Source organism: Salegentibacter salinarum (assembly GCF_900168115.1).
In the GTDB taxonomy this organism is placed as follows: Bacteria; Bacteroidota; Bacteroidia; order Flavobacteriales; family Flavobacteriaceae; genus Salegentibacter; species Salegentibacter salinarum.
The window spans coordinates 1-43,105 of sequence record NZ_FUZC01000023.1 but is presented as its reverse complement, the minus strand read 5'-3'; the positions used below and the strand labels follow the sequence as shown (position 1 = coordinate 43,105).

Below are 43,105 nucleotides of genomic sequence, written 5' to 3'. Positions count from 1 at the left end.
ATTATCAAGAGACATTTCTGAAATTCCACAAGCATCAGATGAGCCATTGTCGATCATTGCCGGAGTGATAGTTGCATTTCCTTCGGCATCCAGTTGAACAGTGATGTTTTGTGCTATTGCAGTTGGTGCTATATTGTCAAAAACTGTTACAGTAGCCTCAGCAGTAGATTCATTTTCATTAGTATCAACAACCGTAAGTATTACTGTGTTCTCACCCACATTGGAGCAGTCAAACTGGGTTTTGCTCAAACTCAAGCTTTCAATCTCACAATTATCTGTTGAATTATTGTTGATAGCTTCTGCAGTAGTAGAGGCCTGCCCGTTTTCATCTAGATAGATGGTAACATCCTGTCCTATTGCAGTTGGAGTTATATTGTCAACAACGGTTACTGTAGCCTCGGCAGTAGATTGGTTCCCGTTAACATCAGTAACTGTAAATTTAATTGTGTTCTTTCCTACATTAGAACAATCGAATTCTGTTATATCCAGCGACCGACTCTCAATACCACAAGCATCTAAAGAATTATCATCAATCATTTCAGCATTGATAGTGGCAGTGCCATTTTCGTCCAGTTCTACAGTAATATCATTTGTAACTACCTCTGGGGCGATATTATCCTCCACAGTAATTTCTACACTACCCGTCGTAGTATTTCCCGAATCATCGGTTACACTATAGTTAAGGCTGTTTCCTTTGGCAAATTTATAGGCCCGAGAACTACCTATTGAAGATTTGTTTCCGAAAAGCAGATAACCTCCATCAGGGTTTTCAACTAAGCTGCTATTGTATAATCGACCAATAATAGGATCCTCGAATTCGATTACAGCGGAATTATCTATTAGGTATGCTTTTTCGTTAAATCGATAGTACACCTGACCCGAATTTAAACTTGAAAGGGATAAAGAATTTGATCTACCCGGTTGCTCATTTAATTTTTCGTAGTTAATAAAGTCCGTAGTTCTGTAAAGCGAAGTTTTCCCCGCAGTATTCTCTTCAAATGCCATATATATCACCCCGGTGTTTGAAGTTAATATATCCAGGAAGTAGGATAGGTCCTGAATACCGGCTACCGGGCCGCGGTCTATCCATTGATTATTTACATAGGAAATAAGGAACGGTCCTATTTTATTATTTCTGGCTCCAAATATTACGGTCGCAGTACCATCTAAAGTAAATGTAATCTGACTGTATACGGACCATTCATTAGTAATACCAGTTGCGGGGTACCCAACCAGGCTAATGGCAGTACCATCGTATTTTAAGACGATAGGTTTATACGTACCGGCCGGGCCAGAAGAAGGTAAAAAGGTTAACCAAATTTCGTTATTCACAGGATTGGTCGCAAAATCTGCAGGGTCGTAGGTTGATGACAAATTCCACTGGCTGTTGTTGTTCTCGGTAATTAAACCTGACCATTGAATTGAATTTGCATTATATGCATACAGGAAAAATTTATTATTTGGATCTGTCGCTCCAACTAAGAAATTTCCATTTTGATGCCGTGACAAGCTCAAATAGTTAGGTCTAAAGTTTAATGGAGAAGACGAGATTATCTTCCAATCTGAGTCTTCCCACTTCATTAAATTTACCGTGGCGGTACCACTATGATATCCAACCATATAGATCCCTGAAATATCCGAGAAGAAATCACTTCTGGAATAAGTACTGGTTGCTGTGGCGGTAAGTTCTTCCCAGCCCCCTGTTTTTCCAATATCTTCACAAGTGAAGGTGTTTTCTCCTAAACTTACTATAGGACTCGTAGTACAATTATCAAATATTCCAGGTAGAATATCTTCAGGATTTACTACCCCTATTCCATTTTCATTAAGTTGCAAAGTGAAATTTTGTCCATTTACTACCGGGGCGTGGTTATCCTTTACAGTCACGGTAGCAGTTGCTTCAGCAAAATTTCCATTCACGTCTTCTACGATCAGCTTAACTGTATTTGCACCCAGATCACTACAGGAAAAAGTGAAATCATCAAGTTTAAGGTCTGCAATTCCACAGTCATCATTAGAACCATTATCAATTTGTTCTGGAATGATAGAAGCAGCTCCATTTTCATCCAGGTAAACGGTGATATTCTGAGTGATCACTTCTGCCGGGGTAGTATCCACTACATTTACCGTAGAAGGATTAAATCCGGTGAAATTGTAATTGTCGTCCTGTGCATTTCCCACACTTATCTTCAGGTCATAAGTACCTGTACCATTTCCTACTTCATAAGTTGTAAGAAATTCGAAATCGGTATTGTCAAGGTCTGCAGGCTCATCTTCATAGACCAAGCCTTCAATTTCAAAGCTAAAATTTTCAGCAGGCTCCTTGCACTCCAGAGGTAATTCATTAGCTGAAACTACAACATCCTTTTTTGAAACTGATAGATCCCTGGATATAGGTTCGGCTGGAAGTGTTTCCTCGTCTCCCTCCTGGGCGGCGGTAATTGTAGTATTCCCCGCTTTTAAAATAGTGGCTTTATTGCCGGTTATCTCAATAATTCCTGAGTCTGCAGCTTCATAGGTGATCTTTAAGCCTTTATCGCTAAATTCATCTCCGAGGATAAATTCATCGCCTCCGTAAGTTTTCGCGGAAATTTCAGGGAAGTTGATGTTTTGATCCAGTTTTTTCATGGTGGTAAAGCTCCAGGTATTGAATCCCGGTGTGAAACCTTCAAACTCATTGCCAACCTGGTCTTCTACAAATCCTGCTGAAATCCCCACTGTGATTGCCGTATTTACAGGTAGACTCCTATCCAGGTCAAAAGACAATGTTAAATTATCCCCTGATATCGCTAGTGCATTTCGATCTTCTGGCACCTCAAGGTCATAAGTTCGTAAAATTGTCGTACCGTTATTGATGGTGAGGGTCCCTTGACTTCCCAATACTACTTCCTCATCAAAACTGATGGACAAAGTTGGCTGTATTTCCACGTCGGTAGTATTGTTTGCGGGTATATAGGTATGTACTACAGGAGTAACATTATCCTTCACTTCAATCGAGAATGTTTGCTGGACTGAACCTGCGTCATTGGTGGCTTTCAAAATCACCTCATGAGTACCAACATCAGATTTGGCAGGAATTCCTGCTATACCGGGACTCGTTTTAAACTGATAGACATGATTTGTTTGGAACAAGCTATACGCCAATTCCCCAGTGCTCGTTATAGATAGGCTGATGACATTGTCGGTTTCATTTTGTGACACAATCGAATAATCTGACCAATCAGACTTATACTTTCTTACTCCACCATTCAACATGGAGACATAAAAATTCCCGCTTTCATTTACTACTACTGAGGTTACAGCGTTTGGTAAATTTGTAATAGCTGTAGTTATGTCTGTCCCATCGTACTTTAAAATAGTGTGATTATGTAACGTAGCAATAAATAAGTTCCCCTCAGTATCAACATCTAAACCGAATGGACCTTCTCCAAGTATTCCATCCTCTGTTGTTAAAAACGTTTCAGCCGTTTTATCAGATTTATGAATCCGCTTAATTTCATTTCTATCTAATACCGCAGCATATATCCAGTCCCCATAATCGGTAAGTGATATCGCTCCATTATCAAAAGAAGCGAATACTTCTTCACCAGCACCCGGGTTTTCTAATGGGATTCTCGTGATTGCCTGAGCTGAATTAGCGTATCTAGGGATATAGAGATAGTCACCCGCCACATGTAATGCGTGTACATCTCCATTTATAAGTCCGGTAGCCCAAACAGACGTAGTGCCATCCGGCTCTATTTTGTAAATAGTTGTTCCACTATAAGTGATCGCATAAATATTTCCATTATCATCTAATGCAGTTCCACTTAAAGTAGCGGTACCTGGTATCTCACCAATTTCAGCAGCTTCAGACTGTGTTTCTGCACTTAAGGTTAGCCAATCAGGTATTGTAGTTGCTGATATGGTTGTAGCTAATTCACCTACACTTGTAGCTGTTATGCTGTATGAATAAAGCTCACCATATTCTACTACTGTACTCGGCGCAGAGGTAAAGGTCGGTGGCACTGGAATGGCAGGAGTCGTAAAAATCTCCTCACTCCCATAACTCGTCCCTTCACTGTTGATGGCATAGGCCCGAACATAGTACGTGGTTTCTGCGGTAAGACCTGTAAGGGCTTGTGAAAATGCACCGGTTCCGGTTCCTACCTTTACTTTATTATCTGCAGTGGTTGGGCTTGCACTTGTAGCATACACAAACCCGCGCTCGGTTACTGATTCTCCGCCATCGCTGGTAACTTCACTGCTGAGAGTGGCTCCGGTAGCTGTTATAGTACTAACCAAAGAAGTGGCCACTGATGGGAGAGTATGTGCTGGCATCTCCCAGGGAATACTAAGAGTAGTTGCATAACCCGGATTGGAAATGAATTCTTCGCTGCCAGATCCGTCCAGGTTACCTCTGTATATGCTCCCGTTAGTCTGATCATACCAATAGACTTTCGAACCACTCACATCTACGCTAATACCTATTGGATCCGTTGCACTTATAACATCTTCTCGTCCGGTTCCATCCAGTTTGATCCGTTCAATTTTCGAACTTTCGTTGTTTGGCCAGTACAAATGATTATTTTTTTGATCAATATAGACGGTAGTAGCATAGCCGGGATTGGATATGAATTCTTCACTGCCTGAGCCCTCCAGATTACCTCTGTATATGCTCCCGTTAGTCTGATCATACCAGTAAACTTTCGAACCACTCACATCTACGCTGATACCTATTGGATCCGTTGCACTGATGACATCTTCTCGACCAGTACCGTCAAGCTTGATCCTCTCGATCTTTGAACCCTCATAATTGGGCCAATACAGATATTCATTCACATGATCCACAAAAATAGTGGTAGCATAACCTGGATTTGAAACAAACTCTTCAATACTAGTTCCGTCAAGATTGGATCTGTAAATTTTTGAATCAGTTTGATCAAACCAATAGGCTTTTTCATTAACTTGATCAATGTCTATAGCAATAATTGACCCCGAGCTTGCAATGGTTACAATATCTTGACGGCTTGAGCCGGTCAGAGAAACACCTTCTATTTTGTCGTTACCTTCGTTTGGCCAGTACAGTGATTGAACCGGGTCGAATGCCGGCGCACTCGTCGTAAAACTCTCCTCACTCCCATAACTCGTACCTTCACCGTTGATGGCATAAGCACGTACATAATATGTGGTTTCTGAGGAAAGGCCGGTAATGGCTTCCGAAAATTCACCGGTTCCGATTCCTACCTGTACTTTATTGTCTGCTATAGTGGGATTGGAGCTGGTGCCATAAACAAAACCGCGTTCGGTAACAGAGTCTCCGCCATCGTTTGTTACGTTTCCGCTAACTATTGCAGATTCCGATGTAATATTTTCAAAAGTTGTATTTGTTACAACTTCAGGGCTCTGAAGCCCTGAATACCCCGGAGCCGGATCCTGGGTATTGTTTTGTAAGTACGGATAGGTATTGTTACTACCTTGCGGTTCGCCAATATGCCAAACGGCATCAAAATCCCAGCCGGCATCTGTGAATGTGGAGGCCTCTTTCATTTCTGTAGTAGATTTACCGGTTCCTCCACTTGAGCTGTTTTGACCGGTTGTTTCCGTATCCCAAAAACTGGAAGTAACATTTCCCATACTCATACCTACCAAACCGCCAACATCAGATCCTATACCTGTTACTTCACCGGTTGTATAGCTGTTGGTAATATTGCCCATGTCAAAAAATCCCACAAGTCCACCGACCATTTGTCCCCCATGCACCGAAGCAGAGGCGTAGCTGTTGGTAACGTTACCTCCCATCTGTATAGAGCCCACCAAACCACCAATACTATAATCAGTACCTGTTACTGTACCACTTGCATAGCTGGAGGTAATCTCACTCATATCATTCATAGACCCCACAAGGCCACCGACATCACTGCGCCCATTCACCGTAGCACTCGCATTGCTGTTGGTAATTTCGTTTCCCATCATGGTAAATGCCCCAACCAAGCCACCTATATTCCCGTCAGTTCCTGTTACTGATCCAGTAGCATAGCTGTTGCTGATGGTAGTCTGGCTCCCGTTTCCTACTAATAACCCAACATATGATTTCGCGCTAACCGTAGCGTTTTCTATGGCAATATTTTTAAGGGTGGCACTACTTGTAACTCCAAATAAGCCTTGCTCCATACTTTCCTCTCTGCCTATAGAAAGATTTGAAATCGTGTAGCCGTTTCCATCATAGGTTCCTTTAAAGTTCCCACCACCTGATGCCGTACCTATCGGTACCCACCCTTCTCCATCACTCCAGGGTGAAACCCCCAGATCGATATCGGCCGTCTGAATAAAATGAGCCTCCAGATAATCCCTAACCGCATCGAGTTGTTCAGCGGTTTCTACCTGGTATGGGGCTAATTCGGTTCCATCACCACCGTCAAATGTTGATTGAACAGCATTATCAACAACAAAAGTATCAAAGGAGTGAAACAATCCTTCCGCGTTACTATCTGGGGTCCCAGGGTCACCAAACTCTGGATTATTGTCTTTGTCCATGGTAATGCGAACTTCATCTACACTATCAAATATTGGGTCAGTTAATGTTACCGTTGAGTGATAAGGTTCAACATCTGAAACAATAACTACACTTTCGGATCCTTGTAAAACGCCATCCTTATATCCGGATATTTTCAGATAGTTTCCCCATGAATCAAACTTAGTATCATGCGCTTTAAAACTGCTAAATTTGAATTCTGAACCATCAATGGTTTTAATTACCAAGGCTTCAGGAGCATACCATTCTTGGCTAGACTGATCTTCTGCATATCCAGCAACTATATATCCACCATTTTCAAATTCCGTCGACCAACTAGACCAACAGTTCTCTGGCATTCCTGTTTCATACCACAAACTACCACTAGCTGAAGGAGAACCATCAAAATTGGCCGCGAAAATATTAAAGGTTTTTCCATTCGCAGAGAAGTTGTGATTATCACTGATAACAGAACAACCAGCAAATCCCTGATCATCAAAGCTGATCGTTGCCTGCGCATTCAGGGATGATTGCAATCCCAAAAAGAAAATCAAAAGGAACGAAAATCTAAAAAAGTAATTGTGCTTCATATAAAATTAAATGTGTTAAACACTCCAGTAAAAAAATTGGTAAGTCATTTGATTGTAGAGAGAAAAAACGGTCAAATAAAATGTTATTACAATGCAAAAAAACGTTAAAATAAATAAAAAACGGGATGAAATGCAGCTTCAATGGTGTTAAAATACGATTTGGACACATGCCTAACAGTTTAAATTAGAGTGCTTTGCGAATTTGGCACCTCTTATTTAAATTCAGCAGCATATTCACTTGGGCTAATTTCTACCAGGCTTTTAAAGCTCTTACTAAAGGAAGTTCTATTGGCATATCCGCATTTCTCAGCAAGGGCATCAATGGTATTGTTTTGCAGGTAGCCTTCTTCAATTAATCTCTTCGCATGTTTTGTTCGCAAAGTATTTTTATAGGTGGCAAAACTCAACCCGTAATATTGCTTAAGGAAATAAGAAATATGATGGGAAGGCATTTCCAGTTTTCTGGCACATTCAGTAAGATTGAATTTTTTGTCTAAATGACAGTCATTTTCTTTCAAGCGTTTAAGTTTGGCTAGCACTTCTTCCTTCTCTAAACCAAATTTCAGATCTTCAGGTTGTTCAATTGAGATGAAATTAGAGGATTTTGTTAGCTTCTGTGGATATCCGTATAAAATACTGGGAAAATAAATAGGGATGATGCCAATAAGAAAAAGAGCTATATATAAGAAGAAGGTTATAATTCCTCCATTTTCCCCGATAATAATTAAGGAGTCAAAAATATTTAGGAGCTTCATTTTTTCCAGGGCATAAATAATAGCCAAAACAGCCATAACCATTAGAATACCCCAAAAAATAATCAACCATTTATTAAGGATTTTCTTTAGTTCGTCATCCCCTCCGTTTTTGATAAAAAACTTAATCTCAGGGAGTAGAACTATTAAAACACCAAACTGCCAGAAATGTCGCATTAAGAGGTGCTGATCAAGGCTTAAGAGCCAGTATTGTACATTAAGTCTTTTTTCGGGTGTAGAAATAGCTTCCGATAAAATACTATTATAAAAATGTTCGGGTTGCAGATAAACATAGCCTACATCTATTAAACCTAAAAGGAATGGAATGAGTAAAATCAATTCAGCTTTATCCCATTTGAACTGATCGGTCAGGATAACTTTAAAATAATAATATATTGGTATAAAAATGAGATGATATGGTAGCAATGGCCAAAGAAAAAACCAGGTAAAATGTTCTAAATATCCACCATCTATAATAAAAGCCTGCAATGCATAAACCGATAATATAAAATAAAAACTACCTAAAATACGAGTGGCAAGGGTATTAGTAGATTTTTTAAAAAATAATGTAGTTGATAAGACAAAGCCGAAGATGGCGGCAATAAGTAAAATTATAATCATTATTATTTAAAAAATTACCATTTGTCTGCTGAAGAATAATGTTCAATAAAATAACATTCCATGGATTATGATAAAAGCAACAAAATAGTTTTTAAAATTACTAACCTGTTTTTTATGAAAATATTAACAACAAAGATAGAATTTTTAAAAATAAAGAAACAATAACTGTAATCATATTTAAATAGAAATTTTTAGAGCCAGAATCTATGGGGTTATTATAATTAGTTCCTGTGTTTTTAACATTTAATGGTACAATAATAAAGCGATTGTCAGAACCAGAAAAGGGTGTTTTCCCCCATTGTTTAATTGTTCAAAAGGTTGCGCTACCGTTCATCTTAATATGTGTGAATTCCCGCTAACTTCACTCGCCCTCCTTAAAATTTCACAGGTAGGACTTCTTGAATCTTTGATGATCATTTTTAAGGAGTATTACTCTAATGTATTAGGAGAAAGATTATTATGTGGTAAACTAAAGATCGTTTTTTCTAAAGGTTTAACTGGTCTTTTATTTCATTTTATACCCTTTTGTACCGAAAAACAAGATATATAAATAGCAGGGAATAATAATCCAATAAGCTTGTTGAGGATCAAATTGATCGGCCAGGTAGCCATACACTAACGGTAGAATTGCTCCACCTGCCAGGGCCATAATTAAAAAGGAAGAACCCATTTTCGTAAATCGGCCTAGACCTTTTAAAGCGAGTGGCCATATAGCAGGAAATACTAATGCATTTGCAAGGCCCAGTAAGGAAATACATAAAACTGAAAAATAGCCATCTCCAAATATTGCAGCAAGACCCAGGATAATTCCAAGAATCCCAGAAATTTGAAGCGCCTTTTCCTGGCTTATAAATCGCGGGATAGTCACAGTTCCAATTAAATATCCTATAATCATGGCGACAAGAGTATATGAAGTAAAAAACTTTGCTGTACCGGTTGCGATATCCTGACCATCCCTGGCATAACTTATAACGGTATCTCCTGCGATAACCTCTACACCCACGTATAAAAACATGGCCAGGGTCCCCAATAATAAGTTAGGAAACTGCATAACGCTCGTTTTGTTCTTATTTGCAACAGCCACTTCTTCGTCTTCGCCATCTGTTTCAATTTCGGGAAGCGTAGAATAATATATCAAAACAGCGAGACCACTTAGAATCACTGCCATGATTATATATGGCGTAATAACCCTGGCGGAAAGGGCATCGAGTTCAGCAGCTTTTTCCACAGGATTAAGATTGATCAGCTTTGTCTCAAGCTTATCCATATTCTTTAACAATATAGCTCCGAAGACGATAGGAGCTAAAGCACCAGCAATTTTATTACAAATACCCATAATACTTATTCTTTTTGCTGCACTTTCAATGGGCCCAAGAATGGTAATATATGGGTTGGCCGCAGACTGTAATAGGGCGAGACCAGTACCCTGTACAAACAGGCCGAAAAGGAAGAAAGTATAATTCCTCACCAATGCGGCAGGGACAAAAACCAGAGCTCCAATTGCCATTACCACTAGACCTAATGACATACCCTTTTTAAATCCAATTTTCTTTAAAACCCAGGCGGAAGGTATTGCCATGACTAAATAGGAGATATAGGAAGCAAAAGCTACCAGATAAGACTGGAAATTATTGAGTTCATTGGCTATTTTCAGATAAGGTATAAGGACGGAATTCAACCAGGTAACAAACCCGAAAATAAAGAATAAAACTCCGATTATTATAATTGACTTATTGGTTTCTTTTGTCATTTCTTGAATATTATCTTAATAAAAGAATCTTTTATGGCAGGTATGAAATCACTTTTTCCCATTTCCATTTAATACTGGGATTCATTATAGTTTTCAACCGAAAATATATTCTGAATACGACTGTAAGTTCTCAATAGAAAACCGCCCCCGATTGATCGAAGACGGCCTTCACACTAACTAACACACTTAATGAATAAAAAATCTACTTAACAATATCAATTTCCGCAAAAACCGGGCGATGGTCTGAAGCGTATTCTTCGGGAATAACCTTATGAGATTTTACTTGAAATTTAGTTTGAGGATGTTTGTAATAAATAAAATCAATGGCTCGTTGAGGATTCTTTACCGGAATAGTCGGGGGACAGGTTTTACAGGTCCTTTCCAGTTCAGAGTCCAACAACTGAATGGTTTCTGAGTCCGGATCATCGTTAAAATCACCTCCTAGGATTAAGGCCTCGTTTCGTTCATTTGCACTCTCAATTAACTTCTTCACCTGTAATATTCTGCTCTTTGAATCCTTTTTATAATCTAGGTGGGTACTGCCGAACAGAATATTTTGATCTTCGTTGATCTCAATCAAGCCTAAAGCTACCACTCTATTTTCAGTATTATCCTCCGGGTGGTTAGGTAGGTCTAAAATTTCACCCTCTTTTATAGGGAATTTTGATAAAATTGCGTTCCCATATTCACCATTATCATAATCAATAGCTTTGGCAAAATAATATTCCATATCCAGGGCTTTAGCAATCAATTCTGCCTGATTCCCCTCTCCCGACCTCTCAGTACTAAAATCTACTTCCTGAAGAGCAACTAAATCAGGATCTTCTGCTTTAATTACCTTAACGATAGCGGCGATATCAATCTTATCTTCTTCAGCGGGAGGGTTTGCGTGATGTATATTATAAGACATCACCCTTAGGGTGCGGTCTACTATCATTTCATTTTCCGCTTTATTTTCATCAGCCGTGGTAGTTTTATTACCACTTTCCTCACAAGAGATAAAAGAAGCCGCCATTAAAACGGCTCCTATTATGTATTTAACTCCAATCATTTGAATAAGATTTACCATCCTGGGTTTTGTACTAAATCGGGGTTCCTTTCCAATTGGGGAAGGGGTACTGGCCAGAGATAGTGTCTTTCAGGATCAAAAACCTGGTCAGTTAAGGCTATAATAAATCCATTCTCATCTGTCCTTAAATTATCAGCCATTTCAGGATTTGGCAACCACTCCACATTGGTTCCTTTGACATCCGCAGCTAATAATTCTCCCTGTCTCCAGCGTTTAACATCAAAGTATCTTTGACCTTCCAGGGCTAATTCAACTCTTCTTTCCCTTCTGATTTCCTCTCTTATATCCATTCCATTTGATTCCAAATCAGCCAAAACCATAGGTTGCATTCCCACTCTTTCTCTTAAGAGGTTGATGGATATATCCAGGTCTTCCTGAGATAAAACTCCCTGTTCAAATCTGGCTTCAGCATACGTTAATAAAACCTCCGCATAACGCAGTAAATGAATATCATTAAAATCACGATTATAAGTAGGTACTGCAGTAGGTTCTGCATATTTCGTAAAATAATATCCGGTCAGTGTTACAGCACCTCGCCCATCAGATTGAAATTTTGGAACTTCAAAAATTTCTGGATTTTCATTATTTTCCCGGCCATCATAACGACCACCCCATTCAGAACCTGGTTCTAAAATAGTTTGTGTCATTCTTGGATCTCTATTTTCAAAAACGTCTTCATAAGTTTCAACACTGTATAAAGGCGATTTATCAATTGGTAATCCATCAGCCATTAAATAAGAATCTACCAGGGATTTAGTTGGGTTCCATCGAATAACCTGATCGGGAACGTGTATTTCCCGGCTAAGATTATGCATAGCTTCATCCTCTAAAGATAGCCTGGCAATAATAGTTTCTTTGTTATTACCATTGGCAAGTTTTCCTTCATAAGTAAACAAATCATAGTAATCACTTTCTGGATTTCCGGTAGAATACAATTCATAAACCCCCATATCCATCACTCTTTTAGCAGCATCTTCAGCAACATCGTATCTTTCATTATACAATGCCATCCTGGCTTTTAATGCAAGGGCTGCACCTTTATTCATTCTACCCAGATTTTCTCCTGAAGGTATCTCTTCAGGTAGGTACTGAGCAGCATCTTCTAAATCATTGAGTACAAAATCCACTACTTCCTCTTTAGGATCTCGAGGTATCATAAGCTCATCAATATTGAGTGGCTCTGTTACTAAAGGCATATCGCCCCAGAATTCTGTTATATAAAGGTACATTAATGCTCTTATCACTCGTACTTCGGCAGCATATCTCTCAGCAACCAAAGGATCATCAACTTCTGCTTTTTGATAGTTAGCCAAAAATGAATTAGCCTGGCGAATCCCGCGATATTGTGTGGTCCATTCTGTATTCAGGGTATTTAAATCTGAATTGTAATTTCCACTTCCTATACGTTGATACTGGGTTGTGGAAGGCCACAAGGTATTGTCCCCCATATTTTCCTGATCAACAGTATTCTTAGCTTTCACATTGGCATATAATGCATTCGCAGCCAACCTAAGGTGTTCTTCGTTCTCCCAAAAGGTTTCATCAGTTAGTTCATCATTTGGTGCTCGATCCAGAAAATCTTTTTCACACCCTACTAAGCAAAACATGCTCAGTATCACACTAAATACAACTATTTTCTTCATCTTTTTTTACTTTAAGTTAATGTTTAGACCGACAGTAAATGTCCTTATCTGTGGATAAAAACTTCCACTACTTACGGGAGATTCAGGATCGTATCCATCAAAATAATCAGTAAACGTCAGTAAATTTTCGCCCGACACATACGCTCTTAAACGATCTACTCTAAATCTGCTTGTAAAATTCTCCGGTAGTGTATATCCAACCTGAACATTTTTCAATCTTATATAAGATGCATCTTCTAACCAATAAGTAGATAATCTTTGATTATAAGATTGTTGATAGGTCAATCGGGGATAGGAGGCATTTGTGTTTTCAGGAGTCCATCGATCCAAATGAACAGCTTGTGGAATAGCACTTTCAGAAATTAATGCATGACGCGCCGTTCCTGTCAGAAGCCCGTTCACTTTTCCTACACCTTGAATAAAAACACTTAAATCAAAATTTTTGTAGTCAAAATCTCCACGGAAACCGTAGGTATATCGTGGAATATGACTTCCAATAACTTTCCTATCGTTAACCAGGTCTACTTCCCCATCTCCATTTAAATCTTTGTAAATTAAATCTCCTGGTTGTACCGGGTCCCCCTGAATATAAGGGAAGTTTGGAGTATAAGTATCCGAACCGGCATCATAAGTGAAATCAGATTCCTGTGCGATCCTATCAGCTACTAAACCGTAAAATGCATCTAGGGGATCCCCTACCCTTCGAATTCGGTCGTCAATAGTAGGTTCAGTCCCACCAAGGTCAGTAACCTCGTTACGAACATCGGAGATGTTGAAATTCAAATCATAATTAAATTCTTTTATTTGATCTCTCCATCCCAGCTCCAGTTCCCAACCTGTATTTTCTACAGAACCGGCATTTTGATATGGGTAAGCAGGGCCTCCAAAAACATCTGGAATAGGTAATCTCAATAATATATTGTTGGTATTATTCTCAAAATAATCTGCTGTAATATTCAATCGATTATCTAAAAAGCTAAGATCCAAACCAACATTTAATTTTTCAGCGGATTCCCAGGTTAAGAGTTCATTCCCAACAGCCGTTTGTCTATAACCAATGGTTACAGCATTGCCTATTGGCATTGTATTTACCGGCCCGAGCACATCCATAAATGCCCAGTCGGCAATCCTATCATTTCCCTGAGTACCGTACGAAGCACGAATTTTTCCAAAATCCAAAATATCATTTTCTATAAATTCTTCTTCGGTAAAAACCCACCCAAGTGAAGCGGAAGAAAACAAATTCCAACGTACATCTTTAGCAAAACGAGAAGATCCATCATATCTAAAATTTGCTTCGGCTAAATACTTGTCTTTGAATGCATAATTTAATCTTCCAAATACAGATTGTAAGGCATTTTGTGCATTACTCCCACTATTTCTTTGATTATCAGTCCCAAGGTTAATATGGCCCACAGAAGTAGACGCTACATCAGTTCTTGAAGCCGATAAATCATCGTTTATGGTTTCCTCCTGGGAAACCCCTAATAAGGCCTGAACACTATGATCTTCAGCAAAGGTTCTATCGAATTCAGCCGTACCGACAAAGGTCTGGTAGGTACCTTTATAGCTACTGGTTGTGATCTGACTCGGATTATTAATCTGCCAAACAAGATTACCAGTATCTGCATCATAATAATTAACCGTTCTATCAAATACATTTCTTCTTGAGTTGTATTTCACCAATCCATAACGTCCGCGAATTTTAAAACCTTCGAAAATTCTAATTGCTGCATCAACATTAGCAGTAAATTCCTCAGAAGTAAAATCATTAGTTCCCGCTTCGTAGGCTGTAGCTACAGGATTACTTGAACCTCCTATATATCCCCAACCTCCATTTGTATTCCTAACCGGGACCAATGGCCTGACAGTAAGGGCCTGGTAAAGTGGAGCGAATCCCTGAGAAGACCCGGTATAATTTCTGTCAATATAACCGAGGTTGGTATTTAATTCAATCCTATCTAATAAAGTAGTACTTACCTTAGCTCTCATATTATGTCGTTTGGCTTCAAACTTATCACCTACTACCAAACCACCTTCTTTAAGTAAACCATAAGATAGATAGTAATTGAGATTCTCTTCACCTCCATTCACACTCAGGTTATGACTTTCCTGAGGAGCGTAGTCTTTATACACTTCATTTACCCAATTTGTATTCGCGTAATAATTGGGATCTGAACCATCTCGCGCAATTTGGATCTCTTCTTCAGAGTAAGTCGGGTTTCTACCCACATTGATTTGTGACTCATTTAACAACTCCATATATTCCGGGGAACCAAGTTTCTCAGGAATAGCTGTGGGACGTTGCATACCATAATAGGTATTGTAAGAAAGGGTAGGTTCTCCCCCTTTTCCAGATTTTGTAGTCACCACAATAACTCCGTTCGCTCCTCTAACACCATAAATAGAGGAAGAAGCGGCATCTTTTAATACAGATATACTTTCTATATCACTTGGGTTCAATATATCTAAATTTCCACCCGGTACACCGTCTATAACTATTAAAGGAGAAGCATTCCCCCATGTGCCAATTCCACGAATCCTGATGTCGCCGGAATTATTACCAGGAGCTCCGGAAGCTCCTGTAACAGTAACCCCTGCCATTGAACCCTGTAGACCGGAACTTACATTAGTAATAGGACGATCTTCCAGAGTTTCGGAATCAACCTGACTTACCGCTCCGGTTAAATTAGCCTTCTTTTGAGTACCGTATCCTACCACTACTACTTCGTTAAGACCTTCAGAACTTTCTTCTAAAACTATTTCAAATTCAGTTTGGCCATTTAGTATAATCTCCTGAGTTTGAAAACCCAAAAAAGAGAAAATCAAAGTAGTATTTTCATCATCTGTCACACTAAATTCAAACTCACCTTCCATGTCGGTTACTGTACCATTAGAAGTACCATCTTCTGAGACTGTAACTCCTGGGATAGGTAAAGCATCTTCATCTAATACCCTTCCGGATACTTCTCTCTCCTGAGCAAAGCCCACCCAGCTAAAAAGGGTACAAAGTACTATAAGTACCTTCTTAATGTTTTTTGTCATAATTTAATTTTTAGTTTTTGGTTATTCATATTGGTTAATTTTTAGAAGGCTTCAAATCTCGGTTTAATTGAATCTCATCCTTAAAAGTTGATTTTAAATAATTATGAAAAAATCATTTCAAATCAGTTAACTAAAGGTGTCTTAGGTTAATATTTCGCCACAGAACCTTTATACCGCCTCCATCGTGGATTTGTAAGGCAATTTTTCCGTTAGCCTGTTCTATTTTTTCATCTAAAAAATTGATCATTTTCCGGCCATTTAACCAGGTGGTAACCTCTCCGTCTTTCACCCTAATTTTTAACTGGTTCCATTTCCCAAACTTGAGGATTTTTTCCTTCCGTGGTTTAGGTTTTACGAGCCAGCCTCTACCGTAAGATTCATAAACCCCACCGGTATGTAAATCCGGGGGAGCAACTTCAACCTGCCAACCGGAAATTTTTGTACCTTCCAGGGAAGACCTAAAAAAAACCCCACTATTGCCATTGGCCTCTTGCAAGAACTCCAGTTCTAATTCGAAGTTTTTATAATTTTTCTTTGTTGCCAGGTAGCCATAAGCTTCGTCCGGACCACTTTCTGCTACTAATACAGCGTTATCTACATACCACTTTTCAGTTCCATAAATTTCCCATCCGGTAAGATCGTGGCCATTAAATAAACTTTCCTGGGCATTGACCATTGAAACAAAAAGGAAGAATACGACGGCTAGAGAACTCCTATACATTCTAAAGCTTTTTAATCTTTATATTTCTGAACCAGGTATAACTTCCGTGATCCTGTAAGCCAATAAGACCGGATTTAGCCTTACCGTAATCAGGAAAATCTTTCCATTTTCCTTCCTTCTTTTTTTGCTTCCATTCTTCTGACCAGGGTTCAAATTCTACAGTTTTTTCACCATTTAGCCAATAAGTAACTTTATCTTCAGTAAACCTGATTCTGGTGGTATTCCATTCTCCCACTTCTTTAAGATCATCTTCATCATATTCAGGGTCATACATTCCGTAATCTGCCCCAATAGATTGCCAGGCTTGTAATTCCTGAGGGAAACCTTTCTGATCAATTATTTGATACTCGGGCGCTGCAAAATACGGGGAGTCATAGGCTTCGTCTTCAATTACGTGGTAGAAAACCCCGCTATTACCTTCCGGTGATATTTTCCATTCCAGGTAAAGTTCAAAATTGTCAAACTCCTCTTCTCCATATACGATATCACCACCAATATCACCACCTTCTCCCAATGATTTCAAAGTGCCGTCCTCCACAATCCATCCCTCAGGAAGGGCATCTGCATTCTTTTCATTATAACCACGCCAGCCCTCAGCACTTTCACCATCAAAAAGATATTGCCACTCTTCGTCTTTTTCATTACCCGTTATAGATTCTGCATTATCTTTTTCTTTTATTTCGGCTTCCTTATCTGGGTTTTTACCATCATTTTTACAGGCCATCAGGCTTGCTACAGTCAATACACTTACTATTAATTTTTTCATCTTTATACTTTATATGGTTATACTATTTTCATTTGTTCTGGATCCCACTGAATAAATTTATTTTGACGATAACTGTCGTTACATAATAAGGCAGGTGCGGCAGCTCTAAATCCGAACACCGGATCCTCTACCACAGTTCCACCTGTTCTAATGGCGTGGAAAAAATTAGCGAAGTGATCGTAGTGAGCTCCCTTATATCCACGTTCAGCTTCGTAGAAAGTATCTGACGGAGGTAAGATCTTTTTTCGGTCGCTACGGGTCATACTTTCTTCGGAAGCTTTCTCTTCCGTAAAAGGATCATTGTCATTGGATGCAGTATTTTGTTTGAGCAACACATCATCCCAGGTAACCTCCATAGAACCTTTACTACCCACAATTTTTAGGTAGGTACTTCCACTGGTCCCGTCAACGAAATTACAACGCAATGAAAGATTGAATGCAGAATGGCTTTCCGTATCAGGATAATCAAACATTCCCAAAAGTACATCTGGAACTTCCCTACCATCATGCCAGTACCTTAGTCCACCGGTAGCCGCTACTTTAGTAGGCCCAAGGGAATTTGTAATAAAATGAAGACTAGAAAAAAGGTGAACAAACAAATCTCCTGACATACCAGTACCATAATCCGTATAATTCCTCCACCTGAAAAACCGATCTTCATCAAAGGGCCTTTTAGTGGTAGGTTCAACAAACTTCTTCCAGTCTACTGTTTGAGGAGATGCGTCATTGGGAATAGGATATTGCCATGCACCTAAAGGAGAATTTCTTGCCCAAAATCCTTCTGCATAATTAATTTCACCTATAGCACCTTCCTCCAATAATTGTTTGGCTTTCTCATTACCAAGAGAAGAGAGCCCCTGGCTGCCTACCATATAAACTTTTCCTGATTTTTTCCAAGCTTTAACGATTTCGTGACCTTCCTCAACAGAATGAATCATTGGTTTTTCACAATACACATGCTTGCCAGCTTTTAAAGCATCAAGACTAATCTTTTTATGCCAGTGATCTGGGGTACCTATTATTACTGCATCTATATCGCCACGCTTTAGTATGTCTTCATACTTTTTAGTAAGAAATAAGTTATTACCCCATCGTTTTTTTGATTCTTCCAATCGACCATCATACAAATCGCAAACTGCAAGTAAATTTATATTATCATGTTCTAAGGCTGTTTTGGTATCAGCAACCCCCATACCCCCAGCCCCAATAAGCGCTATAGCTATTGGTTTGCTATTTCTTTTAGTTTCGATTCTGTTAAGAAAATTTAAAGGTTTCCCTTCTGAGGCAAAAACTGAAGGTATTATTGCGGCAGTTGCTCCCGCTACCCCCAATTTTTTTATAAAGGAACGTCTGTTATTCTCCATAGTTATTAGATAGATTTAAATTTTTAACTGCGTAAATCTAACTAGGGAGGACGTAATATTAGGGGTAACAAACGGGGTAATAAACCAAGAATTTTCGGATTTATTTAACTAATTTCATAAATTCCGGGTCAATAGTCTCATTATAGTAGCTTTCGTAAAGTTTTTTATAGTTTTCAACTGTTTTTTTTGCAGAACCATATTTTTCCTGTTGTAATAAACAGGACACCTTTTTCCTAACAGCTGGTTCAAATAAAGGGTCGACCACCAAAATAGCTTCGATAATTTCAATTTTCTGCGTGCTATTTAAATCTTTGTTTTCAAGAAAAGGAGTTAATAAGTCCAAAACTCTGGAATTATATTCAGCTTTAATAGCATCAAGCCATTCTACCTCAACCTGGGGAAGCAGAGGTCCTTTTGAAACAATTCCGGCAAATTCAATAGCTTGCAATTCAGAAAGAATTTTCTTTTCAGAAGACCAAAAATCCGGTAGTATAGTGTTTAAGATAAAGAGATCTACCCTGCCGGTTTCTGAGATTTGAAGCTGCCATTTCTTATCCTCAAATACAATTTCAGCATCAAGCTGCTCTCCCAGTGTTTTTCGTAATTCTTTTATTTGAGTACTTCTGTTATTTTTTTTATTTTCAGATGGAAAACCTGGCCACAGGATATCACTTAGCTTTTTAGAAGTAATACCTCCATCTCTCAAAGTAAATAGCAAAACCAGGATCAACAGTTCTCTACGTTTTGGTGGTAATTTCGAGGTAATATCTTCTCCTTTCTTGTTCCAAATTTTAAAACCATTTAATAAGTTAATGCCGTTTTGTTTGACATTTTCCTTTATAACTGAAGGTTGAAGGGTTTCAACCGGAGTTGGGGCCTCTTTTGGTTTTTTAGGTTTTCTTTGGTAAATGAAGAATGCCGATATTGCCAGAATCATAATAAGACCTGTGAAATACAGCCATTTACCGGAAGAGAAAACATCATGACCCTCATTAGGTTTATCTATAAAAACGCTTTTGATCTCATCATCACTTAAAGCCCGATCCCATATTTTCAAATCGCTCATTAAACCTGAATAATACTGACCCCAGAGATTTGTCCCAATAAGTAAAGCATGATCAGTCTGTCGAATATCCGAAGCAGCTATCTCTTCTACTAAGTTCCCGTCTACATAAAAATAAAGTTTTTGTTTTGGTACATATACAAAGGCCACATGACTCCACTCCCCTTTTTCGATTACTCGTTTCGAGGTTGTGTGATCCTTAATGCCGGTGGTAGTAAATTGTAGTCTGCCAAAATAAATTTTAGCTGAGAAGGCTTCCCCTTTTCCAATTAAACTAAAACTTCCATCTACCTCATCGGGTTTCACCCAGGCGCTAATGCTTATTTCCTCCAACCACTCCTCCGGTTTACTTCTAATATCGATGTAACTCGAGGTACCGTTAAAAATACTAACGCTTTTATCTCGGTATATATCCTTCACGAACTCTATATCTGTTGGAGTACTTTTGTCAGCCTGATTTACTAGATTAACAATTTCATCCTCCAGGGGTAAGGAGTACCTTAACCTCTCCTCCAGTTCATATTTTATAGCCCGAAATGTCTTAGGGCCGGAGATTCTTGTATTTTTATCTGTAAAATTATAAATATCAGGAGAAAACATAAATCCCCTTTTTTGGGGCGATAAAGTCGAATCACTAGTCCTGAAAATACCACAGGTTTCCAGGTGAGGGAATTCTTTCCATCTTACATTTTTTAATTCTTCATTATTATAACTAACCTCCGCCCTATATACAGGCTCTTTATAGTACTGCTTTTTTAAATATGTGATATCTGATACAAAAGGAGAAACAATAAGATCTGGGACCACTCCCTTTGTATACAATAGATTTTGTAGAAAAAAATCGATTTCTTTTTTACTTTTTAAACTGTCTGTATTAACAAGGTTAAATTCTTTACAAAGTCTTAAATCTCTAAGGGAATCAGGTTGATATATGATATGATTAAATCGTTTCTTCTCTACATTGAACAGCTTTATCTTTTTTGAGTTTTCAAAAAGTTTACTGGATATTTTTAAGGAATCAGGGAAAATGTTCTTTAATCCTTTCGGATTAAAATTAGGGATAAAAAGAACCTGCTTTCCGGAAGGAAGCAATGGGTTTAGACTATCAAATTTGTTTTCAAAATCAGGTAGGGATTCAATAAAAAAAGCATTATATCCTTTTTTCAGATCACCTGATAAATCAGAACTTTCTGATTTTGAAAGCCACAAGGAATCAGGGTGTTTGTTTTGCCCCAAGCTGCAAACACTCCATAAAATAGCAACTAAAATGAAGAATCTCTTCATAGGTTTTTTAACAGAGGTTTAAAGTGGGAGAAAGTTAGTAAAAAAACCCAGAGTTTTGGTTCGACAAACTGATGCACCTGCCATTTCGTTTATAAATCCGTAGTCTCTAACACCTAACAAACAAAATTTAATTCCTTAAGTAAAAAGAAAATGCTCATCGCGTTAGGATGGGCATTTTTTAAATTTAGAATTCAGCTTAAAAAATTTTGTGAATTTATTCCACTATTGATCTGGAGAAACAATTCTATACTCGTGAGTATCAGTAAATATTCTTCCAAACATATCTTCCACTCTTACTTCAATGGTATGAACTCCTTCGGCTAATTTCGTTGGGATATTAGCTCGCCACAGATGTTTACTTTTAATTGGATTAGATGGTCGTCTACCGGAAAACAGTTCTTCGGTTAAATCCCATTCATAAACCATAGCTACATAGGAGGGATCATAATCCTCTACATATTTCATAGTTGACCATGAACCTTCATCAATTCGGTACTCCACTTTATCTTCTTCGCTTCCCATAAAATAATTAACATAAATACCTGCTTTGGTATTTTGATCCTTAGCTACTACTTTAGGTGAAAATATTTGCATTCTATAATCCTCGGACTCTCCTACTACCTGGTAATCTATGGTGTAGTTATTATCTTCAAAATTTAGGACTGCGTACCCTTTAGGTGTACCATCGCGCATAGTCGAAATTGGAATACCAGTCTCATTAAGCCTTCCGGAATACCAGTCTCCACTGGTTGTTCCCACATTAAAATGATGATGAGGCTGTTCCCCTAGCCAGCCGTCTTCTTTTTTGAAGAAATCTTGTTTCTGAATGTGGGTATGCGCCGAGAGGGAAAGGGTATTTGGAAAATCTTTTAAAATCTCAAAAAGTCTTTGCCTATCCTCATCTCTAAAAGCGTCTCCATTAGGCTCACTAAGAGGGATATGAAATGAAAGAACAATCAGGTGATCTTTTGGCACGTGTTTTAAATCGTTTTCAATAAAGTTAAGCTGGTCTTCTCTAAAACCTCCCCAATATCCTTTATTATCACGTGGATCCGGATATAAAATATCATCTAACACAATAAAATGAACCTTACCATAATTAAAAGCATAATTAGGAGGTCCGAAATACTTTTCAAAAGTTTCATCACTATACTTATCCTTATCTACATCAAAATTAAGATCATGATTACCCAATACGTTATACCAGGGCAATTTTAAGTCTTTCATTACCTGGATATATGGATCAAATAGGGCTAAATCATTCCCTACCAGATCCCCCAGCGAAATTCCAAATAATATATCTTTATTTTTCTTTACCCGGGAAACCATCCCTTTTTGAAAATAACTTACCTGATCTTCATTGTAAACCTGCGGATCACCAAATATTAAGGCCGAAAAATTTTCTTTTTCTTCGTTGTTTTTAAGTAAAGGAAAATTTAATTCTCGGGGTAAATCACCTGTAACTTCAACTCCGGTATATTTGAGATCTGGAGAACCTTTAGGTTTATGGTTATAATAAAAGAGGGGTAAGTTATTTTCATCTACCGGATATTTATAGCCAGATGGTTTTATTACTGAAATAATAAAGGCATCGGACTTCGGCAATTGATATTCTCCTTTTTGATCTGTAAGTACTACATCTTCTCCATTGGTTACGGCAACATTTGGAATTCCTGATTCATTGGAATCTTGCCTTCCGTTACCGTTTTTATCTTCGAAGATCGTGCCTGTGGCGTTTTGGGCAATTACAAACCCAGGGATAACAATTAATAAAAAAGTAATAAAGTTGATTTTCTTCATGCTAAATTATTTGAGGTGTAAATTTCAGTTTTAAATTGAAAGCTATTATTTACATAACGTAATCAAAAGGTTATATCTTCAAATGAAACTACATCATAGATATATAATTTCCTTTTCCCTTATAATGCCAGCTTAGAAGATCTCAGGGGGTGTCATAAGGGTAAGGTATTCTCCAGTGATACAATATGATTCATTTTTTAACCGTATCACGGTATACTTTATTAGGTCTATTTGGCAAATTATTGACACTTCAAATAAACAAACAAAATAATTTAAAATCAAAAATAAGTATAAAAAATTACTTTTTGTTTGTTTTAGTTTCATTTTGATAATATATTTGAAACAGAATATTAGTAAAAACAGAATGAAAAAAATAAATAGTCGTGAGAATTCGGAGAATGATTCTTTTAAAAGAGATCACATACTTACTAAATTAGACCCTTCTGAGATTTGGGATGTTATAATTATTGGCGGAGGGGCTACAGGACTGGGGACCGCCCTGGACGCTAGTTCAAGAGGCCTTAAAACCTTACTTCTAGAACAGGCAGACTTTGCTAATGGAACGTCGAGTAGAAGTACAAAGCTGGTCCATGGAGGAGTAAGATATCTTGCGCAGGGAAATTTAGGTCTGGTTATGGATGCATTGAAAGAGAGAGGGCTATTGATTAATAATGCACCTCATTTAGTAAAAATGCTGCCTTTTATAATCCCAAGCTATAAAGCCTGGGATAAATACTATTATGGCATTGGCTTGAAGATTTATGATTGGATGGCGAAAAATTTAAGGTTTCAAAAAACCAAATTCTTAAATAAAGAAGAGACTTTAAGCCATTTACCCAATATTAAAACAAAAAATCTTAATGGAGGTGTTCTTTATTACGACGGTCAGTTTGATGATACCCGCTTAGCTATTAATTTAGCTCAAAGCGCCGCAGAACAAGGAGCACATCTCCTTAATTACTTTGAAGTAACCGAACTATGTAAGGATGAAAACAAAAAAATTACCGGGGTAAAAGCAAAAGATATCGAAAGCGGTAATTTGCATAATTTTAAATCGAAAGTTGTCATAAATGCTACCGGGGTGTTTGTAGATAATATTCTTAAGTTGAACGATTCTTCAAAAATCCCATTAGTTAAGGCAAGCCAGGGCATCCACTTAGTTTTAGATAAATCCTTTATGAAAAGCGATCATGCGCTTATGATTCCTTCAACTTCAGATGGAAGAGTACTATTTGCACTCCCCTGGCACGAACATCTTCTTGTAGGTACCACCGATACTCCGGTAGAACAGCACCTACTGGAACCTAGTGCGCTTGATAGCGAAATAGATTTCATATTGAATAATCTTGAGGAATACCTTACCAGGAAACCATCAAAAAAAGATATTTTAAGTGTTTTTGCAGGGCTTAGACCATTAGTGCAGCCAAATAAGGATAAAGATAAAGGCACCAAAGAAATTTCAAGGGATCATAAACTGACGGTTTCCAGATCCAACCTTATAACCATTACGGGAGGAAAATGGACCACCTATCGTAAAATGGCTGAAGACACTGTAGATTTCGCTATTGAAACCGGAAACTTAAGTAAATCCCCGAGTAAAACGGATCACTTAAAAATCCATGGGGCTACCGAGAAAGTAACCGGAAATCATTTGGATATTTACGGTAGTGATGCCAATTTAATTATGAAATTGGCCGAGGAGGAACCAAGGTTACAGGAACAACTTCATCCGGAATTTCCAATTTTGAAAGCAGAAGTGGTATGGGCCGCGAAGAATGAGATGGCTAGAACCATAGAAGATTTTTTAGCCAGAAGAACTCGTTTGCTGTTTTTGAATGCCAGAGCAGCTATTGATGCAGCGGAAGATACGGCAAAAATTATGGCTGATGTTTTAGGTAAAGATTCCAACTGGCAGGATCTTCAAATAAAAAAATTCATAAAAATGGCACAAAAATATATACCCGAACCCTATAACCCAGTCACTAGAAAATCCGAAGAAATAGAAAGCAAATAAATATGGAAAAATATATACTATCATTTGATCAGGGAACCACAAGCTCCAGAGCTATTATATTCAACAAGAATGGGAACCCGGTCTCCGTTGCGCAGAAAGAATTCAAACAAATATTTCCTAAACCTGGGTGGGTGGAACATGATCCGGGTGAAATTTGGTCTTCACAGATCAGTGTAGCGGCTGAAGTTGTTTCCAAAGCTAAACTTAAGTCAGATGATATTCAAGCTATCGGGATAACCAACCAGAGAGAAACCACTGTTGTATGGGATCGTGAAACAGGAGAGCCGATATATAACGCCATTGTTTGGCAGGATCGAAGAACCTCCGACTATTGTGATTTTTTAAAAAAAGAAGGGCACGAGGAGATGATACGAGAGAAAACCGGTTTAGTTTTAGATGCTTATTTTCTGGCTACCAAAGTCAGATGGATACTCGAAAACGTTTTAGGAGCTAAAGAGAAGGCCAAAGCAGGAAAACTGGCATTGGGAACTATTGACTCCTGGCTGGTTTGGAATTTAAGTAATGGTAAAGACCATATAACTGATGTAACAAATGCCTCCCGAACTTTGCTTTTTAATATCCATACTTTAGAATGGGATAAAGAATTATTAGAATTATTTAAAATTCCAGAAAGTATGCTTCCCAGGGTTTGTGATTCAAGCGGAGAGCTTTCTATGACATCCGGGGAGATTTTTTCAAAAAAGATTCCAATTACCGGAATTGCCGGGGATCAACATGCAGCTTTATTTGGGCAAATGTGTACCGATAAAGGAATGGCAAAAAACACCTATGGTACGGGATGTTTTCTTTTAATGAATATAGGGGATCAGCCAATAATTTCAAAAAATAAGCTAATCACAACTATTGCCTGGAAAATAGGTGATGAAGTGAATTATGCTTTTGAAGGCAGTATTTTTATTGCCGGGGCGGTAGTACAATGGTTACGCGATGGAATGGGATTGATTTCATCCGCTTCAGAGATAGAAACATTGGCTGCGAAAGTAGAATCTACAGATGGTCTATATCTTGTACCCGCATTTGCAGGTTTAGGCGCTCCTCATTGGAATCAGCACGCCAGGGGTACTATTGTTGGGATTACAAGGGGAAGTAACCAAAGTCATATTGCAAGGGCGGCATTGGAAAGCATAGCTTATCAAACCTATGATGTAGTAAAAGCCATGGAGGCTGATAGCGGAATCAATATTAAGGAATTAAGAGTAGATGGAGGAGCCACGGTGAACTCCCTTTTGATGCAAATCCAGGCTGACATTTTGAATACGCGTATTTTACGTCCAGAAATTACGGAAACTACCGCTTTGGGAGCCGCCTACTTAGCTGGTTTAGGTGCGGGGATATGGAAAGATATTGATGAAATAAAATCAAAATGGAAAGTCATGGAAAGTTTTAACCCGAATGATAAAATTCCGGTGCAGGAAATGCTGGAGGGTTGGCAGCGCGCTATAAATACTACTAATTGTTGGTCTAAAAACTAAGATATTATGAATGAATTTACCGCTGAGTTTATCGGTACCATGTTTTTGATATTAATGGGGAATGGTGTGGTTGCCAACGTTGTTTTAAAAGGAACGAAAGGAAATAATGGAGGCTGGATAGTAATTACCACCGGATGGGCCCTGGCTGTGTTTACAGGTGTAGTGATTGCCGCACCATATAGTGGAGCACATATTAATCCCGCAGTAACTTTAGGATTATCCATAGCAGGGGAGTTTCCCTGGACAAAAGTCCCCATATTTATAGGTGCACAGATGTTAGGTGCAATGGCTGGAAGCTTTTTGGTTTGGGCCATCTATAGAGAACATTTTAATTGTACCACCAATTCCGCACTTCATTTAGCAGCCTTCAGTACAGCCCCGGCTATACGAAATAAATTTTCCAATTTACTGAGTGAGATCATTGGAACTTTTACCTTAATATTCGTGATTTTCTATGTTACAAATCCCGTGATGGGAAATGAAAGTGAAACCCCAATAGGTATGGGCTCTTTGGGTGCAATTCCAGTAGCTTTTTTAGTATGGGCCATAGGTCTTTCTTTAGGAGGTACTACCGGATATGCAATCAATCCTGCCAGAGATTTAGGCCCCAGGATTATTCATTCCCTCGTTCCTATAAAAAATAAATGTAAAAGTGATTGGAGTTACTCCTGGGTTCCAATTGCAGGTCCTTTAATTGGCGCTACAATAGCAGCGGTCATTTACCTTCTTTTAAACAATTAAAAAATTCCCTGAAATTCTATTTAAACCCCTTTCCATGAATGCTAAATATCTTTTAATTTTTTGTCTTCTATTTTTCTCAAATAACTATGCTCAACAGCAACAAGATCAACAAAAACCAAAGCTTGTCGTCGGGATTGTGGTAGACCAAATGCGATACGATTACCTTACTCGTTTCTGGGACCGGTTTGAAGACGACGGATTTAAACGCCTGGTAAATGAAGGGTTTAATTTTAGAAATCACCATTTTAACTACGTGCCTACGTATACCGGGCCAGGTCATGCTTCGGTGTGGACAGGAACCACCCCAATGAACCACGGTATTATTGGTAATAATTGGTTTGATAAGGTAAAGGGAGAATCTGTATATTGTACTGATGATGATTCAGTCTCTCCTATTGGAACCGAATCCGCGGCCGGTAAAATGTCTCCAGTATTATTGAAAACCACCACTATAACCGATCAAAACAGACTGCATACCCAAATGAAGGGTAAAACTATAGGGGTAGCATTAAAAGATCGCGGCTCAATTTTACCCGCGGGGCATACAGCAAATGCGGCCTATTGGTTTCATGGAGGAACCGAAGGAAAGTTTATTACAAGTTCGTTCTATAGAGATGATTTACCAAAATGGGTCCAGGACTTCAACGATTCGGGTAAGGTTGAATCTTATTTAAAAGAATGGAATACACTTTACGATATCGGAACGTATACAGCAAGTGGAATAGATGAAAACAATTTTGAAGGTGGATTTGAAGGGAAAGAAAAAACTACGTTTCCTTACGATTTAAATGCTCTAAGCAGTCTAAATGGAAATTTCGGAATTATTAGCTCCACACCTTATGGAAACGATTTAACCACTGATTTTGCACTGGCCGCTTTGAAAGGAGAAAAGCTGGGACAGGATAACATCACTGATTTTTTAACATTAAGCTTTTCCAGCACAGACTATGTTGGACATAATTTTGGTGTAAACTCCAAAGAGGTTGAAGATACCTATTTACGTTTGGACAAAAATATAGCAGAACTATTAGAATTCCTCGATAACTATGTGGGTAAAGGAGATTACACTATATTCCTTACCGCTGACCACGGGGCTGTAGATGTGCCATCCTATTTACAATCGGTTAAAATTCCAGGAGGATATTTTGATGACATACAATTTACAAAAGCCCTGGAAGAATATGTCTTAAATGAGTTCAGCGCAGAAGACTTAATTCAGAATATTTCCAATAACCAGATCTTTTTTAATTATGACAAGCTCAGAGAGGCTAATATCAGTATTAAAGAGCTGGAAAACTCCGTGGCTTTTTATTGTATTCAACAGACCCAGGTTGATAAGGTAATCACTCGCAGTCAACTTAATAGCGCTAACTTTAATAGTGGTATTAGGGAATTAATTCAAAACGGTTTTAATCAAAAACGCAGCGGGGACGTCGTTTTTGTTTTGAATCCTGCTACTATCGTATATTCTAAAACCGGGTCTACACATGGCAGTGGACTTACTTACGATACTCATGCTCCACTTATCTTTTTTGGCGCAGGAGTAAAGCCCGGAAGTACCACAGAGCGCTCTGAAATACCTGATATTACACCAACTGTCGCCAGCCTATTGAATATTGCTTTTCCCAACGGAGCTAGCGGAGCACCTTTACATATGATGTTGGATCAATAAGTTTAAATATATCGATGGAAATAATACTCTCGAAAATATATTGCAACAAGAAATGTATTAGAGGGAGAAGTTGAGGAAAGAGAAAGACAGTCCCACAAAAATTAAATTTACATTTAAAAAGAGCAATGAAACCTACAAACTTTTTACTTGCAATTCTACTAATTACTACCACCTCCCTGGTTTCCCAAAGCATTGAGGTGGACAGTTTGCATCGACCGCGAAATTACCACATCCAGGTAAATCAATTTCAAGGATACCCTGATTCTAAACAGGATATAATATTCCTTGGCAATAGTATTACCGCAGGGACTAACTGGAATGAATTACTTGGATTACCTAATGCGAGAAATCGTGGAATTTCTGGAGACACCACCTTCGGAATTTTGGAAAGACTGGATGAAGTTATTGAAGGCGACCCTTCAAAGGTCTTTATTCTTATAGGTATTAATGATATTGCGAGAAATTATCCTGATGAGTTGATTATTTCGAACTATGAAAAAATAATCAGGAGGATTAAAAAAGGGTGCCCTAATACAGAAGTATTTATCCAAAGTATTCTGCCGGTTAACAATACCTTCACCAGATATAAAAATCATTATAACAAAGATGAACATATACTGGCCATAAATAAAGAATTGAAAAACTTATCGAAGACCAATAATGTTAACTTTATTGATATTCATCCACATTTCCTGGACGAAGAAAATCGCCTAAGCAGGAAGTTTACCGAGGAAGGTTTGCACTTAAATGCACTGGCCTATCAAACCTGGGCTGAGCTTCTTAAACCCTACTTAAAGTAAGCATTATTTAAAGGTGCTATAAATACCATAGAATATTTATAAAACTTATTCTGGAATAAAAAAGAGAGGGCTCAAACCCTCTCTTAGTTATTATATTGGATGAGTAAGAGGTTAAACCAAAACCTATATTTTATTCAGTACTCTTTCTGGATAATCAGTAATAATACCATCCACTTCCAGTTCCAACATCCTATTTATATCTTCCTCTTCATTTACTGTCCATGGAATTAAAACCATATTACGTTCTTTAATAGAATCTACAACTTCCTTACTCTTTAGTAGCTTATAATTAGGGCTGTAAATATCGGGAACGAATTCAAGTTTCTCTAAATTCTTATCTATACCTTCCTTTGAGACCAAATACGCAACTTCGGTATCAGGATATTTCTCATTTAAAATTTGTAAAATATGAACATCGAATGACTGAAGGTTAACCTTATCTTTAATGCCTTTTTCTACAACTATATTCATCACCAGGTCAACAAACTCATCTGGTTCCGGCTGAAAAATTCCATAATTCCTTTCGGAAGATTTAATTTCAATATTATATTTAACCTCATCTAAATCATTGACCTGAATATAATTTTCCACCGTATCGATTACCTCACTTAATAAAGGTTTATACGTTTTTTGAGATTTTTGATCTGGGAATAATCGGTTTTTTCTCGAACCACTGTCGAATTTCCGGATACTATCATAATCCATTTTATAAAGATTATAATCTTTCTCATTTTCTTTAGCGATACTATCTCCATCCGGGGTTAGCATATACAAAGCTAACATAACAGGTTCATGAGAAACAACAATTTTTTTATCCTGAGAGACCACAACATCCAATTCAAGAACGTCTGCACCTTTCTCTACTGCACTTAAAAAAGCAGGTATGGAATTCTCAGGTAAATTACCCCGATCCCCTCTATGCCCTTGGACCTGTACTTTTCCGGTCGCTGGATTATCCTTTTCCGGGCTGTGATCCTGGTTGTTTTCAGCGTTATTCTTACAGCTGAATGAAGCGATAAGAATCGAACATAATAGTAATCTAATAACTTTCATTTTTTATTTGAATTTTGGTTAATATAAACTCGTCAACTCCATATACTGACAAATGCAGCTAATTAAAAGAATTTTCCTGAATTGAATATTAAGGTTATTTTGTTAATAGTTATAAGGTTTAATTCTACACGTTTAATACCCTAAATCTAATTGGGATTTAACCGGTTCTATAGTCTTTTGATGTTCTTTATAGATATCTTTTATTTCTTCAATGATTTCAGGGTGATGTTCTCCAATTTCATATTTTTCCGAAGGATCGACATCAATATTAAACAATTTAGGAGTTTTGTGAACTTTTGGCTTCTCCTTTGAATAGGAAGGCTTAGTTATAAAATGAGCTTTCCAGCTACCCTTTCTAATTGCATATAACTCATCTCTTAAATAATAATAAACAACGTCATTGGCCTTCTTTTCTTCTCCGCTCAATAATGGCATAAGGTCTACACCATCCAGAGTACGATCCTCAGGCAAAGGTGACCCCACAAGTTTTAAAATCGTTGGATACAGGTCCATCGCATTCGTTATTGCATCAAAGGTTTGATTTGCCGGAATCTTTCCTGGCCATCGTACAACGGCAGGCACTCGAAACCCACCTTCGTAAGTAGAAGCTTTGCCTTCATAAAGTAGCCCGGCAGAGCCTCCGTTTTTTCCTCTTTTAAGCCAGGGACCGTTATCACTGGTAAAAACCACTAAAGTGTTTTCGTCGATATTTAATTCCTTCAGAGTTTTTAGTATTTCTCCTACGCTCCAGTCGATTTCCTCTACTACATCTCCATATAATCCCCTTTTACTTCTATTTTCAAAATCATCTGAAACATGTAATGGGGTATGAGGAAAGTTATTCGGATAGTACAAAAAGAAAGGATTATCCTTGTTAGCTTTTATAAAATCAACCACTTTTTCAGTATACCTTTTAGTTAAGAGTTTCTGGTTAGGGTCGTTTTCTATAATCTCTTTATTCTCATAAAGTGGTAATTTAGGCGCTTTTTTATAACGGGGAGGGAGCATATCATTAGAGTAAGGAATTCCAAAATAGTAATCAAATCCGTGATTTAGTGGTAGAAACTCGGGTAAATGCCCTAAATGCCACTTTCCAACTATTGCGGTAGTATATCCTTGCTCTTTAACTGCTTCTGCTATAGTTTTTTCAGATTGGGGTAAACCTCCTGTAGACCTTGGATAAAGAACGTTTCCACTGTTTTTTGAACCAGCCATGCCGCTGCGAATAGGTAACCTCCCGGTTAATAAGGCTGCTCTACTAGGTGTGCATATACTAGCCCCAACATAAAATTGGGACAACTTAGCACCTTCCTGCGCCATTTGGTCGATATAAGGCGTTTGAATGGTGGGGTGACCAAAAGAACTGAGGTCTCCATAACCCAGGTCGTCTACAAATATTACAATTATATTCGGGGGTCTTTCCTGTCCAAAAGATGGCCCAGTAATTCCTATGAGAAGCAAAAGTATTTTTTTGAAAATTGTCATTCATTATTGGTTTTAAAGTATATGTCTCGCATGCCGAACTTCCCTAATTAAATTAAACCTGCCGAGAAACAAACGGCAGGTTTTGGCTAATCATTTATAATAATAGATCTGTTCAAATGGTAAAATTTCATTTTCTTGAATGATAACTATTCTTACCAACCTGGGTTCTGCTCTAAATTTTCATTCAGTTCTAAATCTTCCAGTGGTAAGGGATAAAGATAATCCCTGGTTTCATCAAAATTTCCACCTTCAAATAACAGTAAATTTCCAGATGTACCATTTGTAAGTTGTCTTTCACTAATGTTTATGGTGGTGGTTACCTCATCTGGCGCGCCGGAAGCGTCTCCATCGTGAACATACACATCATAATTACCATCATTATCAAAGTCATGAGCCCCAAGTTCTGAAAAGTATATTCCTTCAATGGGGTCTTCAATTATTTGACCTTCTTTCCATCTCATAAGATCATCCCAACGCAAACCTTCATTAACCATCTCTACTCTTCGTTCGCGGCGAATTTCCAGTATCACCCCTTTATTTGGTCCTTCTACTTTCTCATAAAGGCTACCCTGATAAGGATCAGGATTGGCATTAGCCTCTGCCATATTTAAATGTGGTAACCCTACCCGATCTCTCAATTTATTAATTGAAATATCAAGATCCCCCTGGGTTAACGTGCCGAGCTCTGCTTTTGCTTCAGCATAGATCAACAAGGCTTCAGCATATCGGAAAAGTATTACGTCATTAAATGATCCACCGGACCCCCATTGCGGTCCTTTTGGAGGAAGGGCTTTTATTACCCGGTAACCCGTCCGTGTTATATCCAAATTGACTGGTTCAGGTTCATCAGAACCATACGTGGAAAAGTTAGGTCCCGCTGTAGTCTGGGTCAATCGGGGATCGCGATTTTGCATCTCTTCATAAAATTCCATGGTTTCATAACCAGATTGATCAGTAAAGGGCGTACCATCAGTCATTAAATAACTATTCACCAGGTCTTTTGACAAGCCCCATCTTCCCTGGGTAGGCGCTGTCATTCGGTATGCTAGATCATGTGTTCTTAATCCAAATTCGAAATCCACCGCTAAAATAGTTTCAGTCATATTCTGATCCTCCATTGCGAATAGTTCCTGGTATGCCTGGTCCTCCCCACCACTAGTATAAAGTTCATATGCCCCTGAATCCATCAACTGCTCTGCCGCTGATATTGCTTCTTCTAAAAATCTCTCATAATCATCCAATCCGTGATATTTCCTATATGTTCCTTCAAAGAGAGCGATACGAGCCTTTAATATAAGTGCAGTGTATTTGGTTATCCGGTTTAATTCTTTCTCAGCCGGTATATTTTCAATGGCATAATCAATATCAGCCATAATAGAATCCATTACCAATTCTCGTGAATCCCTGGCTTTTGATAATAATTCCTCGTCATCCTGGTTGATTACCTCCCCATACCAAGGCACATCTCCAAATCGTTGTACTTTTTCGAAATAAAAGTAAGCCCTGAAGAATTTTGCAATTCCCGAATACTTTGCCGTAGCTTCGACATCATCTACCCTATTGTAATTTTCAAGAAAATAATTAATCCTACGCAAATAACCCCAGGACCATCCTCCGCTACCTCGGTCGGTAGGTACTCGTCGTGTTCCTCTAAGTCTATCTCCTGCACTTACACCTAAAATATTATCTGAATCTGAATCGTCCATATATACGGATGTAGTTGGCAAAACATCATATAAGTCATTAGTATATGCTTCCAGGTCCGCCCCCGTATTGAAAAATTCATCTGAAGTCACTGCATCCCCTGGTGGCTGGTCTAGTATATCGGCATCACAACTTATCAATAAAAGCGATAAAGCCACTAACGAGGATACACGAATCATCTTTTTCTGTATATCTATTTTTTTCATTTTGAATATTGTTAATTTTTATATTTTGATAACCTTTTATTTCAAAGGGAAAATTATAAGTTGATTTGTAGACCTGCCGAAAAGGTTTTACCCATTGGATACAATTGGGTATCCGTTGCCGATCTTCCACTAACACTATTTGGATTGGAATAACTTACGTGGGCTCCCACCTCTTCCGGGTCCAGGTATTTCGTTAAACCTCCAAAACTCCACGTGAAAATATTTTCTCCACTAAGAAAAACTCTTAGCCTCTTTATATTGACCTTTTTAGTAAAAGTTGGTGGAATGGTGTATCCAAGGGTTAGGTTTTTAATTCTTAAATAACCAATATTGGTTAAAAAATGATCGTTATAATTATAAGACATACGACCGTTACTTAAAGCATTATATGCTCTTTGCCTTTGTGGGTAGATTCTATTTGGATCGTTTGGATGTGCAGGATCCCATACCTGATCCAATAGATCTTTTCTGATAAAAGATGTATAAGGTCTGTGAAAAGTTGCCCAGTACAATGGCCCGTTAGGGTACCAATCTTGTTTTGCAACCCCTTGACCAATAACGCTAAGGTCAATATTTTTCCAGGTTGCACTTATATTAAAACCAAATGGAAATTGCGGCAATGCATTTCCAATTGGTACCAAATCCCCATGGTCTTCCAGGGTATTATTTCCATTATCTATACTTCCATCACCATCAACATCTACATACCTAAGGTCTCCTCCTCTTAAGAGATTCCAGTCACTATTTGATCCGTAATCCAGAATTCCCCTATAAACTCTAAACAGGTTATCTCTTCCGTATTCACTTTGAAAAGCTGCAGCTTCCTCATCTGACTGAAACTGGCCATCGATACGATATCCCCATATTTCACCTACTTGCTGCCCTTCATAAAAAGTACTTAATAACCCATTTGGGTTATCAAATTTTGTTATTTCTGCCCTGTTATTGGACACATTTGCTTGAGCACTAAAAGATAATTCAGAACCTAAAACCATAAATTCATCATTATAGCCTAAAGTTACTTCAAAACCTCTATTTCGCATAGCTGCATAATTTCTTCTAGGCTCTGATGCACCAAAAACTGCAGGAAGCGGTTGACCAGGCAAATACATATCCCGTGTATTACGTTCGTATACTTCAAGCGAGGTAGTTAATTTATCCTCAAAGAATCCCATATTTAGACCAACATTTGTGGAAGTTATTTTTTCCCAGCCAATATTAGCCGGCAATGGAGAAGGTACCCTGGCATAGTTACTCTGTTCACCATCAAATAGCCAGTTTGTTCTACCCATTCCAATTAACTGCCTAAAGGTATTTACACCTACACTTTGATTTCCCAATTTACCATAAGAGGCTTTTAGCTTTAAAGAAGAAATTACACTTTCCAAAGAGGGCGTCCAAAAGTCTTCCTTATCGATGATCCATCCCCCGGCAATAGATGGAAATAACCCCCATCTGTTTTCTTCAGGAAAACGTGATGACCCGTCGTAGCGAGCATTAATTTCCAAAAGGTACTTACCGTCGTAATCATAGTTAAAACGACCAAAATACCCTTGAATAGCCCACTCCAGGGTAGAACCTTCCATATCTAACATTTCGGTTCCAAAAGCTATATTAGCCTTATCCCTGGTGAGTAAATCCTCAATTCTCATTCCCACTCTATCCCGGTCAAACTCTTCCTGGTTAAAACCGAGCATTACTTTAAAATTATGTTTATCTGCGATTTCCGTGGTATAGGTTCCGTAAATATTTATCGCAGTATAATAATCTTTCCAACGATATTCATTATGCCGATTAAGGCCTTCGTTTTCTAATAATTCTAGTTTATTTCCTGATAGGTAACTAAAAGGTTTATAAGAAAATGTTCTATCTGTTCTGTCAATGCTATAGTTATAATTCATATTTAACACTAAACCTTTGAGCGGCTTTATTTCAGCACCCAGGGTGTTCGTTTGATTTTCATATGTCCATTGACGATGAGCTGCGCCTTCTTTTAAGGCTCCTAGTCGACCAACATATCCGTTTCCGGTACGGCCTACACTTACACCATATCCATCGACAAAAGCGGGATGATTAGGAAAAAGGTCTCGCCATTTACTAACCCCAAATTCATCACCCCAACCATTTTTGGTTCCGGCATACTGTTCATCGTACCTACTGCTAAACCTACTTAAAGCATTTAATTCCAACCATTCATAAGGATTAGCAGTCAGTTTAAGTTGGAGATTGTATCGTTTCATTTCAGCATCCTGGATATTTTGAATTTTTTCTCTTTCATATGTTCTTCCAGAAATTACCCCCCTTAATTTCTCGGAACCCCCTGATACAGATATATTATTTATTTGATGCGATCTTCGATCTTTAAATAAAACATCATAAAAATCAGTGTTTCCAAAGAATTTATAGGTTCCGTCAGGTTGTTGTTCATAAAAAGGTTCACGTTCACCATTACCCACTTGTTGGGCAATTTCCCAGTCTTCATCTTCATAACAAACGTAACAGCCACTATGGTATGAACCTATAGCTTCATCTACCCATTTCGCATAGGTATAGGGGTTAGTCACAAAATCCGTTCGGGTAGTATTTGTTGTAAAGCCGATATTATTGGAGTACTCCACATTGAACTCACCTTCCTTACCTGATTTGGTAGTTATTAAGACAACCCCAAAGGATCCCCTGGCTCCATATATTGCCGCTGCACCTGCATCTTTTAATACTGTGACACTTTCAATATCATTGGGATTTATATTAGCGAGATCACCTTCTATCCCATCAATTATAATAAGCGGAGAGCCACCATTTATGGAATTAAAACCTCGAATATTGATCTCTGGAGTTGTTGAGGGATCACCACCGGAGGCCGAACGAATATTTAGTCCCGGCACTGCTCCTTGCAGAGAACTGGCAATATCGGCTGAAGGGCGCGCTTCGATGTTACCCAGATCTGCGGTACTAACGGAACCAACGAGGTTCTCTTCCCTTTGTGTACCATAACCCACAACTACCACCTCATCTAAACTTTCTGAATCTTCCTCCAGGGTAATATTAAATGTTGTTTGAGATGCAATAGTAACTTCTTTCGATTCATAGCCTAAAAAGGAAAAGACCAAAACAGTATTATTGCTATCCGAAACTGAGAGTAAAAATTCCCCGTCAAAATCTGTAACGGTTCCGTTGGACGTCCCTTTCTCCTGGACAGTAACCCCAGGTATTGGCATACCAATTTCATCAGCCACCACGCCAGAAACCTGTCTTTCCTGGGCATGTATAACCCAACCGCCAAGAACGAAGGTTAATAACATTAATCGTTGTAAAATTTTTTTCATAATTTTTGGATTAAATTTCAAAGTTAGGTTTGCAAATATTTTATTTAGTTTTCAGTTCTTCCTCTGATTAAAAGTTGTCCTTCCATTAATTTTATGTTAGCTAAATCTTGTCTAAGACCCGGCACAGCGGACGAAAACGATATAGTCAATAGAGAAATTGCCGAACTAAATCATTAATTCACATTAGGTTAACATAATCAAATGTAAAAAATAAAAACAAAAGAAAACAATTTAAAACCATAAAAACTTCTATTTATATTTTCATTTGTTATTTTTGATAGCGTTTTACTGTTAAGAATATAATAGAATGAATATAGAAACCATTCCAAATAGTTAGAAAACAGAAAATTCTTTAACAAAACTTAAAGATCCTGAAAAGGTTTTCAATATTATGCCTAATTGAATGGACTAGTTTTGAAGTTATGGCGAGAGGCAGAGGGGATTGAGAGTAGTAGAATAATATTACAAACGCCAGTTAAACTAGTTATAAGTCTATAATTCTAATTAAAAAATAGTTGCTTCCTTATTAAAATGAAAGTAAAAAAAAGGTGCTTTTGGGTATTTCTTTTATGTCTTCTTGGAATATCTGGCATAACACTTTCGGAACCGAACTTATTAACAGAGTTGCGAAAGATAGTCTTACCGTCTGAAATTTGCTTCTAGGTTTCGAACCTTATATTCCTCTCAATGGGTTTTTCCGGAAGATGATACCTACCCCTCAGGAGAAACCAACTTCCTCATTAGAAGAGCAAGATTGAAGTTCAAGGGTTTTGCTTATACTCTAAAACTTGAATATAAATTGGAACTCGGACTATCTAATCGAGACATTTCAGGCTCCAATGAATTTACTGGAAATGCTCCCCCGATATATTCTGGATACCGTTCTAAAGTGGAATTTTTAAAATTTCGTTTTTTGGACTGGACAGACTAAACTTCCAGGAAACAGGGAGAGGGTTATTCCTTCGGGAGATTTACAATTAGTAGATCGATCGCTTTTAAATAGTCGATTTAATATAGATCGAGATATTGGAGTCCAATTGTACGCTCCCCTCAATTTGGAAGAAAAATTCTTAATTAAAAAAGTTTTAAGTTTTTCTCAGGGTGAAGGGCGAAATATAATATCCGGGAACCTGGGAGGCTATCAATATAAGGGACGGCTAGAATTATTTTCCTTCGGGAATTTTAACGCTTATGAATAAGCGGATTTAGATCGATATAAATCAAAACACTTGCAAGAAGATTTACATTTGACCACAATATTAATGCGGTAAGAAATCGTTCCAATATGGGTAACTATATGCGTATAGACTTTGGATTCCACTAGACAGATATAAATACCTATTTTGTTGATGCAATGTTTAATATAAAGACTTATCCATTATGGGTGAATATGCAAATAGGATAGAAGAAAATCCAATAGCTCTAAACTCTGATGGAACACCTACCCGGTGCCATAATAAACGAGGGCATTGGTATTAACTTTCAAATTGGCTACCTACTTGACAATAATTACGAATTTGTAGGACGCACAACCCACATTGACCGAAAATTCGAGTTTCCAAACCACATCGAGAATCAATATACATTAGGACTATCCAAATATTTTAAAAAACATAAACTAAAAATTCAAACTGATATTAGTTTAAACGATATGGAAAATAGTCTTACCGACCGAACGCTATATAGACTTCAAATTGATTTCAACCTCTAGGTTAATTAGAGGGGTAAAATTCTATGCCTATCACAAATGGGAAATAAACTATAACGTAAGTAGCTGATTAAATACGGAAGAACCTCAAAAAATTTCCTTCACCTTAAAATTAAACAATTGTAATCTTTATTCCGTGTTCCTCTAGTGCCTCTCTTGTGAATTTAGAGATCCCGGTATCGGTTATAATTTCATCGATACTATCAAATCCACAGATCCTGCCAAATCCTCGTTTTCCGAACTTGGTAGAATCAGCAAGAACAATTGTTTTTTGAGAGACTTTTATCATTTCCCTATTAAGCCGCGCTTCCATCATATTAGCCGTGGTAAGTCCAAACTCCAGGTCAATACCATCCACACCTAGAAATAATTTTGAACACGAAAAATCAGAAAGATTATTCTCAGCATATAAACCGGTCACTGAAGAGGAACGTTTACGAAGTATACCACCTAATTGAATTACTTCAATTTCTTTATGTTGATTTAATTCAAGGGCTACATTTAGTGCCGGGGTTATAACAGTTAAATTTTCAAGAGGTTTAATGTTTTTAGCTAAAGACAGAACTGTAGTACCGGAAGCGATTAGGATAGAATCATTTGCAGTAACCATCTTCGCTGCTATTTCCCCAATTCCCATTTTTTCAGGAAGGTGAATTTTCTCTTTTTCATTCACATGTCTATCCGTTGTATACGGGTTAGTATGTGTTGCACCACCATGCATTCTATAAAGTAACCCCTTTTCTTCCAGGAATTTTAAATCCTTACGCACTGTTACAGAAGATACATCAAATTCATCACATAAGTCCTGAACCTTTACTTGTCCATCTTTATTAATTTTTTCAATAATTATTTGATGCCTATCTACTGTCCCCATTGAGTTGCGTGTATACTAAAGTTAATAGTAGCAAAATACGATATTTTCGTTGGACTCTCAAAATTGAATATATTTTTATACTATTTTACCATTGACGGTAATGGTTAAATCTTAGCTGCCCCTGATAAATCCTGCCATCAATCGTATAAGTATAGGCTGAATAGCAAGAATCCAGTTGTTTTTCCTTAAACTTTTTAATGTATGCACCATATAATTTTGCAGAATCCAGGTGTTTTAATTTTAAGTGCGCAATTGCCAAATTGCTATATTGTGAAACAATACTGCTATTCTTATTTATTTGAGTAAAATTGGAATCGAGAGGTTTGTTTTGGTAGTGTAGCAATGATTTCTTGTAAGTGTTTATAGCCTTTTCTGTATTGCCGCTTAAATCCTGGACAGCAGCTATTTGTTAAGCGCCGTTTTTCTATATTGCTAATCATTATTGACTTCTGCTAATTCTAACAATTTACTATCATAGAGAAGCCGCTTATCTGTCGTTACCGCTTGCTGCAGGTCTTCAAGTAAAGAGAGTGATCTCATCTCGAGCTCAGGAAGGCTGTTATTTTGAGCAAATTCAAGGGTTTTTTCAGATTGCTTATTGGCATCCTCATACAATCTGAATCGAACATAAATTAGTGCAATGGCTTCCCTAACCATTCTTCGGTTTTGTCATTCTCTCTTTTTCCCCTTAGAATATATGCTTCCGCAGCGTTGATTGCTTTAGTCCTATCAGAAAACCTGTCCTTACGAATAGAATCCCTAATATCATCAAAAGCTAATTGAGATAATTGCTCTTCGGTCTGCGAAAATGATGAAGCCCCAAAGATGAGGGCAAAAAGAAGAAATAGGTATATCTCATATACAGTGAGTAGCCAAAAAGGAAAATTATAACACTTTGATGTCAAATATACCAATTATAAAAAATAAATCTTTTAGTAAACTACCTCGGAGCAAGCTCACGAGGCATTCAGCAGGAACATTGTTTAATTTTCGAGACAGGGCTTGGTTTAATTGTATTCATATAAAGTAAACCTCTGTATAGAAACATCATCAATAAAAGAACGAATGTGCCTTCCTTGATGTGTTTGGTCTCCGTTTAAATGCTGAAAAACATTCCATTTCCCATCACGGAAATAACCACGATCTGTTTTTAAAATTCCTACTTGGGAATTAGGTTTTTTTAGGTTTGTCATTTTTAGAGAAACCCCATATCCCGCATAATAAAACTCATTTTCGGCTGTTTGAACAATAATTGCTGCCGATGGTTCCCAAATATCTCCACCCGAATTGGGCTCCCATCCTAAATTAAAGGTATGTTCTGCTGTGAACTCATAGTCGCCCAAGGTGAATGTCTTTTCATTTACTTCCTTATCCAACAAAACTCCTTCTATTTGATTTTGCCCTCTGTTAGCATCTAAAATGGGTTTGATTTGGTGAATTATTTCATACACCTCAGCTAATTTCTGTTCTTTTGGTGTTAAGGGTTCTTCGGATAATTGTTCTATGGAAAAAGGAGCAAATCCAAGCGCCTCATAGTGTCCAATAGCGTACAGAGCTTTTGCTGCTACTGTATTATCAAAATCATGTTCCGGTATGAATAATGGATTTCCCTGTCTTTCATATAAATCATTCCAATGCTTGAATCGGGGATTATAGAAATCGGGGGAATAAAAATCAATATTAGGAGATCCTGCTTTCCAGACATCAAGGATATGTGGAAGCGGACCTCCGCTTGGGTAATCTCCCGGTTTTACATCCGGACGATTGAGTGCGGCGTTGACATAAGCGGGTAATGGGTATTCTTTTTTTCCTGCTTCAGCCACCTCATCAGCAAAACGCGAAAAATAATAAGCCATAAAAATTTCATCTGTATGAAGTCCCTTTCCAAAAACTTCTTCCCAACTGCCTTGCTCTTTGGCTCCATTATCCTTCCAAATTTTAGAAAATTCAGGGTTTAAATTCTGTTCGTTATTAATTATATAATCCATTAGCTCTTTGGGGACTTCTTCCTTAAACTTTTGATTTGCGAGAGGGTGATAGTCTCTAGCCGATGGCAACATCCCTATTTCATTTTCAGGTTGCATAAGGATAACTGTATGATGGGAGCCATCAATTTTTTTAATATATCTAAGAAGATGTTGGTAAGCATTCAAATCTGCCTTTATATTATTTTCTGAAAAAGCTGAGAGAATCTCCTGGCTTTGCCCTTCTTTACTTACAGCCCGGGGAAATCGCTTTTGGTTTAACTTCACCCAGGATGGCACATGACTGGACATACTATTTTTATACGAGCCAAACCAAAGGACTACTAGTTTAAGATCATTCTTACGTGCTTCCAGAATTAAATCCTCTATTAGTTTGTAATCAAATTTTCCTTCTTCAGGTTCAAATAACTCCCAATAAATAGGAAGTAAAACTGTATTAAGATTCAGCTCTTTAAGCCGTGGCCAAACGGGTTCCATAGATTTCATAGTACTGGCTGTGGAATTCCCAAGCTCTCCTGCTACCAGAATATAGGGTTTGCCATCAACCACCAACTGGTATTTATTTCCTACCTGTTGTAAGTGAGGAATTTCTTCCTGCGCAACTAAATTTGAAACAAAAAATATTGTAAATAGGGTGAGGAATAAAATTATTTTCATAGAACACGTCATTCATACAATTGTGTAAACTTTTTTAATAATTCTACTAATCTAATATTTTAAAACAATAAAAGAGTTATCTTAAAGCAATTGAACTGAACTCCTAACATCTCACCTTTTGCGTAAACACAACAATTAGGCTTGATCCGTTTTAGATTTTACCAGAATTTTAGGATCGGGTAGAAAGGTAAGGATTATTTCCCTACCTGTCCTCCCACACCACCCAGCATACGGTTCCGTACTGGGCGGTTCCCTAATTTACGTTCTAACTTTAAGGTAATAGTCCAGAAGAGAAGTGTAACCAGCCTGTCTCAGTCTGTGGATGGTAATAGTCCTTTTGAGGATAAAGCTGTTAGCTGTATGCCAGTAGCTTTTCCTCGTGTTGGCATATTCCCACGCTTTCCACTTGTTCAGGCCAAGCTTGAT

General features: G+C 37.9%; 24 protein-coding genes. 6 read left to right on the top strand and 18 right to left on the bottom strand.

What is annotated here, in order from left to right:
• From B5X53_RS17865 to B5X53_RS17815, 11 genes are all read right to left on the bottom strand, one after another.
• Nucleotides 1–7,083: GLUG motif-containing protein (locus tag B5X53_RS17865; protein WP_200811844.1), on the bottom strand; the 7,083-nt coding region annotated here is incomplete at its 3' end.
• Nucleotides 7,084–7,295: 212 nt separating this feature from the next.
• Nucleotides 7,296–8,456 (bottom strand): helix-turn-helix transcriptional regulator, encoded by a 1,161-nt coding sequence (locus B5X53_RS17860; protein WP_079714580.1) that lies wholly within the window; start codon nucleotides 8,454–8,456, stop codon nucleotides 7,296–7,298.
• 505 nt (nucleotides 8,457–8,961) lie between these two features.
• The gene (locus B5X53_RS17855) at nucleotides 8,962–10,206 is read right to left on the bottom strand and encodes a sugar MFS transporter (RefSeq protein ID WP_079714579.1); all 1,245 of its coding nucleotides are present in this window, start codon (nucleotides 10,204–10,206) and stop codon (nucleotides 8,962–8,964) included.
• Nucleotides 10,207–10,408: 202 nt separating this feature from the next.
• The gene (locus B5X53_RS17850) at nucleotides 10,409–11,257 is read right to left on the bottom strand and encodes an endonuclease/exonuclease/phosphatase family protein (protein WP_157822105.1); all 849 of its coding nucleotides are present in this window, start codon (nucleotides 11,255–11,257) and stop codon (nucleotides 10,409–10,411) included.
• Nucleotides 11,258–11,268: 11 nt separating this feature from the next.
• A complete protein-coding gene (locus B5X53_RS17845) occupies nucleotides 11,269–12,918 on the bottom strand; it encodes a RagB/SusD family nutrient uptake outer membrane protein (protein ID WP_079714577.1) in 1,650 nt (549 codons plus the stop codon).
• Nucleotides 12,919–12,924: 6 nt separating this feature from the next.
• On the bottom strand, nucleotides 12,925–15,963 hold the full coding sequence (locus B5X53_RS17840) for a SusC/RagA family TonB-linked outer membrane protein (protein WP_079714576.1): 3,039 nt from the start codon (nucleotides 15,961–15,963) through the stop codon (nucleotides 12,925–12,927).
• A 130-nt stretch (nucleotides 15,964–16,093) separates the two neighbouring features.
• Entirely contained in the window at nucleotides 16,094–16,684 is a 591-nt protein-coding gene (locus B5X53_RS17835) for a 3-keto-disaccharide hydrolase (RefSeq protein WP_079714575.1), read from the bottom strand.
• Nucleotide 16,685: 1 nt separating this feature from the next.
• Nucleotides 16,686–17,450 carry a 3-keto-disaccharide hydrolase gene (locus tag B5X53_RS17830; protein WP_079714574.1) on the bottom strand — a complete coding sequence of 255 codons (765 nt, stop codon included), beginning with the start codon at nucleotides 17,448–17,450 and terminating at the stop codon, nucleotides 16,686–16,688.
• A 17-nt stretch (nucleotides 17,451–17,467) separates the two neighbouring features.
• Nucleotides 17,468–18,814 carry a Gfo/Idh/MocA family protein gene (locus B5X53_RS17825; protein WP_079714573.1) on the bottom strand — a complete coding sequence of 449 codons (1,347 nt, stop codon included), beginning with the start codon at nucleotides 18,812–18,814 and terminating at the stop codon, nucleotides 17,468–17,470.
• A gap of 100 nt (nucleotides 18,815–18,914) precedes the next feature.
• Nucleotides 18,915–21,161: a LamG domain-containing protein gene (locus B5X53_RS17820; protein ID WP_079714572.1), complete on the bottom strand. Its 2,247-nt coding sequence runs from the start codon at nucleotides 21,159–21,161 to the stop codon at nucleotides 18,915–18,917.
• 222 nt (nucleotides 21,162–21,383) lie between these two features.
• Nucleotides 21,384–22,961: a calcineurin-like phosphoesterase C-terminal domain-containing protein gene (locus B5X53_RS17815; RefSeq protein ID WP_079714571.1), complete on the bottom strand. Its 1,578-nt coding sequence runs from the start codon at nucleotides 22,959–22,961 to the stop codon at nucleotides 21,384–21,386.
• Nucleotides 22,962–23,325: 364 nt separating this feature from the next.
• Here B5X53_RS17815 and B5X53_RS17810 point away from each other — a divergent pair, with 364 nt between their 5' ends.
• The 5 genes from B5X53_RS17810 (at nucleotide 23,326) to B5X53_RS17790 (ending at nucleotide 29,681) form a co-directional block, all read left to right on the top strand.
• On the top strand, nucleotides 23,326–24,975 hold the full coding sequence (locus B5X53_RS17810) for a glycerol-3-phosphate dehydrogenase/oxidase (RefSeq protein WP_079714570.1): 1,650 nt from the start codon (nucleotides 23,326–23,328) through the stop codon (nucleotides 24,973–24,975).
• A gap of 2 nt (nucleotides 24,976–24,977) precedes the next feature.
• Nucleotides 24,978–26,468: a glycerol kinase GlpK gene (glpK, locus tag B5X53_RS17805; protein WP_079714569.1), complete on the top strand. Its 1,491-nt coding sequence runs from the start codon at nucleotides 24,978–24,980 to the stop codon at nucleotides 26,466–26,468.
• Nucleotides 26,469–26,474: 6 nt separating this feature from the next.
• A complete protein-coding gene (locus B5X53_RS17800; RefSeq protein WP_079714568.1) occupies nucleotides 26,475–27,209 on the top strand; it encodes an MIP/aquaporin family protein in 735 nt (244 codons plus the stop codon).
• A 34-nt stretch (nucleotides 27,210–27,243) separates the two neighbouring features.
• Nucleotides 27,244–28,881, top strand: coding sequence for an alkaline phosphatase PafA (pafA, locus tag B5X53_RS17795; protein ID WP_079714567.1), 1,638 nt, complete (start codon nucleotides 27,244–27,246; stop codon nucleotides 28,879–28,881).
• Nucleotides 28,882–29,006: 125 nt separating this feature from the next.
• Complete coding sequence (locus B5X53_RS17790) at nucleotides 29,007–29,681, top strand: GDSL-type esterase/lipase family protein (RefSeq protein ID WP_079714566.1); 675 nt, start codon at nucleotides 29,007–29,009, stop codon at nucleotides 29,679–29,681.
• Between the two features lie 123 nt (nucleotides 29,682–29,804).
• On the opposite strand, the gene B5X53_RS17785 is transcribed toward B5X53_RS17790, so the two are convergent.
• The 4 genes from B5X53_RS17785 to B5X53_RS17770 all read right to left on the bottom strand — a co-directional run bounded on the left by B5X53_RS17785 (nucleotide 29,805) and on the right by B5X53_RS17770 (nucleotide 37,455).
• On the bottom strand, nucleotides 29,805–30,734 hold the full coding sequence (locus tag B5X53_RS17785) for a glycerophosphodiester phosphodiesterase family protein (RefSeq protein ID WP_079714565.1): 930 nt from the start codon (nucleotides 30,732–30,734) through the stop codon (nucleotides 29,805–29,807).
• Nucleotides 30,735–30,866: 132 nt separating this feature from the next.
• On the bottom strand, nucleotides 30,867–32,219 hold the full coding sequence (locus B5X53_RS17780; protein ID WP_079714564.1) for a sulfatase family protein: 1,353 nt from the start codon (nucleotides 32,217–32,219) through the stop codon (nucleotides 30,867–30,869).
• Between the two features lie 152 nt (nucleotides 32,220–32,371).
• Nucleotides 32,372–34,129, bottom strand: a complete 1,758-nt coding sequence (locus tag B5X53_RS17775) for a RagB/SusD family nutrient uptake outer membrane protein (protein ID WP_232764101.1) — start codon at nucleotides 34,127–34,129, stop codon at nucleotides 32,372–32,374.
• A 53-nt stretch (nucleotides 34,130–34,182) separates the two neighbouring features.
• Entirely contained in the window at nucleotides 34,183–37,455 is a 3,273-nt protein-coding gene (locus B5X53_RS17770) for a SusC/RagA family TonB-linked outer membrane protein (RefSeq protein ID WP_079714563.1), read from the bottom strand.
• A gap of 1,432 nt (nucleotides 37,456–38,887) precedes the next feature.
• On the opposite strand from B5X53_RS17770, the gene B5X53_RS19415 reads away from it, so the two are divergent.
• Nucleotides 38,888–39,166: a hypothetical protein gene (locus B5X53_RS19415; protein WP_232764102.1), complete on the top strand. Its 279-nt coding sequence runs from the start codon at nucleotides 38,888–38,890 to the stop codon at nucleotides 39,164–39,166.
• A gap of 109 nt (nucleotides 39,167–39,275) precedes the next feature.
• Here B5X53_RS19415 and B5X53_RS17760 read toward each other — a convergent pair whose 3' ends face one another.
• From B5X53_RS17760 to B5X53_RS17745, 3 genes are all read right to left on the bottom strand, one after another.
• Complete coding sequence (locus B5X53_RS17760) at nucleotides 39,276–40,037, bottom strand: DeoR/GlpR family DNA-binding transcription regulator (RefSeq protein ID WP_079714562.1); 762 nt, start codon at nucleotides 40,035–40,037, stop codon at nucleotides 39,276–39,278.
• Between the two features lie 632 nt (nucleotides 40,038–40,669).
• Nucleotides 40,670–40,942: a hypothetical protein gene (locus tag B5X53_RS17750; RefSeq protein ID WP_079714560.1), complete on the bottom strand. Its 273-nt coding sequence runs from the start codon at nucleotides 40,940–40,942 to the stop codon at nucleotides 40,670–40,672.
• A gap of 102 nt (nucleotides 40,943–41,044) precedes the next feature.
• A complete protein-coding gene (locus tag B5X53_RS17745) occupies nucleotides 41,045–42,679 on the bottom strand; it encodes a GH35 family beta-galactosidase (RefSeq protein WP_232764103.1) in 1,635 nt (544 codons plus the stop codon).
• Nucleotides 42,680–43,105: the final 426 nt, after the last annotated feature.

What these genes read in the sequence shown, in the direction of transcription:
- B5X53_RS17860 (WP_079714580.1), bottom strand. Translation starts at nt 8,456, where the DNA reads ATGATTATAATTTTACTTATTGCCGCCATCTTCGGCTTTGTCTTATCA.
- B5X53_RS17855 (WP_079714579.1), bottom strand. Translation starts at nt 10,206, where the DNA reads ATGACAAAAGAAACCAATAAGTCAATTATAATAATCGGAGTTTTATTC.
- B5X53_RS17850 (WP_157822105.1), bottom strand. Translation starts at nt 11,257, where the DNA reads ATGATTGGAGTTAAATACATAATAGGAGCCGTTTTAATGGCGGCTTCT.
- B5X53_RS17845 (WP_079714577.1), bottom strand. Translation starts at nt 12,918, where the DNA reads ATGAAGAAAATAGTTGTATTTAGTGTGATACTGAGCATGTTTTGCTTA.
- B5X53_RS17840 (WP_079714576.1), bottom strand. Translation starts at nt 15,963, where the DNA reads ATGACAAAAAACATTAAGAAGGTACTTATAGTACTTTGTACCCTTTTT.
- B5X53_RS17835 (WP_079714575.1), bottom strand. Translation starts at nt 16,684, where the DNA reads ATGTATAGGAGTTCTCTAGCCGTCGTATTCTTCCTTTTTGTTTCAATG.
- B5X53_RS17830 (WP_079714574.1), bottom strand. Translation starts at nt 17,450, where the DNA reads ATGAAAAAATTAATAGTAAGTGTATTGACTGTAGCAAGCCTGATGGCC.
- B5X53_RS17825 (WP_079714573.1), bottom strand. Translation starts at nt 18,814, where the DNA reads ATGGAGAATAACAGACGTTCCTTTATAAAAAAATTGGGGGTAGCGGGA.
- B5X53_RS17820 (WP_079714572.1), bottom strand. Translation starts at nt 21,161, where the DNA reads ATGAAGAGATTCTTCATTTTAGTTGCTATTTTATGGAGTGTTTGCAGC.
- B5X53_RS17815 (WP_079714571.1), bottom strand. Translation starts at nt 22,961, where the DNA reads ATGAAGAAAATCAACTTTATTACTTTTTTATTAATTGTTATCCCTGGG.
- B5X53_RS17810 (WP_079714570.1), top strand. Translation starts at nt 23,326, where the DNA reads ATGAAAAAAATAAATAGTCGTGAGAATTCGGAGAATGATTCTTTTAAA.
- glpK (WP_079714569.1), top strand. Translation starts at nt 24,978, where the DNA reads ATGGAAAAATATATACTATCATTTGATCAGGGAACCACAAGCTCCAGA.
- B5X53_RS17800 (WP_079714568.1), top strand. Translation starts at nt 26,475, where the DNA reads ATGAATGAATTTACCGCTGAGTTTATCGGTACCATGTTTTTGATATTA.
- pafA (WP_079714567.1), top strand. Translation starts at nt 27,244, where the DNA reads ATGAATGCTAAATATCTTTTAATTTTTTGTCTTCTATTTTTCTCAAAT.
- B5X53_RS17790 (WP_079714566.1), top strand. Translation starts at nt 29,007, where the DNA reads ATGAAACCTACAAACTTTTTACTTGCAATTCTACTAATTACTACCACC.
- B5X53_RS17785 (WP_079714565.1), bottom strand. Translation starts at nt 30,734, where the DNA reads ATGAAAGTTATTAGATTACTATTATGTTCGATTCTTATCGCTTCATTC.
- B5X53_RS17780 (WP_079714564.1), bottom strand. Translation starts at nt 32,219, where the DNA reads ATGACAATTTTCAAAAAAATACTTTTGCTTCTCATAGGAATTACTGGG.
- B5X53_RS17775 (WP_232764101.1), bottom strand. Translation starts at nt 34,129, where the DNA reads ATGAAAAAAATAGATATACAGAAAAAGATGATTCGTGTATCCTCGTTA.
- B5X53_RS17770 (WP_079714563.1), bottom strand. Translation starts at nt 37,455, where the DNA reads ATGAAAAAAATTTTACAACGATTAATGTTATTAACCTTCGTTCTTGGC.
- B5X53_RS19415 (WP_232764102.1), top strand. Translation starts at nt 38,888, where the DNA reads ATGGAACACCTACCCGGTGCCATAATAAACGAGGGCATTGGTATTAAC.
- B5X53_RS17760 (WP_079714562.1), bottom strand. Translation starts at nt 40,037, where the DNA reads ATGGGGACAGTAGATAGGCATCAAATAATTATTGAAAAAATTAATAAA.
- B5X53_RS17745 (WP_232764103.1), bottom strand. Translation starts at nt 42,679, where the DNA reads ATGAAAATAATTTTATTCCTCACCCTATTTACAATATTTTTTGTTTCA.